At 63.5% G+C, this 56,470-nt stretch carries 55 protein-coding genes and 1 pseudogene (1 of these 56 cut by a window edge); 33 read left to right on the top strand and 23 right to left on the bottom strand.

What is annotated here, in order from left to right:
• The 3 genes from AOQ71_RS24290 to dnaK all read right to left on the bottom strand — a co-directional run.
• Positions 1-272, bottom strand: partial view of a class I SAM-dependent methyltransferase gene (locus tag AOQ71_RS24290; RefSeq protein WP_057752113.1) — the beginning only. It extends 328 nt beyond the left edge of the window; the window shows 272 of its 600 coding nt (coding positions 1-272); its start codon is at positions 270-272; the stop codon falls past the left edge of the window.
• 92 nt (positions 273-364) lie between these two features.
• A complete protein-coding gene (dnaJ, locus tag AOQ71_RS24285) occupies positions 365-1,501 on the bottom strand; it encodes a molecular chaperone DnaJ (RefSeq protein WP_057752110.1) in 1,137 nt (378 codons plus the stop codon).
• Positions 1,502-1,744: 243 nt separating this feature from the next.
• Positions 1,745-3,646: a molecular chaperone DnaK gene (gene dnaK / locus AOQ71_RS24280; protein WP_057752106.1), complete on the bottom strand. Its 1,902-nt coding sequence runs from the start codon at positions 3,644-3,646 to the stop codon at positions 1,745-1,747.
• Between the two features lie 411 nt (positions 3,647-4,057).
• On the opposite strand from dnaK, the gene AOQ71_RS24275 reads away from it, so the two are divergent.
• Positions 4,058-4,996, top strand: coding sequence for a hypothetical protein (locus AOQ71_RS24275; RefSeq protein ID WP_057752104.1), 939 nt, complete (start codon positions 4,058-4,060; stop codon positions 4,994-4,996).
• 131 nt (positions 4,997-5,127) lie between these two features.
• The gene (gene pncA / locus AOQ71_RS24270; protein ID WP_057752101.1) at positions 5,128-5,850 is read left to right on the top strand and encodes a bifunctional nicotinamidase/pyrazinamidase; all 723 of its coding nucleotides are present in this window, start codon (positions 5,128-5,130) and stop codon (positions 5,848-5,850) included.
• Positions 5,851-5,910: 60 nt separating this feature from the next.
• On the opposite strand, the gene grpE is transcribed toward pncA, so the two are convergent.
• Positions 5,911-6,516 carry a nucleotide exchange factor GrpE gene (gene grpE, locus AOQ71_RS24265; protein ID WP_057752368.1) on the bottom strand — a complete coding sequence of 202 codons (606 nt, stop codon included), beginning with the start codon at positions 6,514-6,516 and terminating at the stop codon, positions 5,911-5,913.
• A gap of 98 nt (positions 6,517-6,614) precedes the next feature.
• The gene (gene hrcA / locus AOQ71_RS24260) at positions 6,615-7,703 is read right to left on the bottom strand and encodes a heat-inducible transcriptional repressor HrcA (RefSeq protein ID WP_057752098.1); all 1,089 of its coding nucleotides are present in this window, start codon (positions 7,701-7,703) and stop codon (positions 6,615-6,617) included.
• A 182-nt stretch (positions 7,704-7,885) separates the two neighbouring features.
• On the opposite strand from hrcA, the gene rph reads away from it, so the two are divergent.
• Genes rph through hemW form a run of 3 tightly spaced genes read left to right on the top strand, consistent with a single transcriptional unit; the run spans position 7,886 to position 10,390 of the window.
• Entirely contained in the window at positions 7,886-8,599 is a 714-nt protein-coding gene (gene rph / locus AOQ71_RS24255) for a ribonuclease PH (protein WP_057752095.1), read from the top strand.
• Positions 8,600-8,610: 11 nt separating this feature from the next.
• Complete coding sequence (rdgB, locus tag AOQ71_RS24250) at positions 8,611-9,246, top strand: RdgB/HAM1 family non-canonical purine NTP pyrophosphatase (protein WP_057752093.1); 636 nt, start codon at positions 8,611-8,613, stop codon at positions 9,244-9,246.
• Positions 9,233-10,390: a radical SAM family heme chaperone HemW gene (hemW, locus tag AOQ71_RS24245; protein ID WP_057752089.1), complete on the top strand. Its 1,158-nt coding sequence runs from the start codon at positions 9,233-9,235 to the stop codon at positions 10,388-10,390. Before rdgB ends, hemW begins: the two co-directional genes overlap by 14 nt.
• Before the next feature lie 107 nt (positions 10,391-10,497).
• Here the strand turns inward: hemW and AOQ71_RS24240 are convergent, their stop codons facing one another.
• Positions 10,498-11,733: a penicillin-binding protein activator gene (locus tag AOQ71_RS24240; protein ID WP_205668260.1), complete on the bottom strand. Its 1,236-nt coding sequence runs from the start codon at positions 11,731-11,733 to the stop codon at positions 10,498-10,500.
• Positions 11,734-12,083: 350 nt separating this feature from the next.
• On the opposite strand from AOQ71_RS24240, the gene rsmI reads away from it, so the two are divergent.
• The 12 genes from rsmI to AOQ71_RS24185 all read left to right on the top strand — a co-directional run bounded on the left by rsmI (position 12,084) and on the right by AOQ71_RS24185 (position 24,193).
• Positions 12,084-13,034, top strand: a complete 951-nt coding sequence (gene rsmI / locus AOQ71_RS24235; protein WP_057752082.1) for a 16S rRNA (cytidine(1402)-2'-O)-methyltransferase — start codon at positions 12,084-12,086, stop codon at positions 13,032-13,034.
• Positions 13,021-13,458 (top strand): YraN family protein, encoded by a 438-nt coding sequence (locus tag AOQ71_RS24230; protein WP_057752079.1) that lies wholly within the window; start codon positions 13,021-13,023, stop codon positions 13,456-13,458. Before rsmI ends, AOQ71_RS24230 begins: the two co-directional genes overlap by 14 nt.
• 10 nt (positions 13,459-13,468) lie before the next feature.
• Entirely contained in the window at positions 13,469-14,413 is a 945-nt protein-coding gene (gene gshB / locus AOQ71_RS24225) for a glutathione synthase (protein ID WP_057752077.1), read from the top strand.
• A gap of 178 nt (positions 14,414-14,591) precedes the next feature.
• On the top strand, positions 14,592-15,266 hold the full coding sequence (locus tag AOQ71_RS24220) for a class I SAM-dependent methyltransferase (protein ID WP_162268404.1): 675 nt from the start codon (positions 14,592-14,594) through the stop codon (positions 15,264-15,266).
• Positions 15,263-17,131: a 5'-methylthioadenosine/S-adenosylhomocysteine nucleosidase family protein gene (locus AOQ71_RS24215; RefSeq protein ID WP_057752071.1), complete on the top strand. Its 1,869-nt coding sequence runs from the start codon at positions 15,263-15,265 to the stop codon at positions 17,129-17,131. The genes AOQ71_RS24220 and AOQ71_RS24215 overlap by 4 nt, the downstream gene beginning before the upstream one ends.
• Before the next feature lie 10 nt (positions 17,132-17,141).
• Positions 17,142-17,768 carry an HD domain-containing protein gene (locus tag AOQ71_RS24210; RefSeq protein WP_057752068.1) on the top strand — a complete coding sequence of 209 codons (627 nt, stop codon included), beginning with the start codon at positions 17,142-17,144 and terminating at the stop codon, positions 17,766-17,768.
• A 19-nt stretch (positions 17,769-17,787) separates the two neighbouring features.
• Positions 17,788-18,408, top strand: a complete 621-nt coding sequence (locus tag AOQ71_RS43820; protein ID WP_162268403.1) for a YqcI/YcgG family protein — start codon at positions 17,788-17,790, stop codon at positions 18,406-18,408.
• Between the two features lie 142 nt (positions 18,409-18,550).
• A complete protein-coding gene (locus tag AOQ71_RS43815; RefSeq protein WP_083514460.1) occupies positions 18,551-19,489 on the top strand; it encodes a winged helix-turn-helix domain-containing protein in 939 nt (312 codons plus the stop codon).
• Between the two features lie 281 nt (positions 19,490-19,770).
• Complete coding sequence (cpaB, locus tag AOQ71_RS24200; protein ID WP_057752062.1) at positions 19,771-20,589, top strand: Flp pilus assembly protein CpaB; 819 nt, start codon at positions 19,771-19,773, stop codon at positions 20,587-20,589.
• A gap of 10 nt (positions 20,590-20,599) precedes the next feature.
• Positions 20,600-22,117 (top strand): type II and III secretion system protein family protein, encoded by a 1,518-nt coding sequence (locus AOQ71_RS24195; RefSeq protein ID WP_083514471.1) that lies wholly within the window; start codon positions 20,600-20,602, stop codon positions 22,115-22,117.
• Positions 22,118-22,169: 52 nt separating this feature from the next.
• A complete protein-coding gene (locus AOQ71_RS24190) occupies positions 22,170-22,904 on the top strand; it encodes a CpaD family pilus assembly protein (protein ID WP_057752056.1) in 735 nt (244 codons plus the stop codon).
• On the top strand, positions 22,901-24,193 hold the full coding sequence (locus tag AOQ71_RS24185; RefSeq protein ID WP_057752053.1) for a CpaE/TadZ family protein: 1,293 nt from the start codon (positions 22,901-22,903) through the stop codon (positions 24,191-24,193). The genes AOQ71_RS24190 and AOQ71_RS24185 overlap by 4 nt, the downstream gene beginning before the upstream one ends.
• A gap of 21 nt (positions 24,194-24,214) precedes the next feature.
• On the opposite strand, the gene AOQ71_RS24180 is transcribed toward AOQ71_RS24185, so the two are convergent.
• Both AOQ71_RS24180 and AOQ71_RS24175 read right to left on the bottom strand, forming a co-directional pair.
• The gene (locus AOQ71_RS24180; RefSeq protein WP_057752050.1) at positions 24,215-24,991 is read right to left on the bottom strand and encodes a tetratricopeptide repeat protein; all 777 of its coding nucleotides are present in this window, start codon (positions 24,989-24,991) and stop codon (positions 24,215-24,217) included.
• Between the two features lie 83 nt (positions 24,992-25,074).
• Entirely contained in the window at positions 25,075-25,320 is a 246-nt protein-coding gene (locus AOQ71_RS24175) for a PilZ domain-containing protein (RefSeq protein ID WP_011083489.1), read from the bottom strand.
• Between the two features lie 227 nt (positions 25,321-25,547).
• On the opposite strand from AOQ71_RS24175, the gene AOQ71_RS24170 reads away from it, so the two are divergent.
• From AOQ71_RS24170 to AOQ71_RS24160, 3 genes are all read left to right on the top strand, one after another.
• Positions 25,548-27,086: a YifB family Mg chelatase-like AAA ATPase gene (locus AOQ71_RS24170; protein WP_057752047.1), complete on the top strand. Its 1,539-nt coding sequence runs from the start codon at positions 25,548-25,550 to the stop codon at positions 27,084-27,086.
• Positions 27,087-27,183: 97 nt separating this feature from the next.
• Positions 27,184-27,654, top strand: coding sequence for a hypothetical protein (locus AOQ71_RS24165; RefSeq protein WP_057752044.1), 471 nt, complete (start codon positions 27,184-27,186; stop codon positions 27,652-27,654).
• Positions 27,655-27,771: 117 nt separating this feature from the next.
• A complete protein-coding gene (locus AOQ71_RS24160; protein WP_057752365.1) occupies positions 27,772-30,018 on the top strand; it encodes an ATP-binding protein in 2,247 nt (748 codons plus the stop codon).
• 107 nt (positions 30,019-30,125) lie between these two features.
• Here AOQ71_RS24160 and coaA read toward each other — a convergent pair whose 3' ends face one another.
• The 7 genes from coaA to hisB form a co-directional block, all read right to left on the bottom strand.
• Entirely contained in the window at positions 30,126-31,082 is a 957-nt protein-coding gene (gene coaA / locus AOQ71_RS24155) for a type I pantothenate kinase (RefSeq protein WP_057752041.1), read from the bottom strand.
• Positions 31,083-31,183: 101 nt separating this feature from the next.
• Positions 31,184-31,504, bottom strand: a complete 321-nt coding sequence (locus tag AOQ71_RS24150; RefSeq protein ID WP_057752038.1) for a phosphoribosyl-ATP diphosphatase — start codon at positions 31,502-31,504, stop codon at positions 31,184-31,186.
• Positions 31,505-31,581: 77 nt separating this feature from the next.
• Positions 31,582-32,355, bottom strand: a complete 774-nt coding sequence (hisF, locus tag AOQ71_RS24145) for an imidazole glycerol phosphate synthase subunit HisF (protein WP_057752035.1) — start codon at positions 32,353-32,355, stop codon at positions 31,582-31,584.
• 3 nt (positions 32,356-32,358) lie between these two features.
• Positions 32,359-33,096: a 1-(5-phosphoribosyl)-5-[(5-phosphoribosylamino)methylideneamino]imidazole-4-carboxamide isomerase gene (hisA, locus tag AOQ71_RS24140; protein ID WP_057752032.1), complete on the bottom strand. Its 738-nt coding sequence runs from the start codon at positions 33,094-33,096 to the stop codon at positions 32,359-32,361.
• A gap of 151 nt (positions 33,097-33,247) precedes the next feature.
• Positions 33,248-33,898: an imidazole glycerol phosphate synthase subunit HisH gene (gene hisH, locus AOQ71_RS24135; protein ID WP_057752029.1), complete on the bottom strand. Its 651-nt coding sequence runs from the start codon at positions 33,896-33,898 to the stop codon at positions 33,248-33,250.
• Positions 33,895-34,428, bottom strand: a complete 534-nt coding sequence (locus AOQ71_RS24130; protein WP_057752026.1) for a DUF2628 domain-containing protein — start codon at positions 34,426-34,428, stop codon at positions 33,895-33,897. Before AOQ71_RS24130 ends, hisH begins: the two co-directional genes overlap by 4 nt.
• A 67-nt stretch (positions 34,429-34,495) precedes the next feature.
• On the bottom strand, positions 34,496-35,089 hold the full coding sequence (gene hisB / locus AOQ71_RS24125; protein ID WP_057752023.1) for an imidazoleglycerol-phosphate dehydratase HisB: 594 nt from the start codon (positions 35,087-35,089) through the stop codon (positions 34,496-34,498).
• Between the two features lie 190 nt (positions 35,090-35,279).
• On the opposite strand from hisB, the gene hslV reads away from it, so the two are divergent.
• The 5 genes from hslV (at position 35,280) to AOQ71_RS24100 (ending at position 39,592) form a co-directional block, all read left to right on the top strand.
• On the top strand, positions 35,280-35,840 hold the full coding sequence (gene hslV / locus AOQ71_RS24120; protein ID WP_057752020.1) for an ATP-dependent protease subunit HslV: 561 nt from the start codon (positions 35,280-35,282) through the stop codon (positions 35,838-35,840).
• 3 nt (positions 35,841-35,843) lie between these two features.
• The gene (locus tag AOQ71_RS24115; protein WP_057752017.1) at positions 35,844-36,329 is read left to right on the top strand and encodes a GNAT family N-acetyltransferase; all 486 of its coding nucleotides are present in this window, start codon (positions 35,844-35,846) and stop codon (positions 36,327-36,329) included.
• A complete protein-coding gene (locus AOQ71_RS24110) occupies positions 36,326-36,931 on the top strand; it encodes a DUF2585 domain-containing protein (RefSeq protein ID WP_057752014.1) in 606 nt (201 codons plus the stop codon). Before AOQ71_RS24115 ends, AOQ71_RS24110 begins: the two co-directional genes overlap by 4 nt.
• A 52-nt stretch (positions 36,932-36,983) precedes the next feature.
• Complete coding sequence (gene hslU / locus AOQ71_RS24105) at positions 36,984-38,288, top strand: ATP-dependent protease ATPase subunit HslU (protein WP_057752011.1); 1,305 nt, start codon at positions 36,984-36,986, stop codon at positions 38,286-38,288.
• 179 nt (positions 38,289-38,467) lie between these two features.
• A complete protein-coding gene (locus tag AOQ71_RS24100) occupies positions 38,468-39,592 on the top strand; it encodes a hypothetical protein (RefSeq protein ID WP_057752008.1) in 1,125 nt (374 codons plus the stop codon).
• Between the two features lie 93 nt (positions 39,593-39,685).
• On the opposite strand, the gene AOQ71_RS24095 is transcribed toward AOQ71_RS24100, so the two are convergent.
• The 3 genes from AOQ71_RS24095 to AOQ71_RS24085 are packed head-to-tail and all read right to left on the bottom strand — an operon-like array spanning position 39,686 to position 42,523.
• Positions 39,686-40,300, bottom strand: a complete 615-nt coding sequence (locus AOQ71_RS24095; protein WP_057752007.1) for a Smr/MutS family protein — start codon at positions 40,298-40,300, stop codon at positions 39,686-39,688.
• Positions 40,297-41,841: a murein transglycosylase A gene (mltA, locus tag AOQ71_RS24090; protein WP_057752004.1), complete on the bottom strand. Its 1,545-nt coding sequence runs from the start codon at positions 41,839-41,841 to the stop codon at positions 40,297-40,299. Before mltA ends, AOQ71_RS24095 begins: the two co-directional genes overlap by 4 nt.
• Positions 41,819-42,523 (bottom strand): Tim44/TimA family putative adaptor protein, encoded by a 705-nt coding sequence (locus AOQ71_RS24085; RefSeq protein WP_057752362.1) that lies wholly within the window; start codon positions 42,521-42,523, stop codon positions 41,819-41,821. Before AOQ71_RS24085 ends, mltA begins: the two co-directional genes overlap by 23 nt.
• A gap of 426 nt (positions 42,524-42,949) precedes the next feature.
• On the opposite strand from AOQ71_RS24085, the gene secB reads away from it, so the two are divergent.
• A complete protein-coding gene (gene secB / locus AOQ71_RS24080; protein ID WP_057752001.1) occupies positions 42,950-43,435 on the top strand; it encodes a protein-export chaperone SecB in 486 nt (161 codons plus the stop codon).
• Between the two features lie 9 nt (positions 43,436-43,444).
• Here secB and dnaQ read toward each other — a convergent pair whose 3' ends face one another.
• Genes dnaQ through AOQ71_RS24060 form a run of 4 tightly spaced genes read right to left on the bottom strand, consistent with a single transcriptional unit; the run spans position 43,445 to position 46,288 of the window.
• Positions 43,445-44,161 (bottom strand): DNA polymerase III subunit epsilon, encoded by a 717-nt coding sequence (dnaQ, locus tag AOQ71_RS24075; RefSeq protein WP_057751998.1) that lies wholly within the window; start codon positions 44,159-44,161, stop codon positions 43,445-43,447.
• A 41-nt stretch (positions 44,162-44,202) separates the two neighbouring features.
• Complete coding sequence (gene coaE / locus AOQ71_RS24070) at positions 44,203-44,802, bottom strand: dephospho-CoA kinase (RefSeq protein WP_057751994.1); 600 nt, start codon at positions 44,800-44,802, stop codon at positions 44,203-44,205.
• 23 nt (positions 44,803-44,825) lie between these two features.
• Complete coding sequence (locus tag AOQ71_RS24065; RefSeq protein ID WP_057751991.1) at positions 44,826-45,434, bottom strand: Maf family nucleotide pyrophosphatase; 609 nt, start codon at positions 45,432-45,434, stop codon at positions 44,826-44,828.
• 8 nt (positions 45,435-45,442) lie between these two features.
• On the bottom strand, positions 45,443-46,288 hold the full coding sequence (locus AOQ71_RS24060; protein ID WP_057751988.1) for a pyruvate, water dikinase regulatory protein: 846 nt from the start codon (positions 46,286-46,288) through the stop codon (positions 45,443-45,445).
• A gap of 461 nt (positions 46,289-46,749) precedes the next feature.
• On the opposite strand from AOQ71_RS24060, the gene hemJ reads away from it, so the two are divergent.
• From hemJ to AOQ71_RS24025, 7 genes are all read left to right on the top strand, one after another.
• The gene (hemJ, locus tag AOQ71_RS24055; protein ID WP_057751985.1) at positions 46,750-47,184 is read left to right on the top strand and encodes a protoporphyrinogen oxidase HemJ; all 435 of its coding nucleotides are present in this window, start codon (positions 46,750-46,752) and stop codon (positions 47,182-47,184) included.
• 260 nt (positions 47,185-47,444) lie between these two features.
• Positions 47,445-48,710, top strand: a complete 1,266-nt coding sequence (gene rho / locus AOQ71_RS24050) for a transcription termination factor Rho (protein ID WP_057751982.1) — start codon at positions 47,445-47,447, stop codon at positions 48,708-48,710.
• A gap of 314 nt (positions 48,711-49,024) precedes the next feature.
• A complete protein-coding gene (gene mnmE / locus AOQ71_RS24045; RefSeq protein ID WP_057751979.1) occupies positions 49,025-50,371 on the top strand; it encodes a tRNA uridine-5-carboxymethylaminomethyl(34) synthesis GTPase MnmE in 1,347 nt (448 codons plus the stop codon).
• Positions 50,372-50,803: 432 nt separating this feature from the next.
• Positions 50,804-52,684: a tRNA uridine-5-carboxymethylaminomethyl(34) synthesis enzyme MnmG gene (mnmG, locus tag AOQ71_RS24040; RefSeq protein WP_057751976.1), complete on the top strand. Its 1,881-nt coding sequence runs from the start codon at positions 50,804-50,806 to the stop codon at positions 52,682-52,684.
• 9 nt (positions 52,685-52,693) lie between these two features.
• Entirely contained in the window at positions 52,694-53,467 is a 774-nt protein-coding gene (gene rsmG, locus AOQ71_RS24035) for a 16S rRNA (guanine(527)-N(7))-methyltransferase RsmG (protein ID WP_057751973.1), read from the top strand.
• A 30-nt stretch (positions 53,468-53,497) separates the two neighbouring features.
• Positions 53,498-54,379 carry a ParA family protein gene (locus AOQ71_RS24030; protein WP_057751970.1) on the top strand — a complete coding sequence of 294 codons (882 nt, stop codon included), beginning with the start codon at positions 53,498-53,500 and terminating at the stop codon, positions 54,377-54,379.
• 157 nt (positions 54,380-54,536) lie between these two features.
• Positions 54,537-55,424 (top strand): ParB/RepB/Spo0J family partition protein, encoded by an 888-nt coding sequence (locus AOQ71_RS24025; RefSeq protein WP_057751967.1) that lies wholly within the window; start codon positions 54,537-54,539, stop codon positions 55,422-55,424.
• 285 nt (positions 55,425-55,709) lie between these two features.
• On the opposite strand, the pseudogene holA reads toward AOQ71_RS24025, so the two are convergent.
• Positions 55,710-56,470: pseudogene (gene holA / locus AOQ71_RS24020) on the bottom strand (DNA polymerase III subunit delta); the annotation flags it as partial.

The following is a 56,470-nucleotide window of genomic DNA, read 5'->3' as shown; positions in this document are numbered from 1 at the left end:
AAGCCGGGATTGTATTCGACGAGAACGAGACGCTTCTGATCGACGCCGCGCTCGACCAGGGCCGAGGTGATAGCGCCCGTGCCGGGCCCGAGCTCGACCACCGGAGCATCCGAATCGACGTCGACATAATGCGCCATGGTCCGCGCGAGCAGCTTGCCCGAGGGCATCACCGCGCCCATGTGGAGGGGCTTTTCAATCCACGATCTGAGGAAGCGCACCTCGTCATCGAGACGGGGCTTCTTCAACGCACGCGCGGACGACGGCAATGGCATGTCTGGACCGGACGGGACGAGACCGCGTGACCGCGGCTGTCAGAAAATGGTCATAAAGACGTATAGGCCGAAGTCGATACGGTCAAGCCGGCTCAGTTCGCCCGATTACCGAAGAAATCCTTGACCTTGGCGAAGAAGCCCTCGGATTCCGGCTGGGTGTTGCCGGAGGAGAGCTTTTCGAACTCGGCCAGCAATTCCTGCTGCTTCTTGGTGAGGTTCTGCGGGGTCTCGACCATGACCTGGACGTACATGTCGCCCATCTGGCGCGAGCGCAGCACCGGCATGCCTTTTGATGCGATGCGGAATCGACGGCCGGACTGGGTTCCGGCGGGCACCTTCACCTTGGCCTTGCCCTTCTCGATGGTGGGCACCTCGAATTCGCCGCCGAGCGCGGCCGTGACCATCGAGATCGGCACGCGGCAATGCAGGTCGGCGCCGTCGCGCTGGAAGAACTGGTGCTGGGCCAGCGACAGGAAGATGTAGAGGTCGCCGGGCGGACCGCCGCGCACCCCGGCCTCGCCTTCGCCGGCGAGCCTGATCCTGGTGCCGTCCTCGACGCCCTGGGGAATGTTGACCGACAGCGTTCGCTCGCGGGTGACGCGCCCCTGGCCCGAGCAGGACGGACAGGCGTCCTCGATCATCTGGCCGCGGCCCTGACAGCCGGGGCAGGTGCGCTCGAGGGTAAAGAAGCCCTGCGACTGCCGCACGCGCCCCTGCCCGCCACAGGTCGAGCAGGTCTTCGGCTTGGTGCCGGCCTTGGCGCCGATACCCGAGCAGGCCTCGCAGGTGACCGAGACCGGAATCTCGATCTGCGCGGTCTTGCCGCCGAAGGCTTCCTCGAGGGTGATTTCCATGTTGTAGCGCAGGTCGGCGCCACGCTCGCGGCCGCCGCGGCCGCGCTGCCCGGCCATGCCGAACAGATCTTCGAAAATGTCGGAGAAGGAGGAGGCAAAGCCCGCGCCGAATCCGGCACCGCCGCCACCAGGGCCACCCTGCTCGAACGCGGCATGGCCGAAGCGGTCATAGGCGGCGCGCTTGTCCTTGTCCTTCAGGACCTCGTAGGCCTCGTTGATTTCCTTGAACTTGACTTCGCTGGTCTCATCCCCGGGATTGCGGTCGGGATGGAATTTCATCGCCAGCTTGCGGAACGACGATTTCAGCTTGCTCTCGTCGGCCGTGCGATCGACTTCGAGGGTTTCGTAGTAGCAGCGCTTGGTGGACGTGGACATGTCTGACTCAGGTCTATCCGATCGCGATTCAAGTCGGTGCGAAACAACGTCGCCACGCGACGATATAGGCAGCCTTCTGCATCACTGCAGAGGGCTGCATGGCAGCGTTGAGCATAACGGCTGGGAATTGATTGATCGTAACGGGCCTACCCGCCCGCCCCGACACGAAAGCCTCCCCCCTGAGGGGGGAGGCCGCTTCAGCGTGTGGGGTCCAAGCCGTCCGCATCATGACCCTCGCGGGGCTTATGCGGACTTCTTGTTGTTCTTGTCGTCGTCGACTTCGGTGAATTCCGCGTCGACGACGTCGTCCTTCGCAGCGTCCTTGGCCGCGTCGGCCTCGGCCTGCTGCTTGTACATGGCCTCGCCGAGCTTCATCGAAGCCTGGGCCAGCGTGTTGGTCTTGGCCTTGATCGCCTCGGCATCGCTGCCCTTCAGCGCTTCCTTGAGGTCGCTGACGGCGTCCTCGATGGCGCGGCGCTCGGTCTCCGAGACCTTCGAACCGTGCTCGGCCAGCGCCTTCTCGGTGGAGTGCACCAGCGCGTCGGCATGGTTCTTGGCATCGACCGCCTCGCGGCGCTGCTTGTCGGCCGCGGCATTGGCCTCGGCATCCTTGACCATCTTGTCGATGTCGGCTTCCGACAGACCACCAGAGGCCTGGATGCGGATCTGCTGCTCCTTGCCGGTGGCCTTGTCCTTGGCCGAGACGTTGACGATGCCGTTGGCGTCGATGTCGAAGGTCACCTCGATCTGCGGCATGCCGCGCGGAGCCGGCGGAATGCCCATCAGGTCGAACTGGCCAAGCATCTTGTTGTCGGCCGCCATTTCACGCTCGCCCTGGAAGACGCGGATGGTGACGGCATTCTGATTGTCTTCAGCCGTCGAGAACACCTGGCTCTTCTTGGTCGGGATCGTGGTGTTGCGGTCGATGATGCGGGTGAACACGCCGCCCAAGGTCTCGATGCCCAGCGACAGCGGGGTCACGTCGAGCAACAGCACGTCCTTGACGTCGCCCTGGAGCACGCCGGCCTGGATCGCAGCGCCGATCGCCACGACTTCGTCCGGGTTGACGCCCTTGTGCGGCTCCTTGCCGAACAGCTGCTTCACGACTTCCTGGACCTTCGGCATGCGCGTCATGCCGCCGACCAGAACCACTTCGCCGATCTCGCCGGCGGTGACGCCGGCATCCTTCAGCGCCTTGCGGCAGGGCTCGATGGTCTTCTGCACGAGGTCGTCGACCAGCGCCTCGAACTTGGCGCGGGTGAGCTTCATCGTCAGATGCTTCGGGCCGGTCTGGTCCGCGGTGATGAAGGGCAGGTTGATCTCGGTCTGCGTCGTCGACGACAGCTCGATCTTGGCCTTTTCAGCGGCTTCCTTCAGGCGCTGCAACGCAAGCTTGTCGTTGCGCAGGTTGATGCCCTGCTCCTTCTGGAACTCGTCCGCGAGATAGCCCACGAGGCGCATGTCGAAGTCTTCGCCGCCGAGGAAGGTGTCGCCGTTGGTCGACTTCACCTCGAACACGCCGTCGCCGATTTCGAGAATGGAAATATCGAACGTGCCGCCGCCGAGGTCGTACACGGCGATGGTGCCGGCCTTGGTCTTGTCGAGGCCATAGGCCAGCGCAGCCGCGGTCGGCTCGTTGATGATGCGCAGCACTTCAAGGCCCGCGATCTTGCCGGCATCCTTGGTGGCCTGGCGCTGGGCGTCGTTGAAGTAGGCGGGAACGGTGATGACAGCCTGGTCGACCTTCTGGCCGAGATGGGCTTCCGCGGTCTCCTTCATCTTCTGCAAGATGAACGCCGAGACCTGCGAGGGCGAGTAGGTCTGGCCGTCGGCCTCGACCCAGGCGTCGCCGTTGGAAGCCTTCACGATCTTGTACGGAACGAGCTTCTTGTCCTTCTCGACCATCGGGTCGTCGTAGCGGCGGCCGATCAGGCGCTTCACTGCGAAGAACGTACGCTCCGGATTGGTCACGGCCTGGCGCTTGGCAGGCTGGCCGACGAGGCGCTCACCGTCGTCGGTCACGGCGACGATCGAAGGCGTCGTGCGCATGCCCTCGGAATTCTCGATGACTTTGGCGTTCTTGCCGTCCATTACGGCGACGCACGAATTCGTGGTGCCGAGGTCGATCCCAATGACCTTTCCCATGGTCCTGATATCCTTCTTTTTGCGGCAGGTTGGCTGGGCCCAGAAGGCACCCGAACCGAAACCCCCTAAGATCAAACATTCGCGATATTGCGATGGTTGAGGCTCATATAGGAGGGGGGGAGGGGCCCGCAAGGACCGAACGCAACTTTGGGCCGTGAAAACATTGGGTTTTGGAAGATCGTATCCGCCCCTCGAGCCTTTGCGGGTGAGGAAATATTAACGGGTTCGGAGATCGACCGGCCGCCCGTCGCCATCAGCGGCCCGGCCCTGTTACCGGGGCGCCAAACCCGCTAAAAGGCGGCCGGCCGGACAGCTTCGCCATGGGGCTGCTTCGCGCGACAAGGCGGCCCCAAGGCTGATCATCAAAGGCCGACCATGGTACGGCCTCAATGTGAACCAAACAGAGTGCCCATGAAGCTCACCCGCTCCTTCGCTGCGCTGGCCCTCCTCGTCGCCACGGCATTTCCGGCGCTCGCCGCCGATGCCGTCTATCCGCCCGGCTTGCGTCTCGGCATGGTGCCTCTGGTCGGCCTCAGCAAGGCCAAGACCTTTCCGGGCTTCGAGAGCGAGGATGGCAGCGTCAAGGTGCTGATCACCGAGCTGCCGCCGGCGGCCTATAACGAAGTCGTCAGCGCCTTCAACGCCAATCCGGCCGGCGCCAACGGCGTCAAGCCGGACAAGATCGAGACATCGGCGGGCCTTGCGTATTTTACCACCGAAAGTGCCAAGGCTGGCGACACGCTGGTGAAGCGCTATTCGATGATCGTGCCGGGCACCGGCTTCTCCGGCTATGTCGCGGTGCAAATCCCCGAGAACGCTTCGAAGATCTACACCGACGAGGCGGTGCGGCAGATGTTCGCGACTGCCGCCATCCGCAAGGAGGTGTCGGCTGACGAGCAGATCGGGCTGTTGCCGTTCAAGATCACCGATCTCGCCGGCTTCAAGGATATCCGCACGCTGGTGCCGGGCTCGAGCATCATCCTGGCCGATGGCAATGAGAGCTCGGGCTATGAATCCAAGCCGTTCATGATCCTCGGCCTGATCGGCGCCACCCCGCAGGCCGCCGACGACCGCGCCCGCTTCGCCCAGGAGGCGGCGCTTCAAATCGCCGGCTTGCGCGAAACCAAAGTCACGATGTCGGAGCCGATCCGCATCAACGGCCAGCCGGGCTTCGAGACCCGGATCGACGGCGTCAGCGGCAGGGACAAGATCCCGGTGACGGTGGTGCAGTGGATCCGCTTCGGCGGCGGCACCTCGCTGCGCATCATCGCCAGCGCCCCGCGCGACCAGTGGTCCGACGCCTTCACCCGCTTCCGCGCCGTGCGCGACGGCATCCAGCCGAAGGGGTAGAAAACGGGGGGCTGACAGCCCAACCACTCACCAAACCCGGCCGCATTTTCGGGCTTTCGTTCGTACACGAACGGAACTAGGCTTGCCTGCATTGGATCAGGTTTTGGATCATCCTGGAGGGGAGGCGGACGGTGCTTAATCGACGACAGATCTTGGCCGCGATGGGAACGACGGCGCTTGTGGCCCTTGCTCCATCGGCACTGTTTGCAGCAGCTGCGATCAAGCCGGACGACAGCTCCGCGCTGCTCGTGATCGACGTGCAAAACTGCTTCCTGCCGGGCGGTAGCCTTGCGGTGAAGGAAGGCGAGCAGGTCGTGCCCGTCATCAATAAAATGGCGAAGGCATTTTCGAACGTGGTGATGACGCAGGACTGGCACACGCCCGGCCACATCTCGTTCGCGTCGGTGCATTCCGGCAAGAAGCCGTTCGAGACCATCGACCTGCCCTATGGCAGGCAGGTGCTGTGGCCCGACCATTGCGTGCAGGGCACCGAGGGCGCCTCGCTGTCGAAGGATCTCTCGATCCGGCAGGCCGAGCTCATCATCCGCAAGGGCTTTCACAAGGACGTCGACAGCTATTCGGCGTTCCTCGAAGCCGACGGCAAGACAACGACCGGCCTTGCCGCCTATCTGAAGTCGCGCAAGATCAAGCGCGTCTTCGTCGCGGGTCTCGCCACGGATTTCTGTGTCGCCTGGACCGCGCTCGATGCGCGCAAGGCGGGTTTTGAGGTCTATGTCGTGGAGGACGCCTGCCGCGGCATCGACACGCAGGGCTCGCTGGCCAAGGCCTGGGCCGACATGGCCAAGGCCGGCGTGAAGCGGATTCAGTCGAGCGATATTGCGTTGAGCGCGTAAGACGGGACGATCGTCATTCCGGGGCGGCTCGCAGAGCCGAACCCGGAATGACTTCATCGCTCAGTTCGCCTCGTTGCTGTTCGCAGCAGGCGCGGCCTTTGCGCCGCCCTTGGCGACGCCGACCAGCGCCGGCCGCAGCACGCGCTCGCCGATGGTGTAGCCGGCCTGCATGACCTGCACGACGGTGCCCGTGGGCACCGACGCATCGGGCACTTCGTACATCGCCTGATGGAAGTTGGGGTCGAACTTCTGACCCTGGGGATCGAGCTTCTTCACACCATGCTTTTCCAGTGCGTTGAGCAGCGAACGCTCGGTGAGCTCGACGCCCTCGATCAGCGCGGTCAGACCGGGATCGGCGGCGGCGCGCGCCTCGGCCGGAACGGCGTCGAGCGCGCGCTGGAGATTGTCGGCGATCTCGAGCACATCGCGGGCAAAGCCGGTGATGCCGTAGAGTCGGGCATCGGCGACCTCCTTGGTGGTGCGCTTGCGCAGGTTTTCCATCTCGGCCAGCGTCCGCAGCATGCGGTCACGGGCCTCGGCGGCTTCCTTCTGCAACGTCTCCACCGAACCCGGCTCGGGATCGTCGGGCATGATGTAGGGCTTTGACACCACGGGCTCGCCGGTCGCGGCAGTCGTGTCTTCGGGTTGCCGGGTTGGATCGGTCATCGGCTGCTTCTCGAACTCGCTCAAGGGGAGGTTTTCTGGCCCGGATATCGTGCTTCGGGCGCTGAAAATCAAGCGCCCGTGATCGGCTCAAATGCCGGTCAGCCTCCCACCAGGCGACTGACGATACGGGCGGCGTAATCCACGGTCGGGATCACGCGGGCATAATTCAGCCGCGTCGGCCCGATCACGCCCAAAACGCCGACGATGCGGCCGGCGGCATCCCGGTAGGGCGAGATGATGGTGGAAGAGCCCGATAACGAAAACAGCTTGTTCTCGCTGCCGATGAAGATCCTGACACCTTCAGCGGTTTCGGCGCGCCCGAGCAGGTCGATCACGCCGCGCTTGGTCTCGAGATCGTCGAACAGCAGCCTGACACGCTCGAGATCCTCCAGCGCATGCAGATCTTCCAATAGATTGGCATGGCCGCGGACGATGAGCTGACGGTCCTCGTTCTCGCCGCCCGACCAGCTCGCGATCCCGGCCGAGATCACCTTCTGGGTCAGCTGATCGAGCTCGGCGCGAGCTTCCGCGAGCGCGGTTTCCAGCTCCAGCCGCGCCTCGGCGAGCGTGCGGCCGCGGATCCGCGCGTTGAGGAAATTGCCGGCTTCAGTGATGGCCGAGGAGGGAACCCCCGGCGGCAGCGTCAGCACGCGGTTTTCGACCTGGCCGTCCTCGCCGACCAGGATCACCAGCGCCTGCTCGGGTTCCAATCGGACGAATTCGATGTGCTTCAGCCGCGTATTGGACTTCGGCGTCAGAACGACCGCTGCGGTGCGGGTGAGGCCGGACAGCCGCGTCAGCGCCTGGTCCAGCGCCGCCTCGACCGATTGGGCCTGGCCGACCGAGGTCAGCTGGCTCTGGATCGACTGTCGCTCGGCCTCGTTGAGATCGCCGACCTGCATCAAGGCGTCGACAAAGAAGCGCAGGCCGAGTTCCGTCGGCAAGCGGCCGGCCGAGGTGTGCGGCGCATAGATCAGGCCGAGCTGTTCCAGATCGGCCATGACGTTGCGGACCGAGGCCGGCGACAGCGGCATCGCGATCAGGCGGGAAATGTTGCGCGAGCCGACCGGTTCGCCAGTCGCGAGATAGCTTTCGACAATTTGACGAAAGATGTCGCGGGAACGCTCGTTGAGCTGGGCGAGGCCTGCGCGCGGCGCGATCAGATGGATCGGATCGTGATGGGCCACAGACGGTAACTCCTCTCAGATGCTCATAATTTGTCCATCCAGGACGGTTCTGACAAGCGTGGCGTTTGCGGGGTGGATATCGGGGGGCGAAAAAGCCTTGCTGCCCACCCTGACCCCACCTACAAGCACCGCGAACAGCCCTACCCCATAAGTTCTAGACCATGAGTTCTGGAGGATTTCCCATGCGGCCAAGCCGCCGTGCGCCCGACGAATTGCGCCCCGTGACGCTGGAGCGCGGCGTGGTCAAATATGCGGAAGGCTCCTGCCTGGTGAAATTCGGCGACACCCATGTGCTCGTCACCGCCACCCTGGAAGACCGCCTGCCGCCATGGCTGAAGGGCCAGGGGCGCGGCTGGGTCACCGCCGAATACGGCATGCTGCCGCGCGCCACCTCCGAACGCACCCGCCGCGAAGCCTCCGCAGGCAAGCAGAGCGGCCGCACCGTCGAGATCCAGCGCCTGATCGGCCGCTCGCTTCGCACCATCGTCGATCTCGAAGCGCTCGGTGAGCGCCAGATCACGGTCGATTGCGACGTGCTGCAGGCCGACGGCGGCACCCGCACCGCCTCGATCACCGGCGCCTGGGTCGCGCTCGCCGATTGCATCAACTGGATGAAGGCGCGCAACATGGTCAAGGCCAACGTGATGCGCGACAACGTCGCCGCGATCTCCTGCGGCATCTACAACGGCACGCCGGTGCTCGATCTCGACTATGCCGAGGATTCGGAGGCCGAGACCGACGCCAATTTCGTCATGACCGGCGATGGCCGCATCATCGAGGTGCAGGGCACCGCGGAACGCGAGCCGTTCACGCAGGACGAGTTCCTGAGGCTGATCGCTCTCGCTCAAAAGGGCATCGCGCGGCTGGTGGACTTGCAGAAACTGGCTGTCGCGTAGTCAATAGGCCCATGCACCGCCGAATCACCGGAAAGCTCGTCATCGCCACCCACAATCCCGGCAAGCTCGCCGAGATGAAGGAGCTGCTCGCGCCTCACGGCATCGAGGTGGTGTCGGCCGGTGAGCTCGGCCTTCCCGAGCCTGACGAGACCGGCAACGACTTCCGCAGCAATGCCGCGATCAAGGCGGCCGCCGCGGCGCAGGCGACCGGGCTGCCTGCTTTCGCCGACGATTCCGGCATCGTGGTCGACGCGCTCGATGGCGCACCGGGCATCTACAGCGCGCGCTGGGCCGGTCCAAACAAAGACTTCGCCGCCGCGATGGCGCAGATCGAGCGCCTGTTGCAGGAGCGCGGTGCCATCAAGCCGGGCAAGCGCAAGGCTCATTTCGTCTCCGCGCTCTGCGTCGCCTGGCCCGATCATCATCTCGAAGAGGTCGAGGCGCGCGTCGACGGCACGCTGGTGTGGCCGCCGCGCGGCACTGCCGGCTTCGGTTACGATCCGATGTTCCTGCCCGACGGTCATACCCGCACTTTCGGCGAGATGGAGAGCATCGAGAAGCACGGCCTGCCGCCGCTCGGCCTCGGCCTGTCGCACCGCGCCCGCGCCTTCGTGAAACTGGCGGAGATCTGCCTTGAGCCGCGCTGACAAGGTTGCGTTCGGCGTCTACGTGCACTGGCCGTTCTGCCTGTCGAAGTGTCCCTATTGCGACTTCAACAGCCATGTCCGCCACGCAGCGATCGACGAGGCGCGCTTTGCTTCGGCCTTTGCGCGCGAGATCGCGACGACCGCCGCGCGCGCACCCGGCCGCGAGGTCACCTCGATCTTCCTCGGCGGCGGCACGCCGTCGCTGATGCAGCCGGCCACCGTCGGCGCCGTGCTGGAGGCCATCGGCAAGCACTGGAGCGTCGCCAACGATGTCGAAGTCACGCTGGAAGCAAACCCGACCAGTGTGGAAGCCACGCGCTTTGCCGGCTATCGCTCGGCCGGCGTCAATCGCGTCTCGCTCGGCGTGCAGGCGCTTGACGACGCCTCGCTGAAAGCGCTCGGCCGCATGCATAGCGCACGCGAAGCGCTCGATGCCGTCGCCATCGCGCGCCGCTCGTTCGATCGCTACTCGTTCGACCTGATCTACGCCCGCCCCGACCAGACGCCGGCGATGTGGGCGGAGGAGCTGCGTCTCGCCATCGATGAAGCGGCCGAGCATCTGTCGCTCTATCAGCTCACCATCGAAGAGGGCACGCCGTTCTTCGGCCTGCACCAGGCCGGCAAGTTGAAGACGCCGGACGAGGCGGTTGCACGCGCGCTCTACGACGTGACGCAGGAGACCTGCGACAGGCTGGGGCTGCCCGCCTACGAGATCTCCAACCACGCACGGCGCGGCGCCGAGTGCCGGCACAATCTGGTGTATTGGCGCGGCGAGGAATATGCCGGCATCGGTCCCGGCGCCCATGGCCGCCTCGACATCGACGGTATCAGGCACGCCACCGCCACCGAGAAGCGCCCGGAAGCCTGGCTGATGCGGGTCGAGACCAATGGCGACGGCGTCGTCACCGACGATCTCCTCAACAGCGAGGAACGCGCCGACGAATTTTTGCTGATGGGATTGCGTTTGGCCGAGGGTATCGACCCCGAGCGCTACAAGGCCCTCTCGGGCCGACCGCTCGACCCCAAGCGCATCTCGCTGCTGCGCGAGGAAGGCGCAATCACGGTCGATGCGACGGGCCGCTTGCGCGTGACCAGCAGCGGATTTCCGGTGCTCGATGCCGTGGTCGCGGATCTCGCGGCGTAGCGTGATGCCGTAGCCCGGATGGAGCGCAGCGTAATCCGGGAACAGTCTTTCCGGCTGCACGATCCCGGATTGCGCTGCGCTCCATCCGGGCTACGAAGGGCGGCGAGCTACGCCCCAAAGCTCTTCGGCGAGCCCGCGACCGCAACACCGCCCCCTGTCGTCACCTTCATCACCGCAAGTCCGCGCTCGTTGGTGCCGTCGGCACGGAAGCGGAACAGGCCGTCGATGCCGGCGAAGCCCGAGGGATTGGTGAGCACGTCGGACGAGAAGCGCGTGGTGCCTTGCGTGCGCGCGAGCGCGGCGACGAGGGCGACCGCGTCATAGGCGAGCGTCGCGGTGCGGATCGGCTCGGCGCCGTATTTGGTGCGATAGCGGCCGGAGAAGGCGCGAAAGCCGGCCGGATCGGGCGCGGCGTAGAGTCCGCCTTGCAAGTTTGGGCTGGCATAGACACGCGGACTGTCCCACAGGCCGGTGCCGAGCAACTGGATGTTGCGCAAATTCGCGCCGGCAGCGGTCATCGCATCGGCGACCGCAACCACGGCATCGCCGTCATCGGCAATGAACAGCGCATCCGCACTGCCGAGCTGCTGCGCCACCGATCGCGCCGGCGTGGCACGATCGGCGCCGTATTTCTCGAATGCGACGATGCGCCCGCCGCGCCTGGGCACGGCTGCCTTCACCGCGGCTTCGACCACGTTGCCATAGGCGTTATCAGGCACCAGCACGGCGACGGAGCGTTTTCCGATGCTGGCGGAATATTCGATGATGCGATTGACGTCGGATTCCGGCAGGAAGCTCAGCAGATAGACGCCGCGGCCGGCGATGCTGGAATCGGTCGAGAAGGCGATCACCGAAATGCCGCGCGTGCGCGCGACCTGGGCCACCGCCGGCACCGACTGCGCGAACAGCGGTCCCAGAATGATCTCGGCGCCTTCATCCACCGCCTGCTGCGCGCCGGCTTGGGCGCCCTGCGGGCTGCCATTGTCGTCCTTGATCAGGAGCTGGATGTTCGGGTTCTGGAACTCGGCCAGCGCCATCTCGGCGGCATTGCGCATGGATTGCGCCGCGAGCCCGGCATTGCCGGCGGCCGAGAGCGGCAGGATGACGGCGACCTTCACGCCGCCGGTGCCGGCGGTCGTCCCCTGCTGCGGCGGACCGGCCGGCTGGGCCGGCGGCGGCGAGGAGCTCGAGAAGGGATTGGAGAACTGGCTGAGGCTTTGCTGCACACCGGCGCAGGCGGACAATAGCGGCGTGCCGAGCAGCAGGCCAAGCGCACTCCGCCGGGTCGCCCCTGACATCAGGCGCCCCTGGACGGGAGTCTTCAGATCACGCGGGCCCACCATCTCAGCTTCTCTTCTGACCGGCCGCTCGCGCCAGTCACGATACTCTTTCCGCGACACAGGGTGCGGATTCAGGCATATTGTCGGCAAATAGTTAACCGAAACAAAAGGATAATGACCGCTTAACGCGATCCTCCTCCTTTCCTGGCTTGCTGTCCGCCGTCCGTCACGAAAGCATCAAGACGCCGTTTCCGCCGCGAATATGGCGCTGACGCTCCACTCCCTCTGGAATGTGATGCCGGATGGATCACATTCCAGTCCTTCCTCGCCCCGCTTCAATATCCCAGCCAGGCGTGATCTTTTTCGAGGGGCCGGTTCCCAGCCCCTGACATCATGCCTAAGTTCATCTCATTATGCGCGCAAAGCCGGCCCCGATAAATACGACTGAAGCCACTGACGCCGCCTCGCGCGGGTTCTCCATCGATGCCCACCGGCTGGTGGCACCGAAGCTGCCGGCCGGCCTCTATCTGGTGGCGACCCCCATCGGCAATCTCGGTGACATCACGCTGCGCGCGCTGCAAACGCTGGCAGGGGTCGACATCATCGCCTGCGAGGACACAAGGATCACGCGGCGTCTGACCGAGCGTTACGACATCGCGGCCCAGCTCAAGCCATATCACGAGCACAATGCCGAGGCCGCGCGGCCCAGGATCCTGGAGGCGCTCGCGGCCGGCGGCTCGGTCGCGCTGGTGTCGGACGCCGGCACGCCGCTGATTTCCGATCCCGGCTACAAGCTGGTGCGGGAGGTCTGCGCCGCAGGTCATGCGGTCCATGCGCTGCCCGGTCCCTCCTCGGTGCTGGCGGCGCTGTCGGTCGCGGCGCAGCCGACCGACCGCTTCTTCTTCGAAGGCTTCCTGCCGGCGAAATCCGCCGCGCGGCGCTCGCGCCTCGCCGAGCTCGCCCGCATCGATGCGACGCTGGTGATGTTCGAATCCGGCAACCGTGTGCAGGATACGCTCGCCGAGCTCTCTGAAATCATGGGTGCGCGCGAGGCCGCGATCTGCCGCGAGCTGACCAAGCTGCATGAGGAGATTTCGCGCGCAACGCTGAGCGAGCTCGCGCGCGAGGCCGACACGCTGGAGACGCGCGGCGAATTCGTGCTGGTGATCGCCCCGCCTGCCGCGGATGCCGACGTGCTGACCGCGGACGCGCTGGACGATCTGCTGCGCACACAGCTCGCCACCCACAGCGTCAAGGATGCGGTTGCGCATGCCGTCGCACTCTCGGGGCGGCCGCGCCGCGAGGTTTATGCCCGCGCGCTCGAGCTCGCCAAGGACTTGCGGAGCGGCGATGACGAGGATTAAGGGCGTCCAGGAATCTGAACAAGAACCTGAACAGGAACCCAAACGGGAACCGAAGATCGCCTCGCCCGAGCGCGTCGCCGCGTTCCGCACCGGAATCTCCGCCGAGAGCCGTGCGGCAGCCTACCTGATGGCGAAGGGCTACCGCATTCTCGCAAAACGCTACCGCACGGCGCATGGCGAGATCGACCTCGTGGCGCGCCGCCGCAACCTGATCGCCTTCGTCGAGGTCAAGGCGCGCGCCAGCCTCGACGAGGCCGCCTATGCGGTGACGCCGCGCCAGCAGCGACGCATCATCGATGCCGCGCAGGGCTGGCTTGTCGCGCATCCCGAGCATGCGGAATTCGAATTGCGATTCGATGCCATGCTGATTGCGCCGCGATCGCTTCCGCGCCATGTGTTGGCGGCATTCGACGCCTCGACCTGAAAGGCAGACCATGAAACTCAACATCGCCGTCCAGATGGACCCCATCGCCCGCATCAACATCAAGGGCGATTCCACCTTTGCGCTGCTTCTGGAAGCGCAGAAGCGCGGCCACGGCCTGTCCTATTACACCCCCGACAAGCTCTCGATGGTCGGCGAGGAGATCGTCGCGCCGGTGCAGCCGCTGACGGTGCGCGACGAGCCCGGCGATCATTTCACCCTCGGCGAGCCCAGGCGCGAGGCGCTGAACGGCTTTGACGTGGTGCTGCTGCGCCAGGACCCGCCATTCGACCTCGCCTACATCACCTCGACGCATCTGCTCGAGCGCATCCATCCGAAGACGCTGGTCGTCAACGATCCCGCTTCGGTGCGCAACGCGCCCGAAAAGCTCTTCGTGATGAATTTTCCGCAGCTGATGCCACCGACCTTGATCTCGCGCGACCTGGAGGAGATCAACGCGTTCCGCGACAAGCATGGTGCCGTGGTGATGAAGCCGTTGCACGGCCATGGCGGCGCCGCGGTGTTCCGCGTGATGCCGCAGGACATGAATTTCGGCTCGCTGTACGATATGTTCTCGGTGACATTCAAAGAGGCCTGGGTGATCCAGCAGTTCATCCCGGAGGTGAAGCACGGCGACAAGCGCATCATCCTGGTCGATGGCGAGTTCGCCGGCGCCGTGAACCGGGTGCCGGCGACCGACGACCTCCGCTCCAACATGGTGCGCGGCGGTGCGGCCAAGGAGACCGAGCTGACGCCGCGCGAGCGCGAGATCTGCGCCACCGTGGGACCCGCGCTACGCGAGCGCGGCCTGCTATTCGTCGGCATCGACGTCATCAACGGCAACCTCACCGAGATCAACGTGACCTCGCCCACCGGCATCCGCGCCATCGCGCGGCTCGGCGGCCCTGACGTGGCGGCGAAGATCTGGGACGTGATCGAGCAGAAGCGGGCGAAGTAGCATCTAAGGTGCAGCGCCGCATAATGCTGCACGGCAACATGCGAAGAGCCACGATTTTCCCGATCACGAGTAAAATTGCAAAGGTCGACCTTGCGTTGTAAAGCGCGACGGGCGATGGTTAGTGATTTCAAGGGGGCGGAGCGCGGGAGCGCTTTCGCAATTTATAATTATGAATCAAATGGGACGCGATCCGAAGCTCTGGGAGCTAGGATGCAGGGATGATCCGGTACGAAACCAAGTTGTTCTTCCAGATCTCATAGAGTGTGTCCACCGGTTAAGTCCGAAGCTCATCGGAGATATTGGTAGCGGGACTGGTTATCTTTCTCGCATGGCGGCGGCACACCATCGCGATCCTGCACAGTGGTTTTTGTTGGAGCGGGATCCAAGAATGCTCCAATTCGCCTCGGAAATCTGCGCCGCCGCAGATGGATTAGAAGTCGTAGAATACGATCTCATGAATCCGATCCGGGAATGGGATCAACCGCTGGACCTTGCTTTTAGTTGCTTCTCAAGTCTGGACTTTGGGATGACGAGGGCAGTCGCGCGCAGATTGGTCGACCTACTCAAAGTGCAAGGCTCCCTGCTAATATATATTCCAGACCTGCTGGAGGAGGTCGAGCAGTCCTGCAAATTGGAGGGCAATCTGAATGCTCTAGAGTTCTATCGGCGTGGCGAGTTTCAGGTGCAGAAGCCTGACCATTTTACAAAACGAGTTGAGCCTTTCTTTGCGGATCGAATTGAAAAATATATCAGCAATTTACTTGCCACCGGCTGCCATTTGCAGGCACTGCGATTTCTCGACAGAGGAAGCGATAAAAGAATCATTGCCATGGAATTCAGCCGGGTCACATGAAATCGGCCAAACGCATCTACGTTCACTTTGCCGATTACTATCACTCTGAACGGGCCCAGCTTAATGGTGCGAAGTCCGCGGATATTTCGCGTGCTCTATCCACCGCAATTCGATTGAGTGTCCTATTCGCCAACGAAGTATTTTTCCCGGCATCTTCGCTGTTCGAGAGCAAGAATTGCCGCGCGTTGATGTTGCAATTCCCGGAGTTCCGTGAAGTCGGAATATTCAAAATGTCAGCAGGGGATACGAATCTCGCTGAGCATATTGAAAGCAAATTGGGCGCATACGACGAGAGATCTCCTCGTCATTTTCTTAAATCCTACCGGCGGCAATACGGTGATCTGCCGTCCTACGTACAAAAGAAAGGATCATCTACCGCAATAATTACGCGGGAGTGGAATGCCGTTTTGGATGACGACACATTCCTCAGAAGAATCAGAGACAACAGCGGCGTACAGCTCCCACCAGACTTTGAGAAGATTTGGGCTAAAGTTCCCGAAGACCTTCAAGGGCAGGCTTTTGTTCCTGATCACGCGGCCGCGTTGCTGCGTCAGGCAGGAGGACAAGGAAATCTCTCCATACTTGCCGCTCAACCTATCGAGCGAGCTTACATAGATGGCTACGCACGCTCTCTCGATGCTCATCTAATGCTTGGGGTTCCGCATGTATCATGCGACGCCCTCGAGACAGATCTCCGAAGTTCCAAAAGATTAAACTATCTCGATCTGTATCGCAGCCTCACCGCGCATCAACTGATGGATCTAATAATAGAAGCTCCTTCGGACGCGCTTTTTAAATTTTCTTGTGATCTAGAATGGGACCACTTTAGCCACGAGCTGCTGGCGGAAGTCTCGTCACCAGAGATGAGCGCCAGGGCAGAACATCTTCGCGGGCAGCTCGATCGATATATTTCAGGAGAGCCGCCGCCTCCCCCGTCGCCGGCGCAGATGGAGTTCTCGATGCCAGCAACGTCGCAATCCGTCGACATGTCCTCGCGACAAGAAAAGTTCGATACCGCAATTTTGACCGCCCTTCCGGTCGAATTCGCCGCCCTGCGTCTATTGATTGGGGATACAGAAACGCTTCGCATCCCAGAAGATCCAAATTCGTATGAGGTAGGAACCGTAAGTACGCTAAGCGGTCCCAAAAGAGTCGTGCTGGGAATGCTAAATCGAATGGGTAATTCCTCAGCCGCAACAGGGACCACCAATCTGATACGCAGTTTTGGAGTGAGGGATCTGCTATTCTGTGGCATCGCGCTAGGCGTGCCGTCGCCCACAGACCCGGATAAGCATGTGCGCCTCGGCGACGTGGTCATTTCCGATAGAGCTGGCGTAGTTCAGACGGATCACAACAGCGTTACCCCGAAAGGCGAGATTAATCGCAGCAATCTTCCAGCACCTCCCGCAAGAATGGTACGAGCGCTGAATGAACTGAATGCCAACTGGCTAATCGGCCAGAATCCTTGGGAGGCCTTGATTGAAAGGGGTATCTCACTGCGTTCTAACTTCGAGCGACCACTCGCTTCCACCGATGTGTTGCTGGACGCGGAAGGGAAACAGATTCCCCACCCTGATGATCCGGATAGACTAGACGGCAGACCTAAACTGATTCGAGGGGTCATTGGCGCGTCAGATACGCTTGTGAAAGATGCGACATTCCGCGATGAGGTAGCAGCAAAATTCAACCTGCGAGCGATGGAAATGGAAGGTGCCGGAGTTCTTGAAGCTGCTTGGAATTTTGGCCAGTCCGCCATGATTGTCCGGGGTGTCTGCGACTACGGGGCGGGTAAGAATGACACTTGGCAAAGGTACGCCGCTCTTACCGCGAGCGCGGTATCACTTTGCTTGATTGCTCGAGTTTAGGAGCCGAAGGATGGAACAAGCTGCGTCAGCTCGCGCGAACGATGCAATCAATGATGACGTCGACTTTCTTTATGAAGTTGGAACGCTCAGGCACATAAATCGCTCTTGGCTCCAGTTCGGGGGACTACCATTTGCAAATGTCGCTGAGCATAGCTTTCGCATGACATATATTGCGATGCTCATTGCCGTTCGAGAAGGCGCTCGAGTTGATCGAGTGGTTCAAATGGCCCTGATTCATGATCTCCATGAGAGCCGTGTGGGTGATGCCAACTATGTGCAGAAGATGTACCGAAACGATGACGTCGAATCCGCATGGCTTGAAATGGAAGGAAGCACTTCCATCTCATCTCATCTCAGCGAACTACGCAGAGAAATGCTTGCCGGCGCAACGCTGGAAGCAAAGATCGTGAAAGATGCCGATAAGCTTGATTGTGACTTTGAGCTTCGCGAGATGCGAGATGCCGGAGCCCGCATAGCCGAGGCCCTAGATCCCACCAGAAGAGTGGTTAGCCAGACTCTTCAAACAGAGACAGCGCGACGAATGCATGCCGCGGTCCAATCTCGCAGCAGCCATGAGTGGCACCTCAAAGCTCGAAATCGTTTGAATTCTGGAGATTGGCTCAAAGACGAGGATTAAATTTGTGAGAGCTTTCGCTGTGCTTAAGGGACAAACTCTCTGCCCATTTGCTCAATCGGCTTCAATTGAATATGGCCCCCCCTGGTCAGACACGCAGGACTTTCGAGAGAATGTATCTCGAATAGCGAAAGCGCTCAGAGCGCATCTAATAGATGCGCGCAAGAGCAAATTGCAGGGATTTGTTATCGGGATTAGGGGGGACGGTTTCGATGATTTTAGTCGGGTAGTTTCTACATTCCGAGACTTTGTATTCGAGCTGGGAAGACACGACTCATCCTGCCGCGCTTCTCTTAAAGAAGATATCAGTGCGCCTGAGTGGAACCTGATCTTTGCTGATGAGCCTATTTTTTTGAACTTATTTGCTGGGTGTTACCCGGCCCCTCATTCGAAAAGGATCAACGACACGCAAAATATCTACGTGTTCTTTCAACCGGAGTTCACGTTTGATTTCTGCAACGTTAATCGCAAACGCGCCGCCTTAAAGAGCAGCATTCGCAATTCATTTGCCGAGGCAGGAATGCCGTATGATGGCTCAACGATTGACACACGCAGAAAGGCGCTAAGCTACGTATTTCCGCTCCGTAGCGGCGATCCGCCTATAGACTGGTGGAGCACTCCGTCCACCTGCGCCGTAGAGTAATTTACAACACGAGGACATGCAGTAGCCAAGCGTGCGAAAGGCCTTCTCCACACTTTATTAAGGGATAGTGTGGGTAAATCGCGGCAGCTCAGACCTTCGGCCTTCCGCTCGACTATAGTTGACAGCCCTAGAGGCGGATTCAATGTCAAGCGCATATCTCCACATTGCTGAGCAAGTGCTCGCTAGCTCTGGACAACCTCTGTCTGCCGCTGAGATTGTCCGAGAGGCACGCCGAAGGCGGCTCGTCCCGGCCCATCTCTATGGGGTCCGTCAAGACCGCACACTTCAAGCCCGATTGAGCGAAAATATCGCTAAATATGGCGAGGAGAGCAGATTTTTCCGTGCCGCGCCCGGTCGATATTTTTTGCGCGACCTCCAAAAGACGACAGGTCAAGAAATCGGCGAGTATTACGCTCGCCCACGTCGTAAAGAGCTGAGTGCTACTGACGTTTTGGTACTGGATGCTGATCTGAAGCGGCTGCTTCGTCGGGATGGAGCTACAGTTTCGTTCTCCAAAGTTCTCGATTGTCTGTCCGCCGGTCAATATTCGTACCGCGCTGTAGAAGACATCTTGGCCGATAAGACCGCCGCGGCGGTGCATAGCTTCGTAGTCGTTCACGACACGAGGCGTGTTCTTTCATTTCGTTGCGGTCGTTTTTTTCCAAGAACTGATCCACTTTACGGCCGTCGTACGATCGGGCTCGGGGGCGCAGTTACCGCGAAACAAGTCGATCTCCTTTTCGAGAGTTTGTTCGGGATCGTGGCCAGCGCAATTGACGAACTCTGCTCTGGAATCGGACTGCCTAGACGTCTGGCAGAACGAGCCCGGTACGGAGGAGAAATCAAACCTTGGTTTGGTGTCCATAGCAGGCCAACTGATCACTCACCCACAACGCTTCACATGGTGCTTAGCTATCGGTGCCCTGCCGAATTCACTCCAACAAAGGCTGCGCTCTCGGTAAACGACCTTCGTTGGATCGACCCGAATACGATGCCAAATTGTCTGGAAGACTACGACACCACATCTCAATTCCTGCTCTCTCAGGAATACGTGCGCGATCTCGTTCGGCAGGCAGCATAGTTTAGCTTAGCGCCACAACGACGTCGCCCCGCCCCCTCACTAACCACCCATTCACCATGACGCCCCGCGTTCTCATCCGAACGCGGCAGCACACCCGCGTGTTTCTACGGGCCATCGCGCCACCGGGATAACTTGGCATTCACCATCTGCCCAAAACCCGCGATGTCACTGGCCGTCACACTCGGCCTCGCAACACCCCTTATACTTTTACTCCCTACTCATCGATGCCGGGGGAGCCCGCCAGGTGCGGTCCGAGTGCCTCCGCGTAAGAGTAGAAGCGTATGAACACCGCACGCATTGTCGTTCTCGTCATTGCGCTCGGCGCCGGCGGCGTCGCTGCGTATCTGGCCAGCGGTTACGACAACAAGCCCGCAGCTGTTGTCCCTGTTGTCGAGAAGCTGCCGACGGTCGACGTGCTCGTCGCCAAATCCGACATCCAGCTCGGCCAGGCCGTCAAGGCCGAGGATCTGCAATGGCAGACCTGGCCGCAAGCGACCGCCAGCAGCGCCTTCATCCGCCGCGACAGCAGGCCCGACGCCCAGACGCAGATCGCCGGCTCGATCGCGCGCGTGCCCTTGATGCAGGGCGAGCCGATCCGCGAGCAGAAGCTCGTCAAGGCCGACGGCTCCGGCTTCATGGCCGCGATCCTGCCCTCCGGCATGCGGGCCGTATCGACCGAGATTTCAGCAGAGACCGGCGCTGGCGGCTTTATCCTGCCGAACGACCGCGTCGACATCGTCCTGACGCGCCGCCTGAAGAATCCCGACGGCCCCAACGGCCAGACCGGCGGCAATGACCTCGTCCTGTCGGAAGTCATCCTGACCAACATCCGCGTGCTCGCGATTGATCAGGCGCCGAAGGAAAAGGACGGCCAGAACGCCGTGCTCGGCAAGACCGTCACGCTCGAGCTCCGGCCCGACCAGGTCGCGACGCTCTCGGCCTCGCGCCAGGGCGGCACGCTGACGCTCGCATTGCGCAGCATCGCCGATGCCAACGCCTCCGACGGTGGACCGGAAGAACAGGCACTCAAGCAGCGCCAGACCGGCGTGAACGTGATCCGCTACGGCGTACAGGCGCGGCAGCTGACGTCACAGAAGTGATGGAGACATGATGAACTACGGGGATGATCGGACGGGCGTGCGCATTCGGGGGAAGCGCGCAAGCTCGTTCTGGGCAGGGGCTGTCATGCTGCTGGGGCTGGTCGCAGCCCCGGATCTCGTCCGCGCTGCGGATGCGCCGGTCGGAGACCAGGTGCCGATGCAGGCGCCGGACCTCGGCGTGGCGCCGGTTGCAACCATTGCGTCGGCAAGGACGCGCTCGCTGTCGCTTGGCGTCGGCAAGTCGGTCGTCATCGACCTGCCGCGCGAGGTGAAGGACGTGCTGGTGGCCGACCCGAAGATCGCCAATGCGGTGATCCGCTCGTCGCAACGAGCCTATATCATCGGCGCCCAGGTCGGTCAGACCAACGTGGTGTTCTTCACCGCGGACGGCCAGCAGGTCGCCTCCTACGACATCGCGGTGAAGCGCGATCTCAATGGCATGCGCACGGCGCTGCGCGCTTCCCTGCCCGGCGTGCAGATCGAGGGCGTCGGCGACAGCGTGATGCTGACCGGCTCGGTGGCGAGCCCGGTCGAGGCCCAGCAGGCCGGCGACGTCGCCGCAAAGCTCGTCGGCGGCGCCGACAAGGTCGTCAACAACATCGTCGTGCGTGGCCGCGACCAGGTGATGCTGAAAGTCGTGGTGGGCGAAGTCCGCCGCGACATTGTCAAGCAATTGGGTGTCGACCTCAGCGCCAGCCTCAATGCCGGCACCGCGGTCGTGAACTTCAACAATTCGAACCCGTTCTCGGTCTCCGGCGGTCCGCTGGTCAGCAGCAACGGGCTCGGCGTCACCGGCCTCGCCAAGGGCGTTGCCACCGTGAACGCCACCATGCGCGCGATGGAAACCGCAGGCGTGATGCGCACGCTGGCGGAGCCGAGCCTGACCGCGATCTCGGGTGAATCGGCGACCTTCATTGCCGGCGGTGAATTCCCGATCCCCGGCGGCTATGCCTGCGATCCGGTCACCCATGTCTGTACCACCCAGGTCACCTACAAGAAGTTCGGCATCTCGCTGAACTTCACCCCGGTCGTGCTGAGCGAGGGCCGCATCAGCCTGCGCGTGATGACCGAGGTCTCGGAGTTGTCGAACACGAATGCGATCACCTTGACCCAGGCGGTGTCCGGCAGCACCAACAACTCGATCACCATCCCCTCGGTCCAGACCCGCCGCGCCGAGACCACGCTGGAAATCCCGTCGGGCGGCTCGATGGCGATGGCCGGCCTGATCCAGCAGCAGACCAAGCAGGCCGTCAACGGCCTGCCCGGCGTCGACCAGATCCCGATCCTCGGCGCGCTGTTCCGCAGCCAGGACTACGTCAACAACGAGACCGAGCTGATGGTGATCGTGACGCCCTATGTGGTGCGCGCGGTCGCCCAGAAGGAATTGTCGCGGCCCGATGACGGCTTCGCACCCTCCTCGGATGCGCAATCGGCGCTGCTCGGGCGCATGAACCGGCTTTACGGCATCGCGCGCCGCGTCGACCCGATCGACGGCGACAGGGGCGATTTCGGCTTCATCATCGACTGACACGGGCGGTTTGGGGACCGGGGCGAGACACGGGGCAAGAGGGGACCAGGCGATGACGAAGACATCGGATCGACGTCGCAATTTGCGCATCGCGCTCGCGCTGACGGGGCTGTCCGTCATGCTCGGGGCCTGCAACACCACGGGCGAGGTCGTCACCACGCAGACGGTGCCGACCGACTACCGCATGCGTCATCCGATCGCGGTGCAGGAAGGCAAGCGCTCGATCGTGATCTTCGTCGGCAAGGCGCGCGGCGGTCTGTCGGCCGAGCAGCACGCCGACGTGATGGGCATCGCCCAGGACTGGGTCCGCGAGGGCAGCGGCTCGGTCGTCGTCGACGTGCCGATCGACACCGCAAATTCCCGCGCAGCTGCTGCGACCTATCACGAGATCCGCACTGTCCTGGGCAGCGGCGGCGTGCCGTCGCGCGCCATCGTGCAGCATTCCTATCGCCCTGAAGATCCCGGCCTGCTGCCGACCATCCGCCTCAGCTATTCCAAGATCACTGCGGTCGCCGGCCCTTGCGGGCTGTGGCCCGAGGACGTGGGTCCGTCGATTCTCGATCCCGGCTACAACGAGAACCGGCCCTATTTCAATTTCGGCTGCGCCAGCCAGCGCAACCTTGCGGCCATGATCGACAACCCCGCCGATCTCGAGCAGCCGCGCGCGGAGACGCCGGTCTATACGGCGCGGCGTGACATCGCTTTCGACCGCTACCGCAAGGGCAACCCGACCGCGACCACCTATCCCGAGGCTGACAAGGCCAAACTCAGCGACACAGGCAAATGACTGAGATCCACGACGACGAAGAGGCGGACGATCCGCACCACCCCGAGGACCACATTGCGCCGGTTCCCCGCATCTCGGTGCAGGCCTTTTGCGAGACCGAGCAGACGCTCGCCGCGGTGACCGCGGCCGGCCAGGATCGCCGTCTCGCCAAAGCGCATCTCACCGCCAAGAGCGGCGGACTTGCCGCGGCCATCGAAGTCTATGACACGATGCCGACGCCGAACGTCATCGTGATCGAATCCGACGGCACACGCGACATCCTCGAAGGTCTCGACGACCTCGCCGGCGTCTGCGATCCCGGCACGCGCGTGGTCGTGATCGGCAATCCCGGCGATACCGCGCCGTATCGCGAGCTGGTGCGGCGCGGCGTCAACGACTACGTGGTCGGGCCGGTCGAAACCATCGACGTGGTGCGCTCGATCTGCAGCCTGTTCTCGGCCTCGGAAGCCATCATCACCGGCCGCATCATCGCGGTGGTTGGCGCCAAGGGCGGCGTCGGCGCGTCCACGGTCGCACACAACGTGGCCTGGACCATCGCGCGCGACCTCGCGCTCGATTCGGTCGTGATCGACCTTGACCTCGCCTTCGGCACGGCCGGGCTCGACTACAACCAGGATCCGGCGCAGGGCATCGCCAATGCGGTGCTGTCGCCTGACAGACCCGACACGGCGCTGATGGAGCGCCTGCTCGCCAAATGCACCGACCACCTCAGCCTGCTGGCGGCGCCCGCCACGCTCGATCGCGTCTATGATTTCGGCGCGGAAGCGTTCGATGCGATCTTCGACACGCTGCGCATGACCACGCCCTGCATCGTGCTCGACGTGCCGCATCAATGGTCGGCCTGGACCAAGCGCGCCCTCGTCAACGCCGACGACATCGTCATCGTGGCCGAGCCCGATCTCGCCAATTTGCGCAACACCAAGAACATGCTGACGGTGCTGAAAACGGCACGGCCGAACGACCGGCCGCCGCTCTACTGCATCAACCAGGTCGGCATGCACAAGCGGGCCGAGATCGAGGTCAAGGCGTTCGCCAAGACCATGGAAAGCCAGCCGCTTGCGGTGATCCCGTTCGACTCGAAACTGTTCTCGACCGCGGCCAATAACGGCCAGATGATCGCGGAGGTCTCCAAGAGCCACCGCACCACCGAGCTGTTCCAGATCATGGCCAACCGGCTCGCCGGTCGCGGCGAGGTGAAGAAACCGAAGCGCTCGTTGCTCGGACCGCTGCTGAAGAAGCTGAAGGGCAAAACCGGGCGCGGATCCGCGCCGCATCGCAAGGCGTCGTAGGCACCAAGCAATGGCGGCGGATTATTTCTCCGCTCGCTGCTGCTGCTTCTTCGCCAGCAGCTGCCGCAGCGCCGTGATCTTGGCCGCGGCCTGGTCCGGCGGCAGATCGGCCTTCACGAGAATTTCGGCCTCGGTCTCGCGACCCTGCAATCCCAGCACCAGCGCGAGGTTGGTACGGATCCGCGCATTGTTCTGATTGCGCTGATAGGCGCGGCCGAGCACCTGTTCGGCCTTCGGCAGATTGTTTTGCAGCATGTAGGACAGGCCGAGGTTGGACAGCACGGTCGGCTCCTCCGGCATGATCTTCAGTGCCGCGGCGTAATATTGCTGCGCTTCCTCGTTGCGGCCGAGCTGGTCGAGCGCCGCACCCTGTGCCGACAGGATGCGCCAGTCAGGATCCTCGGGCGAATGCGCGCGGCCCAGCACGTCAAAAGCCTGCTGGAAATTTCCATTGTCGGCGAGCGCACGGCCATAGCCGGCGAGCAGCGCCTTGTTGCTGGGATGGGTGAGCACCGCCTGCTCGAACACGGCGACGGCCTGGGCATGCTGGCCGCTGTCGCGCAGCGCCTTGCCATATTCGAGGACGATGTTGGGATTATCAGGCTTGGCGCGATAGCGCTCGCGCAAGGCGGCCATCTCCGGCTTGCCGTCGGCCGCTGCGACAGGTTCGGGCCGGCCGCCGAGCGCACCGGTCACGTCGTCCAGGCCGGTGGTCTGGCAGCCGCCGAGGGCCAGCACCGCGAGTGCGGGAAGCAGGAATCTCGCCGGGGAGGGGGCAAGGGACGAACGCTTGAACATACTCTGATCACCGCCGGCGGACTGATCAGAGATGCTTCACCGATTAACGCTAAAGTCTCGTTAAGGACGCGTCCTTATGTGACCTAGTCGGTAAATTCCGCACCGAACTCGCAGCCGATGCGCCAGCGCAGGCGGCATTGGCGGGAGTAATCCGGCGCGAAGATGATCGTGAATTGCGGCGGCACTTCCAGAAATTCCGCCACCACTTTCACGCCCCCGTCCGAGATATCGGTGATCGTGCAGTCCCGCGGCAGCGAGCCCGCGCCAAAATGAATCTTGGCCAGCCGGCTGCACACCCGACGTTCGCTTCTGCGGCGATTTGCAAGCATTTGAATTCTTCACCCGTTAGATCACGGCCCATCCCGCAGCCTCAGGAGTAGCGGACATGTGTTGGGATGTGCTGAGCGCAGCCACTCGCATTCGAGGCGTAGTCGAAGCTTAATGTCCTGATCCCGTTTACCTGAAGTTAGGGGACCGGCGGCCCTCGCCCACGTTCCTGTATTGTTCTTGTCAGGGCGATCGCTGTCTGCTACCCTTGATTGTGCAAGGGGGCAGCATGGTCCAGCGGGTTTCGACAGTCGCCTTTGAGGGCATAGAGGCCCGCGCCGTCGACGTGCAGGTGCAGGTCGCGCCGGGCCTGCCGGCCTTCGCCATCGTCGGCCTGCCTGACAAGGCGGTGTCGGAGGCGCGCGAACGGGTGCGATCGGCGCTGATCGCTTCGGGACTGGCGCTGCCGGCGCGCCGCATCACCGTCAATCTCGCGCCCGCCGACGTCCCGAAGGAAGGCAGCCATTACGACCTGCCGATCGCGCTCGGGCTGATGGCGGCGATCGGCGCGATCCCGCCGGATGCGCTGGCCGGCTTCACCGTGCTCGGCGAGCTCGGCCTCGACGGCTCGATCGCGCCTGTCGCGGGCGTGTTGCCCGCCGCGATCGGCGCCAACACGCGCGAGGAAGGCTTGATCTGCCCCGCCGCCTGCGGCTCGGAGGCGGCGTGGGCGAGCCCTGATATCCAGATCGTCGCCGCACATTCGCTGATTCAGATCGCCAACCATTTCAAGGGCACGCAGGTGCTGTCGCGGCCCGTGCCGAAAGTGCATGAGGCCGCAAGCTCGCTGCTCGATCTGCGCGACATCAAGGGCCAGGAGAGCGCCAAGCGCGCGCTGGAGATCGCAGCCGCCGGCGGCCATCACCTGCTGATGATCGGCGCGCCCGGCGCCGGCAAATCCATGCTGGCCGCGCGCCTGCCCTCGATCCTGCCGCCGCTGTCGCCGAGCGAACTGCTCGAGGTCTCGATGATCGCCTCGGTCGCGGGCGAAATCGAGGGTGGCGCGCTGACGTCGCGGCGGCCGTTCCGCTCGCCACATCATTCCGCCAGCATGGCCGCGCTGACAGGCGGCGGCGCGCGGGCAAAGCCCGGCGAGATCTCGCTGGCGCATCAGGGCGTGCTGTTTCTCGACGAGCTGCCCGAGTTCGATCCACGCGTGCTGGATTCGCTGCGCCAGCCGCTGGAGAACGGCGAGGTCTCGGTGTCGCGCGCCAATCACCGCGTCACCTACCCTGCCCGCTTCATGCTGGTCGCCGCGATGAATCCCTGCCGCTGCGGCAATGCGTTCGAGCCCGGCTATGCCTGCAAGCGCGGCCGCATCGACCGCTGCACCGGCGATTACCAGGCGCGCATCTCCGGCCCGCTAATGGACCGCATCGATCTGCGCATCGAAGTCCCGGCCGTCACCGCAGCCGATCTGATCCTGCCGCCACCGACCGAAGGCTCCGCTGAAGTCGCCGCGCGCGTGGCGGCGGCGCGCGACATTCAGCTCGCGCGTTACGCACAGGCGGGCCTGCCGCGGGTCCGCACCAATGCCGAGGCGCCGGCGTCGGTGCTCGAAGACATTGCCCGGCCCGACGCGCAGGGACAAAAGCTGCTGCGCGATGCCGCCGAAACCATGCGGCTGTCGGCACGCGGCTATCACCGGGTGCTGCGGGTGGCGCGCACGCTCGCCGATCTCGACGGCACTGACAAGATCGGCCGGCTGCATCTGGCCGAAGCGCTGTCCTACCGGGCACTCGCGGAGGATGTGCGCCAGCTCGCCTGATCTTCCCGCGCGTCAACCCGGTGGTAACGAGTTTCCTTTACGCTCTGCAAACCATAGGGCCCACAAGTTCCGGTACGGGCCCGGCGAGTAGAGCGTCATGTTGCGTTTCAAGATCCTGGCCTCGGTGGTTCCCCTGTTGGCGGCGGCAGTGGTCGCCCGTGGCGAGATCGGACCGGTCTTGCAGCCCTGCATCGCCGTCGGCGACACCTCGGTCGAGCTCACATCCCTGTTCTGGACCGCCCGCGTCCATGTCGCCTTCACCGACGACCCGTCGCGCGCCACGGTCCGGGTCCAGCTCACCGACGACGCCGAGGCCGCGGACTTCGCGGTCGTGGATGATGGTCTCGGTTCCGAGCCCGATTCCTGCCAGGCCAATCCAGCGAACCGCCTCATCACCATCGCAGCGCAACCTGTCGATGGCGGCCCGGTGATCTATCTTTCCAGCGACGGCCCGGCCGATTATCGCATCTTTGTCCGCTCGAAGACGTTCTCGCCGCGCGAGGCCGCAGCCCTGATCGTCGGTGCTCATGGCGACCACACGCGGCCCCTCCAGGCCGCCTCGCTTTGATGCATTAAGACCTCGTCAACCATGTTTCGAGGCCGCCCCAAGGCCTCAAGCTGTTCGCAAGGTCGGCAGGACATCGTCGCACGCGGCGGCGGCAGGTAAGAGTCGGGGTCGGTGACGATGGATCGGACGTTCCGGATCAAGGTGCGCATGCGCCGCTTCAGGCGCCGCCACCCGAAGATCGCCTTCGCCATCCGCTCCTTCATGATCTTTTCGGCGACGTTCGGCGGCGCCTATGGCTTCGTCACCGGCAGCCGATCGGAAAATTCGGGCTACGATCCCAACGCCTTTGCGATCGGTGCGAGCTTCCTGTTCGCGCTGGCCTGCCTTGGCCTTGCCACGCTGAGCATGCGGCTGCGTTTCGTCGCCAAGCGGATGCGCAAGCTCGCCGCCCACAACGAGGCGCTGATCGACCGCAATTGGGAGCTGAAGGAAGCCGAAGAGCGCGCCCGCAGCCTGTTCGAATCGCAGGGCGACCTGATCGTGCTGCGCGACCATCAGGGCCGTATCACCTTCGCCAACGACGCCTATTGCGCGCTGGCCGGTCAGGCGCGCAGCGCCCTGGTCGGCACGCGGTTCGATTTCGACGTGCTGGAACAGGGCGACAGTGCGCGCGAAGCGAGCGGCACGCGCATCCATGACCAGAAGATATCGACGCCGCTCGGCGCGCGCTGGATCGCCTGGCGCGAGGGCCTGGTCCGGCACGATGCCGGCCGGCCCGCCGAGCTGCAAAGCGTCGGACGCGACGTGACCGATCGCACCGAGACCGAACGCGCACTGTCCGATGCGCGCGACCAGGCCGATGCCGCCAACCGCGCCAAATCGCGCTTCCTCGCGATGGCCTCGCACGAGATCCGCACCCCCCTGAACGGCATTATCGGCATGGGCGGCCTGCTGCTCGACACCACGCTGACGCCGGAGCAGACGACCTACGCACGCGCCGTGAAAACCTCAGGCGAAGCGCTGATGACGCTGATCGAGGAGCTGCTCGACTATTCCAAGATCGAAGCCGGCAAGCTTGATCTGGAGCAGCGCCCCTTCGCCCTCTCGACGCTGATCGAAGAGGTCACCGAGCTGCTGGCGCCGCGCGCGCAGGCCAAGAAGCTCGAGATCGCGGCTTACGTCGACGAGCGGCTGCCGCTCGAGGTCACCGGCGATGCCGCCCGGCTGCGCCAGGTGCTGCTCAACCTCGCCGGCAACGCCATCAAGTTCACGAGCAGCGGCGGCGTGGCACTGATCGTCGAGCCCGGCATCTGGCCGAACGAGATCAGCTTCCTGGTCCGCGACACCGGCATCGGCATCGCGCCCGAGGCGCAATCGCGCATCTTCCGCGAATTCGAGCAGGCCGACGACCGCGTCGCCCGCACCTATGGCGGCACCGGGCTTGGCCTTGCCATCAGCGAACGCATCGTCAAGCGGATGGGCGGCCGCATCACGCTGGAGAGCGCGCCCGGCAAGGGCTCGACCTTCGAGGTCGCAATTCCGCTCGCGCTGTCGCAAGGCGATGCCGGACGAACAGCGTTTCCGAGCCCTGACCTATCAGGCAAATCCATCCTGCTGGTGGCCGATGGCATCGAAGCGTCGCTGATCGCGCGGCGGCTGGAGCGCTGGGGCGGCCAGACCTGCCTGGTCGCAGATGCAGCGGTGGCCGAAGCACTGCTGCCGGAGCGCTCCTGGCACGCGGTGCTGGTCGACCGCGCGCTCGGCGCTGCTGTTGCCGATCGTGTCGGCGAAGCCGCCCGCGCCCATGCGACGCAGCGCCTCGTGCTGCTGACACCGAGCTCGCGTCATGAAAAATTCTCGGCTGATTTCACCGGCTTCCTGGTCAAGCCGTTGCGTGCAGCCTCGCTCGCCGCGCGCCTCGCGCTGACGCCGGAGGTCGCATCACCCGATCTCGCACCCGATCCCGCCGAGCCGGCGCCAGTCAGGGCACCTGCGGGCGGCCTCTCGATCCTCGTCGCCGAGGACAACGAGATCAACGCGCTGCTGATGCGCTCGCTGCTCACAAAACTCGGCCACCGCGTCGTCATCGCGGTCCATGGCGAAGCCGCGCTGGAATCCTGGCTTGCGGCCAGCTCTGCCGGCACGCCCTACGACCTGGTGTTGATGGACATCCAGATGCCGCAGCTCGACGGCATCGAGGCAACCAAACGCATCCGCGCCCATGAGGCTGCCACCGGCAGCCAGCACACACCGGTCCTCGCACTCACCGCGAACACGCTGGTGGAAGATCGCTACGCCTGCTTCGAAGCGGGCATGAACGGATTTTTGATCAAGCCGCTCGATCGCGAGAAGCTGGACGAGGCGCTGGCGGTGCTGGCGGCGGCACGGCAGCTCGCGGTGGAGCGACAAGCAACGCTGCCGTAGCTGCCGTAGGGTGGGCAAAGCGCAGCGTGCCCACGCATTCTCACGTGACAACAGGGAAAACGTGGGCACGGCGCTTCGCGCCTGTGCCCACCCTACGGCACCATTGCCTACAGCCTTCGCAGCGCCACGCTCTCCACCGCGTGATCCGCGCCCTTCTTCAGGATCAGCGTCGCCCGCGGACGCGTCGGCAAGATATTGTCCTCGAGATTGGCGAGGTTGGTGCGCTCCCAGATCGCGGTGGCGGTGGCGATGGCCTCCTCGTCCGACAACAGCGCATAGCGGTGGAAGTAGGACTTTGGATCGGTGAACGCGGTGTCGCGCAGCGCCAGGAAGCGCTTGATGTACCAGCGCCGCAGCGCCGCTTCGTCGGCGTCGATATAGACCGAGAAGTCGAAGAAGTCGGAGACGACAGGCACCGCCTTGCCGTCGCGCGGCAGCTTGCCGGTTTGCAGGACATTGACGCCCTCGACGATCAAAATGTCGGGCTGGTCGATCTCGGCCCATTCATTCGGCACGATGTCGTAGGTCAGATGCGAATAGACCGGCGAGCGCACGTGCCTGCGGCCCGACTTGATGTCGGACAGGAAGCCCAGCAGCAGCGGCAGGTCGTAGCTCTCCGGAAACCCCTTCTTCTGCAAAATGCCTTGCTGCTCGAGCAGGGCCTTCGGGTAGAGGAATCCGTCGGTGGTGATCAGATCGACTTTGGGACGAGGCGACCAGCGCGCCAAGAGCGCCTGGAGCACGCGGGCGGTCGTCGACTTCCCGACTGCGACAGAACCAGCGACGCCGATGATGTAGGGCACCTTGCGGTCGCGGATGTTGAGGAACTGCCGCTCCGCGTAATACAGGCGCTGCGTCGCATCGACATAGATCGAGAGCAGGCGCGACAGCGGCAGATAGATATCCTCGACCTCCTTCAGGTCGAGGCGGTCGTGCAGCGAGCGCAACCGGTCGAACTCGCCCGGCTCCAGCGTCATCGGGGTATCGTCGCGCAGACGCGCCCACTCTTCGCGCGTGTAGACGCGGTAAGGATTATATTGCTGCTCCGGTGCGCGGATATCCATGACGCGACCTTTCCGTTGGGGCCCTTCAGCTACGCATGATCTCTTCGGAAAACCGCTTCACACGTTGCGCCAACGCGGTGCTTCGGATCCGGATCATGCTGTCAGCCCTTACGCGACGCTTTCTCTTCCAACCCCGACATATTCGTGCGCTTGTCGAGGGCAGCTTCCACCTCTTCCAACTTTACGCCGCGCGCCTTGAGCAGCACAAGGAAGTGATAGAGCAGGTCGGCACTTTCGGCGATCAGATGCGCGCGATCGTTTTCGACTGCTGCGATTACGGTTTCGACTGCTTCCTCACCGAACTTCTTGGCGCAATGTTCGGCGCCCTTGTCGAGCAGCTTGCGGGTATAGGAGGCCTCGCCACCGGAGGCCGCGCGGGCGTCGATGGTTTGGGCGAGGTCATGGATCGTGAAACGCGGCATCGGAATACTCAGGAACAGATCCGGCCAGACAGGCCTTTTCCCATCGGCCTGTGTAGCATTTTTACCAAGGGGAGTCGTCAGGCATCCATGCGCATGGGCAAGCCCCGCCGCGCCATGTGCTCCTTGGCTTCACGAATGGTGAATTCCCCGAAATGGAAGATGGAGGCGGCCAGCACGGCCGTGGCGTGGCCGTCGCGAATACCGTCGACGAGGTGATCGAGATTGCCGACGCCGCCCGAGGCGATTACGGGAACGGGAACGCTGTCGGCTATCGCCCGGGTCAGCGGGATGTCAAACCCCTGCCTGGTACCGTCGCGGTCCATCGAGGTGAGCAAAATTTCACCAGCGCCGAGCGAGACCACTTCCTGGGCGTATTCGATGGCGTCGATGCCGGTCGAGTTGCGACCGCCATGGGTAAAGATTTCCCAGCGGTCGCCGCCCGGGCGCTTGACCCGCTTGGCGTCGATGGCGACCACGACGCACTGCTCGCCGAATTTTTCGGCAGCTTCCTTGACGAACTCGCGCCGCGACACCGCGGCGCTGTTGATCGAGACCTTGTCCGCGCCGGCGCGCAGCAGCGTCTTGATGTCGTTGACTTCGCGCACGCCACCGCCGACGGTGACGGGCATGAAGCAGGCCTCGGCCGTGCGCCGGACCACATCCAGCATGATGCCGCGGTTCTCATGGGTCGCGGTGATGTCGAGAAAGGTCAGCTCGTCGGCGCCGGCGGCGTCATAAGCGATCGCGGCTTCGACGGGGTCGCCGGCATCGCGCAAATCGACGAAGTTGACGCCCTTGACGACGCGGCCGTCCTTGACGTCGAGGCAGGGGATCACGCGCACCTTGAACATGTGTCAGCTCCTGCGCGCGTTGCGGATCAGGGCGAGGGCGGCGGCTGGATCGAGCCGGCCGTCGTAGAGCGCGCGGCCGGCGATCGCGCCGGCGAGCTTTTTCGCACGCGGCGTCAGCATGGCCTTGACGTCCTCGATCGAAGCGAGCCCGCCCGAGGCGATCACGGGAATCGCAATCGCATCGGCGAGCGCGATGGTCGCATCGAGGTTCAGGCCCTTGAGCAGGCCGTCGCGCGCGATATCGGTGAAGATGATGGCGGCGACGCCGGCATCCTCGAATCGCTGTGCGATCTCCAGCACTGTCACCTGTGAGGTCTCGGCCCAACCTTCGACGGCGACCTTGCCGTCGCGTGCGTCGAGGCCAACGGCGACGCGGCCGGGGAATTTCTTGGCCGCTGCCTTCACCAGCTCCGGATCGCGCACCGCGGCGGTGCCGATGATGACGCGGGTGATGCCTTTCTCAAGCCAGGCTTCGACGGTCGCGAGATCGCGAATGCCGCCGCCGAGCTGCACCGGGATCGGAATCGTCTTCAGCATCGCCTCGACGGCGTGCGCATTGACAGGCTTGCCGGCGAAGGCACCGTCGAGATCGACGACGTGGAGATACTCAAAACCCTGCGCAACGAAGCTCTGGGCTTGAGCTGCGGGATCGAGGTTGAAAACGGTCGCGCGCGCCATGTCGCCTTGCTCGAGGCGCACGCACTGACCGTTCTTGAGGTCGATCGCGGGAAAGAGAATCATGTCGCACCTGCTCTCGTTCCCGTCATGGGAACGCACCTGCCAGCTAAGCACTCCGTCATTGCGAGCGCAGCGAAGCAATCCAGACCGCCGCCGCGGAAAGACGCTGGATTGCTTCGCTGCGCTCGCAATGACGAGGTGAGAGCGGAGGCCATCACGGTTTCCATCGCAAAAAATTCGAGATCAGGGCCAGCCCAAAGCGCTGGCTCTTCTCGGGGTGAAACTGCGTGCCGATGGCGGTGTCCTTGGCGACGATCGCGGTGACGGGCCCGCCGTAATCGGCGCGCGCGAGCACATCCGCTTCATTGGCCGCGTTGAGGTGGTAGGAATGCACGAAATAAGCGTGCTGCCCGTTCGGGCCGAGCGGCAGCTTGTCGAGCACCGGGTGCTGTTGCAGCAGCTCGAGCGTGTTCCAGCCCATGTGCGGGATCTTCAGGCTCTCGTCACGCGGCGTGATCTTCTCGACGTCGCCGCCGATCCAGTTCAGGCCTTCGGTGACGACATGCTCCTTGCCGCGGCTCGCCATCAGCTGCATGCCGACGCAAATGCCGAAGAACGGCCGCGCCTTGACGCGCACGGCTTCGGTGATCGCCTCGACCATGCCGTTGACGGCATCGAGGCCGCGCCGGCAATCGGCGAAGGCGCCGACACCAGGCAGCACCAGGCGATCGGCTTCATAGGCCTGATCGGGATCGCTGGTGACGAGGACTTTCTGCGGATTGTCCAGGCTGCGCGCGGCGCGCTCAAAGGCCTTGGCGGCGGAATGCAGATTTCCGGAACCGTAATCGATGATGGCGACGCTCATCGTGATGACCCTCCCGGTTCTGGAAACAATCCAATGATGCCGCCGGCCGGAAGCGGCGGCGGGTTCGAAAATGGCTGGCCCGGCACATTGCGGGTCGGCGGCGGGCCGCCGCGATCGACCGCCCATTGGTCGTTGACGATGCCCTGCTGTGACTTGCTCCAGCGCTCGAAGAACCGCCACTCGGCGGTGTCTTGGTCAGCGGCGACGACGACGTCGAGCTGCCGCCACTTGCCGCGTGACAGGGTCCAGCGGCGCAGGCTCGAGGCCTCAAAGCCCGTCAGCAGCGCGACGATGATGTTGGCGAGGAAGATCGAGGGGCGACCAACACCGAGGCTGGATAGCCCCGCATCGAAGGCGGCGAGGAACACGATCCAGCCGATCAGCGCCAGCCACAGCCTGTTCCAGGCCAGCCAGAACGGACCAAGGATCATCGCCCAGACATGGAAGCCGTCGCGCACGAACACGAACTTGTCGGTCGCGCGCAGATCGGCGCCGCCGGGGAAGGGAGCATGAACTGTGTAGACAGGCATTTTCGATGCCCCGCTCTCGAGAATGAAGTCGATGCCGCCGACGGCGCGTGGCCGGCAGGATGGAGAGTCAGCCGCCAAGCGAGCCCTTGGTGGAGGGGATTTCGCCCGCCGCCCTGGGATCGATCGCAACCGCGGTGCGCAGCGCCCGCGCCAGGCCCTTGAAGCAGGACTCGGCGATATGGTGGCTGTTATCGCCATATAGGGTCTCGACGTGGAGAGTCACGCCGGCGTTGATGGCGAAGGCCTGGAACCACTCGCGCACCAGCTCGGTGTCGAACTCACCGATCTTGTGGCGGGGAAATTCCGCCTTGAACACCAGGAACGGGCGGCCCGAGATGTCGATGACCACGCGCGTCAGCGTCTCGTCCATCGGCATGTGCACGCCGGCATAACGGGTGATGCCCGCCATGTTGCCGAGCGCCTGCTTGACCGCCTGGCCGAGCGCGATGCCGGTGTCTTCGGTGGTATGGTGATAGTCAATGTGCAGGTCGCCAACCGCCTTGACCGTGAGGTCGATGCGGGAATGGCGGGCGAGGAGATCGAGCATATGGTCGAAAAAGCCGATGCCAGTCGCGATATTGGCCACGCCTGATCCATCGAGGTTCACGGAGACCTCGATGTCGGTTTCCTTGGTCTTGCGCTTGATCGTCGCGGTGCGCATGGAAAATCGGTTTCCATTCTAGCTTTGAGCCGAAAACGCCAGTCTCTTAACAGCCAAATGACGCCTTCGCTACTGCGGGAACGGCTGGCCGGGCCTCTACTTCTGCCTATGGTGAGCAAATTCGGCCCGGAACGGCCCGTTGTGCGCCTGCTCCCGACCGCTTAAATCAGCCGGACAACGAGGGTCATTCATGCAGGATTCCCACAACAGCTCGCCGGTCTGGCACGGCACCACGATTTTGACGGTCCGCAAGGGCGGCAAGGTGGTGGTCGGCGGCGACGGCCAGGTCTCGATCGGCCAGACCGTGATCAAGTCAAACGCCAAAAAGGTGCGGAAACTCGGCAAGGGCGATGTGATCGGCGGCTTTGCCGGCGCCACAGCCGATGCCTTCACCCTGTTCGAGCGGCTTGAGAGCAAGCTGGAGCAATATCCGGGGCAATTGACCCGGGCCGCGGTCGAGCTCGCCAAGGACTGGCGCACCGATCGCTACCTCCGCCGGCTGGAGGCCATGATGATCGTGGCCGACAAGGACGTCTCTTTGGTGCTCACAGGCACCGGCGACGTGCTCGAGCCCGAGGCCGGCGTGATGGCGATCGGCTCCGGCGGCAATTACGCGCTGGCCGCGGCGAGGGCCCTTGTTGACACCGACAAGGACGCCGAGACCATCGTCCGCCGCTCCCTCGACATCGCCGCCGACATCTGCGTCTACACCAACCGCAACGTCACCATCGAAGCGCTGTCCACCGGTTAGGTCGTGGAGCCCGGCTACGCCTTCCACCCGCTGAGCGCGGCCGATTTGCCGCTGATCCGGCGATGGCTCGGCGAAGCGCATGTGCGGGAATGGTGGGGCGATCCGGGCGAGCAGTTTGCACTCGTCAGCGGCGATCTCGATGAACCGGCGATGGAGCAGTTCATCGTCTTGGCCGGCAACCGGCCGTTCGGCTATCTTCAATGCTATCGCCTGACCGCCTGGAATACGGGCTTCGGGCCACAGCCGGAGGGCACGCGTGGAATCGACCAGTTCATCGGCGACAGCGACATGATCGGACGCGGCCATGGTTCGGCGTTCATCCGCCAATTTGTCGATGAGCGGTTCGGCAACGGCCTGCCGCGCATGGTCACCGATCCCGATCCGCTCAACCTGCGCGCCTTGCGCGCCTACGAGAAATCAGGCTTCGTCCGTGACCGCATGGTCGAGACGCCGGATGGCACCGCGCTGTTGATGGTGCGTGAGCCGTGACCCTGACGAGCACACGCCAGAGCAGGGCCGCACTGCCGCCGCTCGCCTTCCTCGGCATCGCGCTGCTGCTGCTGGCGCTGCAGGCCTCGATCCTGTTTGCGATGGGGCGCGTGCCGATCTGCACCTGCGGCTATGTCAAGCTGTGGCACGGCGTTGTGAACAGCTCGGAGAATTCCCAGCACATCGCCGACTGGTACAGCTTCTCGCACGTGCTGCACGGCTTCCTGTTCTACGGGCTGACGTGGCTGCTGTTTTCGCGGCATCTCAGCTGGCCGGCACGGCTGATCATCGCGATGCTGATCGAGGGCGCCTGGGAGATCGTCGAGAATTCGCCTGTAATCATCGAGCGCTACCGCGCCGGCACGATCTCGCTGGATTATTACGGCGACAGCATCGTCAATTCTGTCTCGGACACGCTGTTCATGGTGCTGGGGTTCCTCACCGCACGCGTGCTTCCTGTTACCGCAACCGTCGCGCTCGGGCTCGCCTTCGAGCTCATGCTGGCGCTGCACATCAGGGACAATCTGACGCTCAATATCCTGATGCTGATCCATCCGATCGAGGCCGTGAAGCAATGGCAATCCGGTCCGCCGATCATCTGATGACCCAAAAAGCGGCTTGTCCCCGCCGGTTTCTGATCCTAGCTAAGGTGCCATGACAGACTTTTCCCCCCGCGAAATCGTATCCGAACTCGACCGTTTCATCGTCGGCCAGGGCGACGCCAAGCGCGCCGTCTCGATCGCGCTGCGCAACCGCTGGCGCCGGCAGCAGCTCACCGGCTCGCTGCGCGAAGAGGTGCTGCCCAAGAACATCCTGATGATCGGGCCCACCGGCGTCGGCAAAACCGAGATCGCGCGCCGTCTTGCCAGGCTTGCGAACGCGCCGTTCCTGAAGGTGGAAGCCACAAAATTCACCGAGGTCGGCTATGTCGGCCGCGACGTCGAGCAGATCGTGCGCGACCTCGTCGAGGTCGCGATCGCCCAGGTCCGGGAGAAGAAGCGCAAGGACGTGCAGGCCCGCGCCCAGCTCGCCGCCGAGGAGCGCGTGCTCGATGCGCTGGTCGGCGCCAATGCAAGCTCGGCGACGCGGGAATCCTTTCGCAAGAAGCTGCGCGCCGGCGAATTGAACGACAAGGAAATCGAGATCGAGACGCAGTCCTCAGGCGGCGGCATGCCGATGTTCGAGATCCCGGGCATGCCGGGCGCGCAGATGGGCGCCATCTCGATCGGCGATATCTTCGGCAAGCTGGGCGGCCGCAGCAAGACGCGGCGACTGACCGTCGAGGGCTCGCACGAAATTCTCGTCAACGAGGAATCCGACAAGCTGCTCGATACTGATCAGCTCACGCTGGAGGCGATCAGCGCGGTCGAGAACAACGGCATCGTCTTCCTCGACGAGATCGACAAGATCTGCGCCCGCGAAGGCCGCGCCGCCGGCGACGTCTCGCGCGAGGGCGTGCAGCGCGACCTGTTGCCGCTGATCGAGGGCACCACGGTCTCGACCAAGCATGGCGCGGTCAAGACCGACCACATCCTGTTCATCGCCTCCGGCGCCTTCCACGTCGCCAAGCCGTCGGACCTGCTGCCGGAGCTGCAGGGCCGCCTGCCGATCCGCGTCGAATTGCAGGCACTGACCCGCGACGACATGCGCCGCATCCTGACCGAGCCCGAGGCCTCGCTGATCAAGCAATATGTCGCCTTGATGCAGACCGAGGGCGTGACGCTCGACATCACCGACAGCGCCATCGACGCGCTCGCCGACGTGGCGGTCGCCGTCAATTCCACCGTCGAGAATATCGGCGCGCGCAGGCTGCAGACCGTCATGGAGCGGGTGCTGGACGAGATCTCCTTCACCGCCCCCGACCGCAACGGCGAGACCATCAGGGTCGATGCCGATTTCGTGCAGAAGCACGTCGGTGACCTCGCCAGGAACGCCGACCTGAGCCGGTTCATTTTGTAATTCGGGCCCGCCGCGCTATTCATCCGGTGTCGTCCCGGCGAAGGCCGGGACCCATACTCACCAGCAATCCTTGTTGGAAATGATAGCAGCCCCAGCGCCGGCTCAAAGCAAACAGTCGTGGTTATGGCTCCCGGCCTTCGCCGGGACGACGCTCGAATTTGACGCGCCACGAGTGCCACATGCTCGCTGACGTCAAGAAAAACCCCTGGCGGCTGTTGCTCGCGATCAACGCGGCCGTGATCATCGGCGTCTTCATTCACAAGGTGAAGCTGCCGCCTTACGTCCCCTACATCCATCTTGTCGTCGACTATCATTTCGGCTTCATCAAGCGCGCCCTGATCGGGGCGATCGTTGCGCTGTTCACCGCGAAGGTGCCGGTGTGGCTTGTGTTCGCGATCTCAGGAACGGCGTGGCTGGCGACGCTGGCGCTGTTCGTGCGGCTGTTTCAGAAGACGTTCGGCTTCACCGCGAAGACGCTGCCGCTGTTCGTCTTCATCGCGGGCTCGCCGTACTTCCTGAAGAATTTCATGCACACGCTCGGCCATTTCGACATCTATGGCTGCCTCGCAGCGCTGGTGCTGCTGCTGATGCCGGCGGGCTCATTGCTGTTCGTGGCGACGGCGGCGCTGTTCTCGATCATTCTCGTGCTGATCCACCACATTCATCTCTTGATGTATGTGCCGACCATCATCACCATCGTCGTCATCAGGCATTATCTCTCGTACGGCATCACCAGAGCCAATGTCGCATTCGGCCTCGTGGCATTGCTCTGCATCAGCGCGCTGTTCTTCGCAGCGCAATTCCTCGGCACCATGCCGATCCCGCAGGCTGATTTTCTCGCCTATCTGAAGAGCCGGATGGCCGATCCGTCACGCGAGGATCTGCTGCAGTTCGCCTACATCTGGTATCAGCCGCTCTCGAAGGAAATCTCCGACACCTGGGCCCGGCTGCCGCACAACAGCCTCGGCATTCCCGTGTTCGCCCTGCTGTTCTGGCTCCACACGCCGCTATGGCGCTATTTCGCCGACCTGATCCGCGCCCTCGCGAGCGAGCTCCACCGCCGCTTCGTCATCGCGGCCCTGATCGGCGTCAGCCTCGCCTATCTCGTGATGTTCGCGATGGTGTTCGACTATTCGCGCTGGATGTCGAATTGGGCGGTGTGCATGGTCCTGATCCTGCACGCCGTGAAGATGCTGCCGGCCAGGCACGAGACGCCGCTGATTCCGGCCGAGGACAGGAAGACAAACATCTTCGGCCTGATCATCACCCTGATCCCGCGCGTCGGGATCGTGAGGCCGTTCTGAAGGTGACCTCAATAGCAACCTCGGAGAAGGTGCGCCCCCTCTCCCGCTTGCAAGCGGGAGAGGCAAGAGGGGCCCGGGCCCGGCTTGACTCCACTAGAATCTCGCCCGCCGGATCCGCACATACAGCGCGCCCTCACCGCCGTGGCCGATGCCGGCTTCCTCGAACCCGACCACGAAAGCGCGGAATTCGGGCAGGCTCAGCCATTCCGGCACTTGCCGACGCAGCACCCCGCTTTCGCCGCCGCTGCGGCCCTTGCCGGTGATCACAAGCACGAAGGTCAGGCCATCATGATGGGCACGATGCAGGAAGCCGGTCAGCGCGCGGTGGGCACGCGTTTGGGTCATGCCGTGCAGATCAAGCCGCGCCTCGATCTCGCTGCGGCCGCGCGAGAGTTTTGTGCGTTCGCGCTTGCCGAGCGGGGCCAGCGGCGGCAACGACGGTTTTGACGGCCGCGCGGCCGAGGCCGCAGCCAGGGGTCGCGGCGACAATGCTTGCTTGGCGACCGGCTTGGTGACCGGCTTGGCGACCGGTGCTGCCGGCGACGGCTCAGCGCGCGGCGCGGTGTGCAGCTTGGTCGCCCGAGGCTTCCGCAGCGGCTTGACCTGCTTGGCGACGAGATCCCACAGCTCGCGATCTTCTTCGCTCAAGCCACGACGGCGCGGCGAGGGACGCGGATCCAGCACGGGCGGACGGGACGATCGCTTCATTGCTGGTGGGGACGGGTCTTCATGTGCCTGCGCGGTTCGCGGACAGGTTCTATCACAGGACGCGGCGCCGGAAGCGGCACCGGGCTCGCAACAGCAACAGTCTCGTCCTTGCCTGAGGTTGCGACGGATACAACCGGCTTCGCCGCAGGTGCTTGCGGAAACAGTTTTGCGATCTTCTCCGACGGCCGCGGATCCGGCACCGGCAGCCTGGCCGCGCGCGTGGCGGGATCGAGGCTCTTCGGCACCAGCATGACGAAATGCATGGGGTGGCGCAGCCGTCCCGAGACACGGCCGGCTTCAAGCCCCGCACCAAAATAGAGATCCGCGCGGGCAGGCCCGATAATGGCGGAGCCGGTATCCTGCGCGATCATCAAACGATGGAACGGCGTCCTGGCGCGGTCGGATTCGATCGGCAGCTCGCCTTCGATGAAGAACGGCGTGCCATAGACATGCAGCGACTTGTCGACGGCGATCGAGCGGCCGGCGGTCAGCGGAATGCCTTGCGCCCCGACCGCCTCGTCCTTGTCGGACAGATTGACCTCGTGGAAGAAGATGTAGGAGCGGTTCTGCCGCCGCAGCTCCTTGGCGCCATCAGGGTTTTGCGCCATCCACTCCCTGATCTTCTGCATCGACATCTCTTCCTTCGGAATGATGCCGCGCTCGATCAGGATGCGCCCAACCGCCGTGTAGGGATAGCCGTTATAGGAATCGTAATTGAGCCGGATGGTCGAGCCGTCCTCGAACTTGATCCGCGCCGAGCCCTGGATCTGGGCGAACAAGAGATCCGTCGGGTCCTTCAGCCAGGCGATCTCCAGCCCGCGGCCGGCGATCTTGCCGTCCTCGATCTCGCCGCGGTCGTAATAGGGCACGAGCTTGCGGCGGCCGATCTTGCGATACACAGGTCCCTTGTTGGGCAGGTTGACCGAGGCCTGATTGAAGCCGCGCACGAACAGGTTGGAGGGTCGGCGATAGACCGGCACGTTGTAGATTTCGCTCTGCGTGCGCGATCCTTCCAGCACCGGCTCGTAATAGCCGGTGACGAAGCCATCGGGCTCGCCGAGGCGCGAGATTCGCAGCGGCGAAAAATTTTCCTCGAAGAAAGCCTTTGCGCTGGCATCGTCGCTCGGCTCGCGCGACCTGGCGGCGCGGCAGGGCTCGCTCAACGAGCCGCCGAGAGCCTTCACTTCAAGTGCTTTCGGTTCAGGAGCGCCGGTCTGTGCGTTGATCGAGCGGCAGCTGGCGCGAAAGGTCTTGTAGGCGGCGAGATGATCGTCATCGCTCCAGCCCTTCACGTCGGCCCAGGCCAGCGGCAGGTATTGCGCGCCGGGAATTTCGAACGGAAGAGGGAGCTGCGGATAGGGCAGTGCACGCGGCGGGATCGCGGCCATTTCAGGGGCGCGATGATCACGATAATGATGACTGCGGTAGTGGCGCCGCGCGGCCTCGGCGCCAAGCGAAAACGAAGCCAGCACGACGAGAGCTGCGCAAAGCGCCGTCGCGCTGTTCTTCAGAAAGAGCTTAATTCGCGCTTCCGGTGCCAACCAACTTCCAGTTCGGATCGCGAGAGGTGGTGTCGCGGGCGAAAGTCCAGATGTCAGTGATGTCGGCGACCTTGTCGGGATTGCCATCGACGATGTTGCCGGCCTTGTCACGGGTGACCGAGATCATCTGCGAGACGAAACGCACGGTCAGCTGCGCCGTACGGTCGCGCAGCTCGGCGCCGACCAACTCGGCCTTGTCGATCGAGACGAAACGCGTCTCGGTTTTCTGCTCGTTCTTCTCGCGGTCCTTGATCGCAGCGTCGAAGCTTTCATAGACCTCCGACGAGAGCAGGTCGCGCAGCGAGCGGCGATCGCCATTGGCAAAGGCCAGCACGATCATCTCATAGGCGCCGCGGGCGCCGGACAGGAAGTGGCGCGGGTCGAAGGTGGAATCCCGCTCGACGATGGCGTCGAGACCCTGGGCCAGTGCGGTGCCCGGCTCGGTCAGGCCCTTCCAGCGGTCCGACGGCGGCGCCGGCTCGGCCGTCGGCGCCAGCGGCGGCTGATCGATCACCTTGCCCGGCATGGTCACGACGTTCTTGTCCGGGGCACCACCCAGCGCATTGCGGGCGGTGCGGTCGAACGGCGGGCGCTCGTTGCCCGTCCGCTGCCCCAGCACGCTACGCAGCCGCAGAAAAATAAAGACCGCCAGCGCAAGGAAGATGATGGTGTAGATGTCCACGTCGTATCGCTTTCTGGTCTTTACCCAAGTCTTTTGGGCCAAGGCTTCTTTGGGGTCGCTGCCGGGAAAATCAATCCGGCCAGTAGACCGTTCCATACCGGAACGGCAAGATGACATCACCCTTTTTGGCCCGCGCGCCTCGTCCGCGGCATGTAGGCACGAAATCTGGCCCGGCCAATGGCGCCTTTTGGCACAGCGGCAAGTGTAGCGCGTTTTATCCTTGAGGGGAAACCCGATCGTGGGGCGGAAATCGCGCATCTTCAAGCGTTTAACGCGCGATTTGGTGTCCAGGCCGGGTCAAGCGTCACTGTTGTGGGCGGAGCCCGGATCGACTCGCCGGGTGCCGTTCGTCCTTGTGGAATGAGGCGGCCCTATGTTAGCCAACCGCCGCGAAATTCAGCCCCAATCGGGTAAGGAGAGATTTTGATGACCAACGGTAACGGCACCCCTCCCGAGGCGGCCCAGGCTCCCCAGCTCAATGTGCTGGCGCAATATACCAAGGACCTGTCCTTCGAGAATCCGAACGCGCCGAGCTCGCTCCAGCAGCAGAGCCAGCCGCCCCAGATCAATATCCAGATCAATGTCAGCGCCAACAACCTCAGCGAAACCGAATTCGAGGTGACGCTGTCGGTCGAAGGCAAGGCCGAGACCGCTGGCAAGGTGATGTTCTCGTTCGAGCTGGCCTATGCGGGCGTGTTCCGCATCGCCAACGTGCCGAAAGAGAATTTGCACCCGCTGGTGATGATCGAATGCCCGCGCCTGCTGTTCCCATTCGCCCGCGAGATCATTGCCACCGCCGTGCGCGACGGCGGGTTCCCGCCGCTGATGCTGGACCCGGTCGACTTCGTCGGTCTCTATCGCCAGAACATGGAGCGGCAAATGGCCGCTCAGCAGCCGGCCGGTCAAGCCTGAGCTGTCGATCTAGCCAGCGGGAGAGGCGACTGGAGCGGCGAGATATTCGTTCCAGATCGCCTTTTCGCCCATTGTTGCGATGAAGGCCCGGTGGGCCTCGCGCTCGGCGTCTGACACCCGCGGCGCAAGGGCTACCGGCCGCTGCCGCCGCGGCGCATCGCCGGCGGTATTGACGCGAATTTCCTCGGTCTCCGACGCGAGCAGCAGCTGCGACTGCCGCGCTCCGACCAGATCGACGTAAACCTCAGCCAGAAGCTCGGAGTCGAGCAACGCGCCGTGCTTGGTGCGGTGTGAATTGTCGATCGAATAGCGCGAACAGAGATCGTCGAGCCGGTTCGACACGCCGGGATGCTTGCGCCGCGCCAGCAGCAGCGTATCGACCAGCCGCTCGCGCGGAATCGGCGCGCGCTTGATCCGGTCGAGCTCGGCATTGATGAAGCTGATGTCGAACGAAGCGTTGTGGATCACCAGCGGCGCATCGCCGATGAATGCCAGGAATTCGTCGGCCACCTCATGGAATAGCGGCTTGGTCGAGAGAAACTCGGACGACAGTCCATGCACCGCAAAGGCTTCCGCCGGCATGTCCCGCTCGGGGTTGATATAGACGTGATAGGTCTGCCCCGTCGGCATGCGGTTGAAGATCTCGACGCAGCCGATTTCGACCAGGCGATCGCCGCGCAGCGGATCGAGGCCGGTGGTTTCGGTATCGAGAACGATTTCACGCATGATTTTGAGATGCCGTGCAGGAAGCCGTAGAACTCGGCGAATCAGGTCCGCCGCTGCGGCATCTTAACGACCTCGGCCAGGATGTGCGTGATTTGCGCGCGCACCGGCTCAAGTCCGTGCGAGGTATCCACGACGAAATCTGCCCGCTTGCGCTTTTCGGCGTCGGGCATCTGCTTGGCGATGATGGCGTTGAGCTTGGCCTCGTCCATGGTTCCCCGCGCCAGCACGCGCTCGCGCTGGAGCTCCGGCGAGGTCGAGACCACGACGACGGCGTCGACCCGCTTCTCGCCGCCGGTCTCGAACAACAGCGGGATATCGAGGACCACGACCGGCGCCTTGGCGTCCTCCGCATCGGCAAAAAATTTTTGCCTGGAAGCGCCGAGCATCGGATGGACGATCTGCTCGAGCTGCTTGATCGCGGCGGGATCGTGCACCACCCGTGCGGACAGTTTGGTCCTGTCGACCTTGCCGCCCGCGGTGGTGCCGGGGAAGGCGGCCTCGATCGCCGGCGCGGCCTCGCCTTCATAGAGCTGATGGACAGCGGCATCGGCGTCGTAGACGGGCACGCCCGCCTCCGCGAACAACTTTGCGGTGGTGGATTTACCCATCCCGATCGAGCCGGTTAGTCCCAGGATCCGCATCAGCGCGCAGCCATCCCTGTCAGTTAGACCGCAACCAGCCGCTGGCTCCGCAGGAACGCAAGCAACGGCAACAGCGGCAGGCCGAGAATGGTGAAATGGTCGCCCTCGAGACGTTCGAACAGATGGATGCCCAGCCCTTCGAGCTGATAGGCGCCGACGCTGGTGGTGACCGCCTCGCCAGCCGCGTCGAGATAGGCTGAAAGCTCGGCCTCGGTCATCTGCCGCATGGTCATGCGAGCTATCGAGACGTCCTCAAAGAGGATCTTGCCGTCATGTGCCACCGCCACGGCTGAATTCAGCTCGTGCGTGCGGCCCGCGAGATCTCGCAGATGTGCCAGCGCCTGTGTGCGCCCGGCAGGCTTGTAAAAAAGGCGGTCGCCGAGCGCCAGCGTCTGGTCAGCACCGATCACATAGCTCCCCGGATGATTGGTCGAGACTGCTTTCGCCTTCTCGCGTGCCAGCAGCAGACCGATCTCACGCGGATTCGAGAGCTTGGACGCAACCTGAATGCCGCGTTCGTCGATGTCAGCCGTAATGGCCTTGAATTCGAGTCCGGCATTCGCCAGCAGCATTTTGCGTGCGCTGCTCTGCGAGGCCAGGATCAACGGAGTTTTGCCGCGCCATAGACCCATGTCGAAAGCTATTCCGGGGGCCGGTTGCGTTGGCGATCGCTGTAGAGCTTCATGATCGCCGCTGCGGTTTCCTCGATCGAGCGCCGGGTGACGTCAAGCAGCGGCCAGTCGTGCTTGGCGCTCAGCTTGCGCGCAAACGCGACCTCTTCGGTCACCGATTGCCTGTCCGTATAGGAGTCGCTGCCCGATCCGGATTCGGCGCCCATCGAGAGCAGGCGGTTCTGGCGGATCTGGATCAGGCGTTCCGGCGTTGCGTGCAGGCTCACCACCAGCGGCCGGGTCAATGTCTCCAGCTGCGCCGGCACGGGGATGCCCGGAACCAGCGGCACGTTGGCGGTGCGGATGCCGCGATTGGCGAGATAGATCGAGGTCGGCGTCTTCGAGGTGCGGGACACGCCGACCAGCACGACGTCGGCTTCCTCCAGACCTTCAACATGCTGCCCGTCGTCATGGATCATCGTGTAGTTCAGCGCATCGATGCGCTTGAAATATTCGGCGTTGAGCACGTGCTGCGCACCGACGCGGCCCGTGGTCGCGGCACCCAGATAGGCTTCGAACAATTGCATGACCGGGCCGATGATCGACAGGCTCGGAACATTGATCGCCTTGCACTTGTCCTCGAGCCTGGAGACCAGATCCTTCTCCAGCAGCGTGAACAGCACGATCCCGGGCGCTTCCTCGATCTCGTCGAGCACGCGGTCGAGCTGCTTCTGGCTGCGCACCAGCGGATAGACATGCTCGACCGGCGTGACATTCGCGTACTGCGCTGCGACGGCGCGCGCGACCGTAATCAGGGTCTCACCGGTGGAGTCGGAGACGAGGTGCAGATGGAAATAATTGCTCGAGGTCGGCACAAAAACTCTTTGTATGGGGGCTGTGTGGTTTGTGGATTTCTGTGGAGCTTAACCCCTCGGAAAGGGTTGCGCGACACCAGGGGCGGGACATCTGCCAATTTTCTTCACACCGCTGCCTGTCAGAACAAATCCGACGGCCTGTCGAGAGCGAAGCGGGATTGCGCGGATAACCCCGTTGATAAGCTGCGGACAGAGATGCGCAAGCCTTTGTATCCGGACCATTTATCTGGCCGGACGGGAACCGGCCCGGGACGTGTTGATGGATGTGAACAAGCGCTCGCGACCGCGCGGACGGCATTGTGTGAGTCCAATCCACGGTCACTCAGACTCAAACCTTTAAGAATCTAAGATTCTAGATTTGAGGAAGGCCCTAGGGACGGATATGTGTGGAGGTGAGACCTTAACGAGTTCTTACTATCCCCAGCCCGACTGACGGCTGGGCGAAAAGTCGGACGCCTGACATGTTTGAAGACGTCTATCTCTGGATCAAGGCGGTGCACGTGATCGCGGTCATCGCCTGGATGGCCGGCATGCTCTATCTGCCCAGGCTGTTCGTCTATCACTGCGAAGCCGAGATCGGCTCGAAGCAGTCAGAAACCTTCAAGGTCATGGAACGCCGCCTGCTCAAGGCGATCATCAACCCCGCCATGATCCTCACCTGGCTCGCCGGGCTGTATCTCGCCTGGGCCGGCCATTGGTTCAGCTTCGGCTGGCTGCACGTAAAACTGGCAATGGTGCTGGCGCTGTCCGCGGTCCACGGCTTTTTTTCCCGTTGGCTCAAGGACTTCGCCGCCGACAAGCGCCCGCACAGCCAGAAATTCTTCCGGATTATCAATGAGGTGCCGACCGCCCTGATGATCATCATCGTTATCATGGTGATCGTGAAGCCGTTCTAGGCGAGATTTGAGGCAGGAAACGTGAACGATCGCTCAGAGCTTCGGCTTGCGGAGTGGAAAGCGATTTTCTATATTATCGATATCCCACCCAACGCAGGCGGATGTGGTTGTGTCCGAGCTTTTTGAAGGCCGGACACCGCATCAGGTTTGAAGCCCCCACCGGCACTTAACCTTGCCAGACCTGCGGACCTTACCTTCTCACGTCCGCATTTCAGAGCCTCCTCGCACCCCTCCCAAGGTTACCCCACAGGACCACCCCAATGCGGGAAATCAAACTCGAAGACCTCAAATCCAAAACGCCGGCCGAGCTCGTCTCGTTCGCGGAGGAGAATGGGGTCGAGAATGCCAGCACCATGCGCAAGCAGGAGCTGTTGTTCGCTATCCTCAAGCAACTCGCGCTCGCCGAAACCGACATTGTCGGCCAGGGCGTCGTCGAGGTGCTCTCCGACGGCTTCGGCTTCCTCCGCTCGCCCGATGCCAATTATCTGCCGGGCCCTGACGACATCTACGTTTCGCCCTCGCAGATCCGCCGCTTTGGCCTGCGCACCGGCGATACCATTGAAGGCCATATTCGCAGCCCGAAAGAGGGCGAGCGCTATTTTGCGCTGCTGAAGGTCAACACGCTCAATTTCGAGGACCCGGAAAAGGCCAAGCACAAGGTCAATTTCGACAACCTCACGCCACTGTTTCCGAATCAGCGTTTCCGCATGGAAATCGACGATCCGACGCGGAAGGACCTGTCCGCACGCGTGATCGATATCGTCGCGCCGATCGGCAAGGGCCAGCGCGCGCTGATCGTCGCGCCGCCGCGCACCGGTAAGACCGTGCTGATGCAGAACATCGCGCATTCGATCACGGCCAATCATCCCGATTGCTATCTGATCGTGCTCTTGATCGACGAGCGTCCGGAAGAAGTCACCGACATGCAGCGCTCGGTGAAGGGCGAGGTGGTGTCGTCGACCTTCGACGAGCCGGCGGTGCGTCACGTCCAGGTCGCCGAAATGGTGATCGAGAAAGCCAAGCGCCTGGTCGAGCACGGCCGCGACGTCGTCATCCTGCTCGATTCGATCACGCGCCTCGGGCGCGCCTACAACACCGTGGTGCCGTCATCGGGCAAGGTGCTCACCGGCGGTGTCGACGCCAACGCGCTGCAGCGCCCGAAGCGCTTCTTCGGTGCCGCCCGCAACATCGAGGAGGGCGGCTCGCTCACCATCATCGCGACCGCGCTGGTCGATACCGGCAGCCGCATGGACGAAGTCATCTTCGAAGAGTTCAAGGGCACCGGTAACTCGGAGCTGATCCTCGACCGCAAGGTCTCGGACAAGCGCACCTTCCCGGCGATCGACATCTCGCGCTCAGGCACCCGCAAGGAGGAACTCATTACCGATCCGCAGGTGCTCAAGAAGATGTACGTGCTCCGCCGCATCCTCAATCCGATGGGCACGATGGATGCGATCGACTTCCTGCTCGACAAGCTGCGCTCGACCAAGAGCAATTCGGAGTTCTTCGACTCCATGAACACCTGAGCCAGGGTGCAGAAACATTTTGGGGCGCCCTCGGGGCGCCCTTTTTTTTGTGCGGCTTTGCTGCGGAAAGGCTGCAGCATAACGGTCCGGCTCGGATTCGAAGCCTGTTTTCGATATATCGCTTTGATATATCTCAAAAATACTTGATTCCTGCTGCACCGATATTGCGGGCCGAAGGGATTTCTGCAGCAAAATGGCGGCGCTCTATATTGCATTGCAATATAAATTTATGCCGATTGGAACGCAGTGAACAAGCCCGCCAGCGTCCGCCAACAGGCCGTTTGCCTTTTCCCCGCCAGGTGGACAAATAGGCCATGCACCCGCGAGACCAGACCATCTTTGCGCTGTCATCCGGCCGACCGCCGAGCGCAATCGCCTTGGTGCGTGTCTCCGGTCCGCAAGCCACGCTCGCCCTGACATTGCTCGCGGGCAGGCTGCCGACACCGCGGCAAGCAACCCGCCGCGTGCTCCGCGACGGCACGGGTCAACCGATCGACGAGGCCGTCGTGCTCTGGTTTCCGGGGCCGGCCAGCGCGACCGGCGAGGATGTCGCCGAATTCCACATCCATGGCGGCCGCGCGGTGCTCGCTGCGCTCTTCACCGCTATTTCGCTAATTCCGAATACGCGCGCAGCCGACCCTGGCGAGTTCACGCGGCGCGCGTTCGAGAACGGCAAGCTCGATCTCACCGAAGCCGAGGGTCTCGACGACCTCATTCATGCCGACACGGATCGTCAGCGCCGCCAGGCGCTGCGGCAGTTGCAGGGTCTGCTCGGCCATCGCGCGCGCGATTGGCGCGAGCGCATCATCGAAGCCTCGGCGCTGATCGAGGCCGGCATCGATTTTTCCGATGAAGGCGATGTGCCGGCGGAGCTGAGGGCGCCGGCGGTGAGAGCGATCCAGGCGCTTTACGATGAAATTGCAGATGTCCTTGCGGCACAAGGACATTCTGAACGCCTGCGCGACGGACTGGTGGTCGCCATTGCCGGCGAGCCGAATGTCGGCAAGTCGACGCTGATGAACCAGCTCGCCCGCCGCGAGGTCGCGATCGTCTCGCCGCACGCCGGGACCACGCGCGACGTGATCGAGGCGCAGCTCGATCTCGACGGCTACCCGGTCACCGTCATCGACACGGCCGGGATCCGCGAGACCGATGATCCCGTCGAGCAGGAAGGCGTGCGCCGGGCGAGGGCGCGGGCCGACGATGCCGACCTGGTGCTGTGGCTGGTGGAGGGAGACCATGCCGCCGATCCGGATGCGGTACGGTTGCTTCGGAGATCCGAAGAGGGCGATCGGCCAGATGGGTCAGTCTGGATCGTGCGCAACAAGATCGACCTCGGTGGCGCCGATCCGCGCGGCGAATTCGCAATCTCGGCGAGCCGCGGCGATGGCATCGCCGAGCTGGTCGACGCCCTCGTCAAGTTCGCCTCGGATTTCTTTGGGACCACCGAGGGCGGAATGGTGACTCGAACCCGCCAGCGGGATCTGTTGAGCCAAGCGTCGGACAGCTTGCGCCGGAGCCTGGAGCTTGTAGAAGAGGGCGAAGAGCTGGCCGCCGAAGAATTGCGTGCCGCCGCCTATGCCTTGGGCCGGCTGCTCGGCCGGGTGGACGTCGAGGACGTCCTTGGTACGATCTTCCAGAAATTCTGTATTGGAAAGTAGAGCTAGTTCTTCAATGTAGAACTAGAGCTTGTTCCATTGTTTGCGTTTCACGTGAAACAGGAGGGTTCCGCGTGTTTCACGTGAAACGTGGAGGAGGGGCCCCCAGCCCCCGGTCATTGCGAGGAGCCTTGCGACGAAGCAATCCAGAACCTCGCGGTGGTGGGAATTCTGGATTGCTTCGCTGCGCTCGGATTGCTTCGCTGCGCTCGCAATGAGGGTGGCCGGAACGGGCCTCAGTCTCTTTCTCGCACCTCGCCTCGCGCCCCATCTGTTTCACGTGAAACAGATCCCCACTCAAACGACTTTCCTTCTGTGCATGGGGTTGTTTCGCGGGAGCCGTCGGGCCTTCCGTGGCCGCCCTGTTTCACGTGAAACAGCCGCGCACCCAGTTTCTACTTCCGGCTTTCCCCCCGCTGAGCTAGAAGTCCCGCCATGCGACAGGAGCGAGAGAGTTTCGACGTCATCGTCATCGGCGGGGGCCATGCCGGCTGCGAGGCCGCGGCTGCGGCTGCGCGAATGGGCGCCGTGACCGCGCTGGTGACGCACCGGTTCTCCACCATCGGCGCGATGTCCTGCAATCCCGCCATCGGCGGTCTCGGCAAGGGCCATCTGGTCCGCGAGGTCGATGCCCTCGATGGTCTGATGGGCCGGGTCGGCGACGCCGGCGGCATTCAATTTCGCGTCCTGAACCGCCGCAAGGGTCCGGCAGTCCGCGGTCCACGCGCCCAGGCCGATCGGAAGCTTTATGCCGCCGCGATGCAGGTCGCGATCCGGGAGACTGCAGGCCTTTTCGTCATCGAAGGTGAGGCCGACGAACTGATCGTGGTCGATGGCCGGGTCACAGGACTGCGTCTGGCCGATAGCCGGGAGCTCCGGGCAGGGGCTGTTGTGGTCACAACCGGCACCTTCCTGCGTGGTCTGATCCATCTCGGTGAGAGGAATTGGCCCGCGGGCCGGGTCGGCGAGGCCCCTGCAATGGGCCTTTCAGCCTCCTTTGAGCGGGCCGGCTTTACCCTCGGACGCCTCAAGACGGGCACTCCGCCGCGTCTCGACGGCTCGACCATCGACTGGTCCGCGGTCGAAATGCAGCCCGGCGACGAGCCGCCGGAGCCGTTCTCGGTGATGACCGAGCGGATCACGACCCCGCAGATCCAGTGCGGCATCACCCGGACTACGGCCGCGACCCATGAGGTGATCCGGGCCAACGTCCATCGCTCCCCCATGTACTCGGGCCAGATCAAGAGCTCCGGTCCGCGCTATTGCCCGTCGATCGAGGACAAGATCGTCCGCTTCGGCGATCGCGACGGCCACCAGATCTTCCTGGAGCCCGAAGGGCTCGATGACAGCACGGTCTACCCCAACGGCATCTCGACGTCGCTGCCGGAGGAGGTCCAGCTCGCGATCCTCGCGACCATCCCCGGCCTTGAGCAGGTGAAGATGGTCCGCCCGGGTTATGCCATCGAATACGATCACATCGATCCCCGGGAGCTCGATCCGACCCTCCAGACCAAGCGACTGCGCGGTCTCTTCCTGGCCGGGCAGATCAACGGCACCACGGGATATGAGGAAGCCGCCGGCCAGGGCATCGTCGCCGGCCTCAATGCAGCGCTCGCCGCCAGCGGTGCTGCGCTGACCGTGTTCGACCGTGCCGACGGTTATCTCGGCGTGATGATCGACGATCTCGTCACCCGAGGGATCACCGAGCCCTATCGGATGTTCACCTCGAGGGCCGAGTACCGGCTGACCCTGCGGGCCGACAATGCCGATCAGCGCCTGACCGCGAAGGGGATCGCGCTGGGCTGCGTCGGCAGCGCCCGTATCAGGCACCACCGCGCCAAGATGGACGCGCTGAACGCCGCCCGAACCCTCTCGAAGTCCCTGACCATCACCCCTAACGAGGCGATCAATCACGGGCTGTCCCTCAACCGGGACGGTCAGCGCCGCTCGGCGTTCGAGCTGATGGCCTATCCCGAGATCGGCTGGAGCCAGGTCCGCGCGATCTGGCCGGAGTTGGCGTCCATCGATCCAGTCATCGCCACCCATCTCGAGATCGACGCCAAGTACGACGTCTATCTGGAGCGCCAGAGCGCTGACGTCGAAGCTTTCCGGCGTGACGAAGGCATGGTGCTGTCGGAGGTCGACTATAGCCTCGTCCCCGGTCTCTCCAATGAAGTCCGGGCCAAGCTGGAGAAGGCGCGGCCGTTCACCGTCGGCCAGGCCGGCCGGATCGACGGCATGACACCGGCCGCGCTCGGCATCCTCGCGGCCTATCTCCGCCGCGAGGCCCGAAAGTCGTCCAAAGCAATCGCATAGGCGTTTCACGTGAAACAGCGCGGATCGGGCGGGGACAGGCCGCTATCGCGACGACCTGGAGCCGGCGAGGGCGCTCGTCATCGACCGGATCCGGCACCAGCCCGGACAAGGATCGACAAGGCCGGCGCCAACGATCAGGCGCTCGACTCCATCATCGCCGCCGACAAGCGCGCGGCACTCAAGCTCGCGCCCGTTTCACATGAAACGGAGGCCCGGCTCGATCGCTATATCGCTTTGCTCCGGGAGTGGCAGGCCAAGACCAATCTGGTCGCGCCGTCGACCCTGCCGAACCTCTGGACGCGGCACATCGCCGATTCGCTTCAGCTCGTCGATCTCGCCCCGTCTGCAAAACGCTGGGCCGACCTCGGCAGCGGCGGCGGTTTTCCCGGCATCGTGCTGGCCTGCGCCATGGCGGGGACCCCGGACGCTCGTGTCCATCTTGTCGAGCGAATCGCCAAGAAGGCCGCCTTTCTGCGCGAAGCTGTTCGCGTCACCACATCTCCGGGGGTCGTACACCTCGCTGAGATCGGGGATAATGTGGATAGAATCACCGGCCCCGTCGATTGCGTCACCGCGCGCGCGCTGGCTCCGCTACATCAACTCATCGGCTTTGCGGAGCCGCTGATGCGCCAAGGTGCAAAGGCGTTATTTCCGAAGGGTCAAGATGTAGAGGCTGAATTGACCGAAGCCGCTAAATATTGGAATATTCGGCCGCAACTCCACCGAAGCCGGACGGGTGACGGTTGGATCGTCGAGCTGACTTCAGTTGAACGGCGCGGGTGAGGCGCTCAGGGGTTGGGTTGGGGAATTTCGATGACCGTGATGGACGAGCCGCAGCAAGACCAGGGCGCCCAGGAAAGAGCTGACCGAGAAAAAGCTGAAGTGCCGCATGGGCACCCGCGCATCCTGGCGCTGGCGAATCAGAAGGGCGGTGTGGGAAAAACAACCACCGCGATCAATCTTGGCACAGCACTCGCCGCGATCGGCGAGCGCGTCCTGATCGTCGATCTCGATCCGCAGGGCAACGCCTCGACCGGTCTCGGCATCGACCGCCGCAACCGCTCCTGCTCGACCTATGACGTGCTGATCGGTGAGGCGCCGCTGCGCGAGGCCGTCGTGTCGACCGCGGTGCCGCGCCTGCACATCGCGCCCTCGACCATGGATCTCTCCGGCCTCGAGCTCGAGCTTGGCACCACTGCCGGCCGCGCCTTCAAGCTGCGCGATGCGATCGCCTCGCTCAACAACAACGTCTCGCCGGATGCCGATTACACCTATGTGCTGATCGACTGTCCGCCCTCGCTCAATTTGCTCACGGTGAATGCGATGGCCGCATCGGACGCGATCCTGGTGCCGCTGCAGTGCGAGTTCTTCGCGCTCGAAGGTCTGTCGCAATTGCTGCAGACGGTGGAGCAGGTGCGCTCGACTCTCAATCCGAACCTGTCGATCCATGGCATCGTGCTGACCATGTTCGACTCGCGCAACAACCTCTCGAACCAGGTCGTCGCCGACGTTCGCCAATTCATGGGCGAGAAGGTCTACAAGACCATGATCCCGCGCAACGTGCGCATCTCGGAGGCGCCGTCCTACGGCAAGCCGGTGCTGGTCTACGATCTCAAATGCGTCGGCAGCGAAGCCTATTTGCGGCTCGCCACCGAAGTGATCCAGCGCGAGCGCGAGCTGCGGACGACGCATTGACGATGCCGTGGTGCCGTAGGGTGGGTTAGCCGAAGGCGTAACCCACCACTGTCTATGTCCGTGGAAACAGAAGCGGTGGGTTACGCTTCGCTAACCCACCCTACGATTAAAAAATTCAGTTCTGGAGTGCTGCAGCGTGAATCCAAGGGAGCTGGCGATGGCCGATGAAGCGCGTTCGCGACTGGGCCGGGGTCTTGCAAGTCTGATCGGTGACGTCGGCGGCGAAGCCCAGCACGTCGACCGTCCGCGTGCGCAGCGCAAGGTGCCGATCGAATTCATCAAGGCCAATCCGCGCAACCCGCGCCGCACGTTTTCGGACACCGAGCTCAAGGAGCTCTGCGAGTCCATCAAACAGCACGGCGTGATCCAGCCGATCGTGGTCCGTCCCGTCAAGGGCGCGCAGGATCGCTTCGAGATCATCGCCGGCGAGCGGCGCTGGCGCGCTTCGCAGATGGCTGGCCTGCATGAGGTGCCGATCGTGCCGGTCGACATCAGCGACAGCGATGCGCTGGAATTCGCGATCGTCGAGAACGTGCAGCGCGAAGACCTCAATCCGATGGAAGAGGCGCAGGGCTATCATGCGCTCGCCAACGAGTTCAAACGCAGCCAGGACGACATCGCGAAAGTCGTCGGCAAGAGCCGCAGCCACGTCGCCAACATGATGCGGCTGACCAAGCTGCCGGCCGAGGTGCAGGCCTTCATCGCGACCGGCGAGTTGACCGCCGGTCACGCCCGCGCGCTGATCGGCGTGCCGGATCCGCTCGCCGCCGCCAAGCGGATCGTTGCGGAGGGGCTCAACGTCCGCCAGACCGAAGCGCTCGCGCATGAAGAGGGGGTCCCGGAGCGCAAGCCGCAAAAGCCGCGCTCCATCAGGTCTAAGGAAAAGGACCCTGATACGATCGATCTCGAGAAGCGCGTCAGCGACGCGCTCGGCCTCAAGGTCACCGTCAATCACCGCGATCCCGGCGGCTCGGTCCAGATCAACTACCGCAACCTCGATCAGCTCGACGAGGTGATGAAGCGGCTGACGAAGGGCGGACTGTAGGCTCAGCAACTTCCTATGACCGTCACCCCCGCGCAACGGCGAAGCCGTTGTCGCTGGAGGTGGCCGCTTCTTCAGCGGCCCTCGAAGGGCGACGGCCCGGTTGCATCGGGGCCGTTCATCCTTCGAGGCTCCCCGCGCACCGCGTTGCGCCGCGCGGCTCGCACCTCAGGATGACGGAATTCGTCATTGCGAGCGTAGCGAAGCAATCCAGAATCTCTCCGCGGAAAGACTCTGGAGATTGCTTCGTCGCAAGTGCTCCTCGCAATGACGGGGAGAGAGCCGTGGCTACCCCCGCCGCTTCGCGTTCGCCGCGATCGCCATCAGCGTGCGCTGGGCGATGGCGGCGGCGAGCGTCGATTGTTTGCGGGTGTCGAGCGCGGCGGTCGCGAGCTGCTCGATGATGGCAGCGAGCCTTGCCACGCTGAAATTGCGCAGCGCCGTTTCGACCATCGGTTTGCGTGAAAAATGTAAGCGCGGAAATCCGCCGTCCAGCACGGCGGAGGCCGGCTGGCCGCCTGCGATCGCGAGCGCGGATTTGTGCAGCCATGCGGCCTGGCGCTGCGCGGCCGAAATGATCACACCGGGATATGTTCCGGCGATCATGGCTTTTGCGAACTCGGTCTCGACAATGTCGGGCCGGCCGGCGAAAGCGCCGTCGACGATCGGATCGAGCTTGAGCTCGGACGCATCCGCGACCACGGACATCACGTCTTCAAGCGTGATCTCGCCCCTGCCGTGGGCATAGAGCGTGAGCTTGCGCAGCTCGTTGCGCGAGGCCTGCCGGTCGCCGCCGAGGAACGACATCAGCGCGGCACGGGCATCCTGGGTGATACGCAAGTTCGCAATGCGAAGCTCGTCCTCCATCAATTTGGCGAGGTCGCGCTCGGTGTCGGGATAGCAGCCGATCGCCACCGCCATCCTGGCCTTCTCGCAGGCCTTGCGCAGCGGCGATTCGGGACGCAGCTCGCCGGCTTCGATCACGATGCGGCAATCCTTCACGCTCATCTCGGCCAGCGTGTCGATGCCGGCAGCAAAGCTGCGCGAGC

It is taken from the genome of Bradyrhizobium manausense (genome assembly GCF_001440035.1).
Classification (GTDB): domain Bacteria; phylum Pseudomonadota; class Alphaproteobacteria; order Rhizobiales; family Xanthobacteraceae; genus Bradyrhizobium; species Bradyrhizobium manausense.
The sequence above is the reverse complement of the archived record's forward strand: the minus strand, read 5'-3'. Positions and strand labels throughout refer to the sequence as shown.

Excerpts from the sequence above, each read along its gene's own strand:
- dnaJ (WP_057752110.1), bottom strand. The coding sequence starts at position 1,501 with ATGTCCACGTCCACCAAGCGCTGCTACTACGAAACCCTCGAAGTCGAT.
- dnaK (WP_057752106.1), bottom strand. The coding sequence starts at position 3,646 with ATGGGAAAGGTCATTGGGATCGACCTCGGCACCACGAATTCGTGCGTC.
- AOQ71_RS24275 (WP_057752104.1), top strand. The coding sequence starts at position 4,058 with ATGAAGCTCACCCGCTCCTTCGCTGCGCTGGCCCTCCTCGTCGCCACG.
- grpE (WP_057752368.1), bottom strand. The coding sequence starts at position 6,516 with ATGACCGATCCAACCCGGCAACCCGAAGACACGACTGCCGCGACCGGC.
- rph (WP_057752095.1), top strand. The coding sequence starts at position 7,886 with ATGCGGCCAAGCCGCCGTGCGCCCGACGAATTGCGCCCCGTGACGCTG.
- rdgB (WP_057752093.1), top strand. The coding sequence starts at position 8,611 with ATGCACCGCCGAATCACCGGAAAGCTCGTCATCGCCACCCACAATCCC.
- AOQ71_RS24240 (WP_205668260.1), bottom strand. The coding sequence starts at position 11,733 with ATGGTGGGCCCGCGTGATCTGAAGACTCCCGTCCAGGGGCGCCTGATG.
- rsmI (WP_057752082.1), top strand. The coding sequence starts at position 12,084 with ATGCGCGCAAAGCCGGCCCCGATAAATACGACTGAAGCCACTGACGCC.
- AOQ71_RS24230 (WP_057752079.1), top strand. The coding sequence starts at position 13,021 with ATGACGAGGATTAAGGGCGTCCAGGAATCTGAACAAGAACCTGAACAG.
- gshB (WP_057752077.1), top strand. The coding sequence starts at position 13,469 with ATGAAACTCAACATCGCCGTCCAGATGGACCCCATCGCCCGCATCAAC.
- AOQ71_RS24220 (WP_162268404.1), top strand. The coding sequence starts at position 14,592 with ATGGGACGCGATCCGAAGCTCTGGGAGCTAGGATGCAGGGATGATCCG.
- AOQ71_RS24215 (WP_057752071.1), top strand. The coding sequence starts at position 15,263 with ATGAAATCGGCCAAACGCATCTACGTTCACTTTGCCGATTACTATCAC.
- AOQ71_RS24210 (WP_057752068.1), top strand. The coding sequence starts at position 17,142 with ATGGAACAAGCTGCGTCAGCTCGCGCGAACGATGCAATCAATGATGAC.
- AOQ71_RS43815 (WP_083514460.1), top strand. The coding sequence starts at position 18,551 with ATGTCAAGCGCATATCTCCACATTGCTGAGCAAGTGCTCGCTAGCTCT.
- cpaB (WP_057752062.1), top strand. The coding sequence starts at position 19,771 with ATGAACACCGCACGCATTGTCGTTCTCGTCATTGCGCTCGGCGCCGGC.
- AOQ71_RS24195 (WP_083514471.1), top strand. The coding sequence starts at position 20,600 with ATGAACTACGGGGATGATCGGACGGGCGTGCGCATTCGGGGGAAGCGC.
- AOQ71_RS24190 (WP_057752056.1), top strand. The coding sequence starts at position 22,170 with ATGACGAAGACATCGGATCGACGTCGCAATTTGCGCATCGCGCTCGCG.
- AOQ71_RS24185 (WP_057752053.1), top strand. The coding sequence starts at position 22,901 with ATGACTGAGATCCACGACGACGAAGAGGCGGACGATCCGCACCACCCC.
- AOQ71_RS24180 (WP_057752050.1), bottom strand. The coding sequence starts at position 24,991 with ATGTTCAAGCGTTCGTCCCTTGCCCCCTCCCCGGCGAGATTCCTGCTT.
- AOQ71_RS24175 (WP_011083489.1), bottom strand. The coding sequence starts at position 25,320 with ATGCTTGCAAATCGCCGCAGAAGCGAACGTCGGGTGTGCAGCCGGCTG.
- AOQ71_RS24170 (WP_057752047.1), top strand. The coding sequence starts at position 25,548 with ATGGTCCAGCGGGTTTCGACAGTCGCCTTTGAGGGCATAGAGGCCCGC.
- AOQ71_RS24165 (WP_057752044.1), top strand. The coding sequence starts at position 27,184 with ATGTTGCGTTTCAAGATCCTGGCCTCGGTGGTTCCCCTGTTGGCGGCG.
- AOQ71_RS24160 (WP_057752365.1), top strand. The coding sequence starts at position 27,772 with ATGGATCGGACGTTCCGGATCAAGGTGCGCATGCGCCGCTTCAGGCGC.
- coaA (WP_057752041.1), bottom strand. The coding sequence starts at position 31,082 with ATGGATATCCGCGCACCGGAGCAGCAATATAATCCTTACCGCGTCTAC.
- AOQ71_RS24150 (WP_057752038.1), bottom strand. The coding sequence starts at position 31,504 with ATGCCGCGTTTCACGATCCATGACCTCGCCCAAACCATCGACGCCCGC.
- hisF (WP_057752035.1), bottom strand. The coding sequence starts at position 32,355 with ATGTTCAAGGTGCGCGTGATCCCCTGCCTCGACGTCAAGGACGGCCGC.
- hisA (WP_057752032.1), bottom strand. The coding sequence starts at position 33,096 with ATGATTCTCTTTCCCGCGATCGACCTCAAGAACGGTCAGTGCGTGCGC.
- hisH (WP_057752029.1), bottom strand. The coding sequence starts at position 33,898 with ATGAGCGTCGCCATCATCGATTACGGTTCCGGAAATCTGCATTCCGCC.
- AOQ71_RS24130 (WP_057752026.1), bottom strand. The coding sequence starts at position 34,428 with ATGCCTGTCTACACAGTTCATGCTCCCTTCCCCGGCGGCGCCGATCTG.
- hisB (WP_057752023.1), bottom strand. The coding sequence starts at position 35,089 with ATGCGCACCGCGACGATCAAGCGCAAGACCAAGGAAACCGACATCGAG.
- hslV (WP_057752020.1), top strand. The coding sequence starts at position 35,280 with ATGCAGGATTCCCACAACAGCTCGCCGGTCTGGCACGGCACCACGATT.
- hslU (WP_057752011.1), top strand. The coding sequence starts at position 36,984 with ATGACAGACTTTTCCCCCCGCGAAATCGTATCCGAACTCGACCGTTTC.
- AOQ71_RS24100 (WP_057752008.1), top strand. The coding sequence starts at position 38,468 with ATGCTCGCTGACGTCAAGAAAAACCCCTGGCGGCTGTTGCTCGCGATC.
- AOQ71_RS24095 (WP_057752007.1), bottom strand. The coding sequence starts at position 40,300 with ATGAAGCGATCGTCCCGTCCGCCCGTGCTGGATCCGCGTCCCTCGCCG.
- secB (WP_057752001.1), top strand. The coding sequence starts at position 42,950 with ATGACCAACGGTAACGGCACCCCTCCCGAGGCGGCCCAGGCTCCCCAG.
- dnaQ (WP_057751998.1), bottom strand. The coding sequence starts at position 44,161 with ATGCGTGAAATCGTTCTCGATACCGAAACCACCGGCCTCGATCCGCTG.
- coaE (WP_057751994.1), bottom strand. The coding sequence starts at position 44,802 with ATGCGGATCCTGGGACTAACCGGCTCGATCGGGATGGGTAAATCCACC.
- AOQ71_RS24065 (WP_057751991.1), bottom strand. The coding sequence starts at position 45,434 with ATGGGTCTATGGCGCGGCAAAACTCCGTTGATCCTGGCCTCGCAGAGC.
- hemJ (WP_057751985.1), top strand. The coding sequence starts at position 46,750 with ATGTTTGAAGACGTCTATCTCTGGATCAAGGCGGTGCACGTGATCGCG.
- rho (WP_057751982.1), top strand. The coding sequence starts at position 47,445 with ATGCGGGAAATCAAACTCGAAGACCTCAAATCCAAAACGCCGGCCGAG.
- mnmE (WP_057751979.1), top strand. The coding sequence starts at position 49,025 with ATGCACCCGCGAGACCAGACCATCTTTGCGCTGTCATCCGGCCGACCG.
- mnmG (WP_057751976.1), top strand. The coding sequence starts at position 50,804 with ATGCGACAGGAGCGAGAGAGTTTCGACGTCATCGTCATCGGCGGGGGC.
- AOQ71_RS24030 (WP_057751970.1), top strand. The coding sequence starts at position 53,498 with ATGACCGTGATGGACGAGCCGCAGCAAGACCAGGGCGCCCAGGAAAGA.
- AOQ71_RS24025 (WP_057751967.1), top strand. The coding sequence starts at position 54,537 with ATGGCCGATGAAGCGCGTTCGCGACTGGGCCGGGGTCTTGCAAGTCTG.